Consider the following 44,872-nt stretch of genomic DNA (forward strand, 5'->3'; position numbering starts at 1 on the left):
GTCGGGCGGGGCTGCGGGCTTCCGCGCCGTGCGCCGGATGGTCCCCCGACGGGCCGTGTCCGCCGGTGACGGTGGGGAGTACGCCCGGAGGGCGGTCCGTGGCATGCGGTGCCGCGTCGCCTCGCGTTGACTGAAGCGCACACGATGCACGCGCGGCGGGCCGTCGGTCCGCGTCGAGAGGTGGGCGGACCATGGGAGGGCCCGTGACGACTCAGTCCCTGCCGCCGCCCGCCGGGCCCGTCCCGGGATCGCGCCGGGCGGCCCCGTGACCGCGCCCGGGAGCCCGCCGGCCGCACCGGCGAACGCCGTCCCGGACCGGGCCGAGCAGTCCCTGCGGCGCACCCTGCTCGGCCCCGGCTACCTGCTGCTGTTGCTGCTGTGCGTGCTGCTCGGCGTTCCCATCGCGCTGGCCTGCTTCTTCTTCGTCGGCCTCCAGCACGAGCTCCAGCACTGGGTGTGGACGTCGCTGCCCGAGGCCGCCGGGTACGACGCCCCGCCCTGGTGGTGGCCGCTGCCCGCGCTGGTGCTGGCGGGGCTGGTCCTGGCGCCGATCGTCACCCGGATGCCGGGCGGCGGGGGCCACCTGCCGGTGAACGGGCTGGGCGGCGCGCCCGTCGGGCCGAAGGCGCTGCCCGGTGCCGTCCTGGCGGCGCTGGCCACCCTGCCGCTCGGTGTGGTCCTGGGTCCCGAGGCGCCCCTGATGGCCGTCGGCAGCGGACTCGCGCTGCTCGTGCTGCGGCGGGCGGGCCCGGACGCGGATCCGAGGGCGAGCGCGATCCTGGCGACGGCCGGCTCCACCGCCGCGGTCTCCACCATCCTCGGCGGTCCGGTGGCGGCGGCGGTGCTGCTCATCGAGGGCGCGGGGCTCGCCGGCGCCCGGATGGTCGCCCTGCTGCTGCCCTGTCTGCTGGCCAGCGCGACGGGCGCGCTGGTCTTCACCGGCTTCGGGCGGTGGACCGGCCTGGACATCGGCGCGCTGTCGCTCCAGGAGGTGCCGCCGAGCACCGGCCCGGACGCCGGCGACTTCCTGTGGGGCGTCCCGACGGCGGCGCTGATCGCGGTGCTGATCACGCCGGCCCGTGCGCTCGGCCGCCGCACCGTCACCTGGACGGGGCACCGCACGGCCGTCCGCACCGTCCTGTGCGCCACGGCGGTCGGCGTCTGCATCACCGCGTACGCCCTGATCACCGGCCGTTCGCCGGCGGAGGCGGCGCTGTCCGGGCAGGCCGCTCTCGCCCAGCTCGCCGCGCATCCGCACGCCTGGTCCGTGGGCGCGCTGGTCGCGCTGGTGGCGTGCAAGGGACTGGCGTGGGGCATCGCGCTGGGCAGTCTGCGCGGGGGCCCGATCTTCCCCGCCGTGCTGCTGGGCACGGCGACGGCCATGGCCTGCTCGGGCCTGCCCGGTTTCGGCGTCACCCCGGCCCTCGCCCTCGGCATCTCCGCCGCCGCGGCCGCGGTGACGGGGCTGCCGCTGGCCAGCTCGGTGCTCGCGGTCCTGCTGGTGGGCAGGGACGCGCACGACCAGATGCCGCTGATCGTCGTCGCGTCGGTGGTCTCGTTCGTCGTCGCCCAGGTGGTCCGCCGGAGTCCGGCGGAGGCGACGCGGGCGACACAGGCGACACAGGCGACACAGGCGACGGTACGGCCCGGTGAGGGGCCCGAGGCGGAGCCGGATCGGTGACCGGCCGCGGAGGCGGTGGCCGGGGCCGCCGGGCCGGGACCGGTGCCTCCTGGCGTTCGGCGCGGCCCTGGCTGGTGCAGGCCTGCGTGGCCGTGGGCCTGGTCACGACCTACTTCCTGCTGCCCCTCGACCGGCTGGGCTCCGACCGCCCCGTCCTGAGCTGGCTGCTGTTCGCCCTGGCCCTGGCGGCCGTGGCCGCGCTGCTGCTGCGGCAGATCCGCCACGTCCTCACCGACCGCGCGGGCGCCCGTCCCGGCATGGTCATCGCCCTGCTGGTCATGCTCTCGGTGCACGTCTTCGCCTCGGCCTACTACGTCCTGGCCGAGCAGCCCGGTGAGTTCGACGGGCTGCGCACCCGCGTCGACTCCCTGTACTTCACCGTCGTCACCCTCGCCACCGTCGGCTACGGGGACATCACCCCGCTGGGCCAGACGGCGCGGATCGTGACCGTCCTGCAGATCCTCTACAGCTTCGTCTTCCTCACCGCCGCCGGGACGGCACTGGGCCAGCAGCTGCGTTCCCGGGTGGCCGGGCGCGCCGACGACCACCCCGTCCGTGACGATCCGCCACCTCGCCCTCCACCGCGGGCGTGAGGAGATCTTCGCCACGTCGCGCGGAGAGGGCGGTGCCGTACGACGGGGCGCCGGCGCGGAATGCGGCCCCGGCCACCGGTCCGGCGGCGCCCTGCCGCGCCGAGGCCTGCTTGTCACCACCCTCGCGGGCGCACTACTGTCGCCACGCCTTGGTGAACGGGAAATCCGGTGAAGTACCGGTGCGGCCCTCGCCACTGTGATCGGGAAGTCCGGCTCCGGCCCTCGCGGGCAGCCACTGGGTCCTCGTGACCCGGGAAGGCGGAGTTCGGGCGGTGGTACCCGTCAGCCAGGAGACCGGCCAAGGCACGTCGTCCATCCACGAGGTGCTGGAGAGGGTCTGCTGAGCCATGCACATAGCCGAGGGCTTCCTGCCTCCGGCGCACGCGATCGCCTGGGGTGTCGCGTCCGCGCCGTTCGTCGTCCACGGAGTACGGTCGCTCACCCGTGAGGTCCGGGAGCATCCCGAGAGCACGTTGCTGCTCGGGGCGTCCGGAGCCTTCACGTTCGTGTTGTCGGCCCTGAAACTGCCCTCTGTCACCGGGAGTTGTTCGCATCCCACCGGGACCGGTCTGGGCGCCGTCCTGTTCCGGCCGCCCGTCATGGCGGTCCTGGGCACCATCACCCTGCTCTTCCAGGCCCTGTTGCTGGCCCACGGCGGTCTGACCACGCTGGGCGCCAACGCCTTCTCGATGGCGATCGCCGGGCCCTGGGCCGGGTACGGCACCTACCGCCTGCTGCGCCGGTACGGGGCACCGCTGATGGTCACGGTGTTCTGCGCGGCGTTCGTCGCCGACCTGTCCACCTACTGCGTCACCAGCGTGCAGCTCGCGCTGGCCTTCCCCGACCCGAGCAGCGGATTCCTGGGCGCGCTCGGCAAGTTCGGGTCCATCTTCGCCGTCACGCAGATCCCGCTCGCGGTGAGCGAGGGCCTGCTCACGGTGGTCGTGATGCGGCTGCTGGTGCAGTCCAGCAAGGGCGAGCTGACCCGGCTGGGCGTGCTGCCGGCGGGTACCGGCGCGCGCGAGGAGGCGGTCGTCCGATGAAGCGCAACACGAAGATCAACTCCCTGCTGCTGCTCGCCGTGGCGGCGCTGGCGGTGCTGCCGCTGGTGCTCGGCCTCGGCGACCACAAGGAGGAGCCGTTCACCGGTGCCGACGCCGAGGCGGAGACGGCGATCACGGAGATCGAGCCGGACTACGAGCCGTGGTTCTCGCCGTTGTACGAGCCGCCGTCCGGGGAGATCGAGTCCGCGCTGTTCGCCGTGCAGGCGGCGCTCGGCGCGGGGGTGCTGGCCTACTACTTCGGCCTGCGCCGGGGACGCCGGCAGGGCGAGGAGCGGGCGGCCCGGGTCGCCCGGCAGGACGCGCACGCGCCCGAAGGGGACTGAGTGCTGCCGATCGACGCGGCGGCGCACGGCAGCCGGTGGCGCCACCGCCACCCCGTGGACAAGGCCGTGCTCGGGCTGGGCCTGACCGTGCTGGCGATCTCGCTGCCGCCCTGGCCGGGCGCGGCGCTGGTGCTGGTCGCGGCGCTGGCCGTGCTGCTCGGCCCGGCCGGTGTGCCCGGGCGGCGGCTGTGGCGGGCGTACCGGGTGCCGCTGGGGTTCTGCGTGACGGGCGCGCTGCCGCTGCTGGTGCGGGTCGGGGCCCCGGCGGGTTCGTGGGCGTGGCGGACGGCGGCGCGGCGCGTGCCGGGGAGCTGTTGCTGCGCACGTCGGCGGCGTCCCTCGGGGTGCTGCTGTTCGCGTTCACCACGCCGATGTCCGACCTGCTGCCCCGGCTGGTGCGGGCCGGGGTGCCGGCGCCGGTGGTGGACGTGGCGCTGGTGACGTACCGCATGAGCTTCCTGCTGCTGGACTCCGTGCGCCGGATCCGCGAGGCGCAGGCGGCGCGGCTGGGGCACACCACCCGGGCCGCCGCCTGGCGTTCGCTCGGCGGGCTCGGCGCCACGGCGTTCGTGCGGGCCTTCGGCCGGGCGACGCGGCTCCAGGCGGGACTCGCCGGGCGCGGTTACGACGGCACGCTGCGCGTGCTGGTGCCCGAGGCCCGGGTCTCCGTGCCCTTCACGGCGGCGAGCCTCACGCTGCTGGCGACGCTGGCCGTGCTCACCTTCGTACTGGAAAGGCCGTTGTCGTGAACGAGTCCGCCGAACCGGCCCTGGTCTCCCTGCGGGGCGCGTCCTTCGGGTACGAGGAGGGGCCGCTGGTGCTGAGCGGCCTGGACTTCGAGGTGCGCGAGGGGCGCGCGCTGGCGCTGCTGGGCCGCAACGGCAGCGGCAAGACGACGCTGATGCGGCTGCTCAGCGGCGGACTGCGGCCGCACGCCGGGCGGTTGAGCGTCGAGGGGCGGCCGGTGACGTACGACCGCGCGGGGCTGACGCGGCTGCGGACGACGGTGCAGCTGGTGGTGCAGGACCCGGACGACCAGTTGTTCGCCGCGTCCGTCGCCCAGGACGTGTCCTTCGGGCCGCTGAACCTGGGGCTGCCGGATCCGGAGGTCCGCTCCCGGGTCGAGGAGGCGCTCGCCGCGCTGGACATCGCCGCGCTCGCCGACCGGCCCACGCACCTGCTGTCGTACGGGCAGCGCAAGCGGACCGCGATCGCCGGCGCGGTCGCGATGCGGCCCCGGGTGCTGATCCTCGACGAGCCGACCGCCGGGCTCGACCCGGACGGGCAGGAGCGGCTGCTGGCCACCCTCGACCGGCTGCGGGAGGGCGGCACCACGGTGGTGATGGCCACGCACGACGTGGATCTCGCCCTGCGCTGGTCGGACGACGCCGCCCTGCTCACCCCGTCCGGGGTGCACACCGGCCCCACGGCGTCGACGCTGGCCCGCACGGACCTGCTCGGTCCGGCGGGGCTGCGGCTGCCGTGGGGCGTGGCGGCGGCGCGGCTGCTGTGCGCCCGGGGGCTGCTGGCGGACCCGGCCGCGGGTCCGCGCACGGCGGAGGAGCTGGCGGCCCTGGCCGACTGACCCGTCGGGCGCGGCTCAGTGCGCGGAGTCGCTGTACTCCGCGTCCCGGGCCGGTGCCGGCTCGTCCGCGGGCCGGGGCCGAGCCGCGGCGCGGCGGCCGGGCAGGACGGCGAGGACGATCACGGTGCCGACGGCCATGATGATCCCGCCGGTCAGGCTGGTCGTGGCGACGCCGTGGGCGAAGGCCTCGTGGACGGCGTCGGCCAGGGCCCGGGCCTGCTGCGGTCCGGCCGACGGGTTCTTCGCGAGGTGCTCGGCGACCGCGAGTCCGGCGCCGACGGAGTCCTGGGCGGTGTCCAGGGCCGCGGCCGGGAGCCGGCCTGCCACCAGGTCGGCCAGTTCGTCCCGGTAGGCGGTGCCGAGCAGGGAGCCGAGGACGGCGATGCCGAGCGAACCGCCGAGTTCCAGCGCGGTGTCGTTGGCGCCGCCGCCGACGCCGAGTTCGCTCTCCGGGAAGGAGCCCATGATGGTGTCGGTGGCCGGGGAGACGCTGAGGCCGATCGCGAGGCCGAGCAGCAGCATAGGGGCCAGGAAGCCGGAGTACGTCGAGCCCTCGTCGACGAGGGCGAGCAGGAAGACGCCGACGGTGCCGATCACCATGCCGGAGCCGATCATGGCCTTGACGCCCAGCTTCGGGGTCAGGCGTCCGGTCACGGCGGCACCGACGAACACGGCCCCGGCCAGCGGCAGCAGCCGCACGCCGGTCTCCAGGGCGCCGTAGCCGAGGACGAACTGCAGGAACTGCGTGGAGTAGTAGATGGCGCCGTAGGTGCCGAAGAAGAAGAACAGCACGGCCAGCATCGAGCCGCTGAACGGCCGCTGGAGGAACCTGCGCACGTCCAGCATGGGCTGCGGGTGGCGCAGTTCCCAGGCCACGAAGGCCACCAGGCCGACGCCCGCGACGACGGCCGCGGTGACGGGCCCCGCGCCCCAGCCGAAGTGCGGGCCCTCGATGGTCGCGTAGACCAGGCTGCCGACGGAGACGATGGAGAGCAGGCCGCCCACGTAGTCGATGCGGCCCATGCCGGCCGCCCGGGACGGGGGCACGAGAAGCAGCGCGCCGATGACGGCGAGGACCGCGACGGGGACGTTGACCAGGAAGGTCGAGCCCCAGGCGTGGTCGCCGAGCAGCCAGCCGGCGACCAACGGGCCGACGGCGATGGCGAGTCCGGACGTGGCCGTCCAGGCCGTGATGGCGCGGGCCCGCTCGTTCCTCGGGAACATCGCGACCAGCAGGGACAGCGTGGCCGGCATGACGACGGCGGCGCCGACGCCCATGATCGCCCGGGCCGCGATGACCGGGCCGGTCTCGTGGACCAGGCTGCCCATCACCGAGCCGCCCGCGAAGACGACCAGACCGGTGACCAGGGCGCCGCGGCGGCTGTACTTGTCGCCGATCGCGCCCAGCACCAGCATCAGCGCGGCGTACGGGACGGTGTAGCCGTCGATGACCCACTGCAGGTCGCTGCTGCTCAGGCCCAGGTCGGCGGTCATGGCCGGGGCCGCCACGATCAGGGAGGTGTTGGCCATGACGACGATCAGCAGGCTGAGGCACAGCACGATCAGGGCCCACCAGCGCCGTGGGTACGGCCCGGTCATCTTCTCGACGGGTGTGGTGGCCAGTAGGGGCATGGAGGGGCTCCCGGGTGCGAGGGCGAGTTAATTGCCCATCGATGTGCAGACTCATGTCAGGTTAGGTTCTTGCCCATCGATGTGCAAACAGCCTTCGGGTGCCCGCCGACGGCCGCCGCACGCCTGCGCTTCCCGCGCCGGACCGGGCGCGGACGGACGGCGGCACCGACGGCACGCACGGCGAGACGGCGGGCACGGCGAGACGGCGGGCACGGCGAGACGCACGCTTACGGGCGCCTCACGGGGCGGGGTGCACCGAGCGCGGCGGGTGCGGGGCGGGGCTCACCGATCACGGCGGGTGTCACGGCCCGCGCCGCGGTGGGGACGGCCCGGCGGGTACGGGCACGGAAAGGGCCCGGCGCACGGCACCCGGCCGCACCGGGAACGCGGCGCGTGCGGGCCCGGTCGCACCGGGGGCGCGGACGGGGTCCGCGGGGCTCAGTCGCCGGTCGTCGGCTTCGCGGGGATCGTCGGGGCCACGGACTCGACGACGGCGCGGGCCCGGTCCTGGGGGACGCCGGCCGCGACGAGCGCGGCGACGACGGCCCGGGTGCCGTCGTCCTCCAGCGCTCCCGTGTTGACCTGCTCCAGCAGGGCGACCGTCATCGCCTCCAGCCCTGCGCTCAGCACGGCGGGCGGCAGGTGGGCGGGGAAGGCGCCGTCGCGCTGGCCGCGCTCCAGGATGGCGGTGACCTCGGCGCGGGCCGGCGTGAGGATCTCGGCCACGCGCTCCGCGCCCAGGTCGTGCCGGGCCAGCGCCAGCAGCATCCGGTAGCGGTCGCCGACGGGCCACATCATCAGCATGAAGTACGCGAGGGCGCGCTCGGCCGGTTCGGCGGTCCCGGCCCCCTCCGCGGCCGACGCCATCGTGCTCCGCAGCACCTCGGAGGCCTCCTCGGCGAGGGCCTCCAGCAGCGCCGCGCGCCCCGGGAAGTGACCGAACAGGGTGCGCCGTACGACGCCGGCGGCCCGCGCCAGTTCCTCGAGGGTGGTGTCCGGGTTCCGCCCGAGCTCCCGGCGGGCCGTGGCCAGGATGCGCGCCCGGTTGGAGCGCGCGTTGCGTCGCTGCGGCTCGCGGGCCACGGGCTTGGACACGGGAGGACCTCGGTGGATCGGTGCGGCGGGGCGGGACGGCGGGTCGTCCATTCTGGCACGGATGGCTCCCGCGGGCCGGGCGTGTCAGTCCAGGCAGAAAACGTTGCCTTCAGGGTCGGCCATCACGATGAAACCGCTGCTCATCGGAGGCTCGGGCTCGAAGCGGCGTACCCGCGTCGCGCCCAGTGCGACGAGCCGTTCGCACTCGGCCTCCAGCGCCGCCATCCGCTCCTCCCCCTGGAGACCGGGGGCCGCCCGGACGTCGAGGTGGACCCGGTTCTTGGCGGTCTTGTCCTCCGGGACCCGCTGGAAGAACAGCCGCGGGCCGCGCCCGTCCGGGTCCTCGAGGGCCGACCGGCCGTTGCGCTGCTCCTCCGGTACGCCGATCCGCGCGAGGAAGTCGTCCCACGCGGCGAGCGGGTCGGCCCCCTCGGGCACGTCGACTCCGGGCGGGCCGGGGTGGACGTAGCCCAGGACGTCGCGCCAGAAGCTCGACAACGCCCGGGGGTCATGGGCGTCGAAGGTGACCTGGAACTGACGACTCATCACATTGCTCCGTTCACGGCGGGATGTCGGTCGGGTGCGCCCGTGCGCATCACGCCCACCCTGACACCCTCGCGGTCGGAGTCCGTCCTCTTTCCCGCACCTTTCCCGCGTCGACGGCACGAAGAGCGGTGGCCGCTCCCGGAGCACGACGAGCAGGCGGGTGTGCGGCTCGGGGTTGCCCAGCGCTTTCACGGACACGATGCCCCGGTCGTCCGTGCCCCGGTCGTCCGCGACCGGGGAAATTCGTCGGCGCAATTCCCGGACGACCTGTCGCACCTGCGAGGAAAAGCGGCCCGAACCCCTCGTGAATACGAGGCCGAGTTCCGTGGGGCGGGCGGGCGGTGGCCGCGGGACGGACCCGCCCGGCGACAGGGTCTTGACCGGCAGGTCCACGACACCGTATTTTCGACCGAACCGACTCGTGGGCTGCCGGAAGGAGGCGACGTCGGATGTCGATCATCTCCGACCTGCATCGCCTCGCGCAGCGGACCGTCTGGATCCCGGGTCGCGTAGCACACGGCTGCTGAACAGCCACTTCTTCCCGGCGTGCCGTTTTCACGGCCCCGGTGTCTCCTGATCTCCTCACCCGCCCGCGGCACGCCCTCGCGCGCCGATTTCCGGCGGGGATTCCCACGCTTCAGCTGCGCCACCGAAAGAGAAAGCTCCCTGAAATGGCGACGAGCAACATCTGTACGACCGCGCTCCGAAATGAGGATGTGCCATGGTAGAGGCACGGATCACGGTCAACGGGAAGAGCACGCCGATTTCCCCGGCCGCACCCCGGACGACGGTTCTGGATTTCCTGCGCGAGCGCGGTCTCACCGGGACCAAGGAAGGATGTGCCGAGGGTGAATGCGGCGCGTGTTCGGTCCTGGTGGCCCGTCCCGGGGTGAACAAGCCCACCGACTGGGTGGCGGTCAACGCCTGCCTGGTTCCGGTCGCCGCCCTCGACGGTCAGGAGATCGTCACCTCCGAGGGCCTCGCCACCCCCGGTGAGGCCGGTACGCCGCCCACGCTGCACCCGGTGCAGGAGGAGATGGCGGTCCGCGGCGGCTCCCAGTGCGGTTACTGCACGCCGGGGTTCGTGTGCAGCATGGCCGCCGAGTACTACCGGCCCGACCGCTGCGCGCACGCGGACACGGACGCCGACACGGGCGCCGACGCGGCCGACGGCCACGGCACCGAGCACGGCCCGAACGGTTTCGACCTGCACGCGCTGAGCGGGAACCTGTGCCGCTGCACCGGCTACCGCCCCATCCGCGACGCCGCGTTCGCCGTCGGCGCCCCCGCCGAGGACGACCCGCTGGCGCAGCGTCGCGAGCAGTCCCCGCCCGAACCGGTCACCACCGAGTACGCCCAGGGCGACAGCGTGTTCGTGCGACCGGGCACCCTGGCCGAGACGGTCCGGCTGCTGCGCGAGCGGCCCGACGCCGTGGTGGTCGCGGGCAGCACCGACTGGGGCGTCGAGGTCAACATCCGTTCCCGCCGGGCGGATTGCGTGGTCGCCGTCGACCGGCTGCCCGAACTGCGGGAGCTGCGCGTCGAGTCCGACCACATCGAGATCGGCGCCGCGCAGACCCTCACCGAGATCGAGCGCCGCCTGGACGGCAGCGTCCCGCTCCTGGCGGAGCTGTTCCCGCAGTTCGCCTCCCGGCTCATCCGCAACAGCGCGACCCTCGGCGGCAACCTGGGCACCGGCTCCCCCATCGGGGACAGCCCGCCGGTGCTGCTCGCGCTGGAGGCGTCGCTGGTGCTCGCCGACGCCGACGGTGAGCGCGTGGTCCCGCTGGCCGACTACTTCACCGGCTACCGGCAGAGCGTGCGCCGTCCGGGCGAGCTGATCCGCGCGGTGCGCGTCCCGCTGCCGCTGTCGCCCGTCACGGCCTTCCACAAGATCGCCAAGCGCCGCTTCGACGACATCTCCAGCGTGGCGGTCGCCTTCGCCCTCGACATCGAGGACGGGATCGTCCGCAAGGCGCGCATCGGCCTGGGCGGCGTGGCCGCCACCCCGATCCGCGCCCTCGCCACCGAGGCGGCCCTGGAGGGCAGGCCGTGGGTGACGGAGACCGTCGAGGCCGCGGCGCAGGTGCTGCGGGCCCAGGGCACGCCGATGAGCGACCACCGCGCCAGCGCCGACTACCGCGCCGCGATGCTCGGCCGGAGCCTGCTGAAGCTGCACGCACAGACCACCGAGGCGGTGTCGTCATGAGCCATCTGTCCGAGCGTCCCGAGAAGCCCGTCGTCGGTGTCCCGATGCCGCACGAGAGCGCGGCCCTGCACGTCACCGGCGCCGCGCTCTACACCGACGACCTGGTCCACCGCACCAAGGACGTGCTGCACGCCCACCCGGTCCAGGTCATGAAGGCCCACGGCCGGATCCTCGCGCTGAACACCGAGCCGGCGCTCGCGGTGCCCGGCGTGGTGCGCGTGCTGACCAAGGCCGACGTGCCCGGAGTCAACGACGCCGGCATGAAGCACGACGAGCCGCTCTTCCCCGACGAGGTCATGTTCCACGGCCACGCCGTCGCCTGGGTGCTCGGCGAGACCCTGGAGGCGGCCCGGCTCGGTGCCGCGGCCGTCGAGGTGGAACTCGAGGAACTGCCCTCCCTGGTCACGCTCCAGGACGCCATCGCGGCGGACAGCTACCACGGTGCCCGGCCCGTGATGGAGACCGGCGACATCGACGCCGGGTTCGCCGACTCGGCGCACGTGTTCACCGGCGAGTTCCAGTTCTCCGGCCAGGAACACTTCTACCTGGAGACGCACGCGGCGCTCGCCCAGGTCGACGAGAACGGGCAGGTGTTCGTCCAGAGCAGCACCCAGCACCCGTCGGAGACCCAGGAGATCGTCGCGCACGTGCTCGGCGTGCCCGCCCACGAGGTCACCGTGCAGTGCCTGCGGATGGGCGGCGGCTTCGGCGGCAAGGAGATGCAGCCGCACGGGTTCGCGGCCGTCGCCGCGCTCGGCGCCAAGCTCACCGGCCGGCCGGTCCGCTTCCGGCTCAACCGGACGCAGGACCTGACCATGTCCGGCAAGCGGCACGGCTTCCACACCACGTGGAGGATCGGCTTCGACGCGGACGGCCGCATCCAGGCCCTCGACGCCACGCTGACCGCGGACGGCGGCTGGAGCCTGGACCTGTCCGAGCCGGTGCTGGCCCGCGCGCTGTGCCACATCGACAACACGTACTGGATCCCCCACGCGCGCGTCGCCGGTCGCGTCGCCCGCACCCACACGGTCTCCAACACCGCCTTCCGCGGCTTCGGCGGGCCGCAGGGCATGCTGGTGATCGAGGACATCCTGGGCCGCTGCGCGCCGCTGCTCGGCCTGGACCCCATGGAGCTGCGCGAGCGCAACTTCTACCGGTCGGGCCAGGGCCAGACCACGCCGTACGGCCAGCCGGTCACGCAGCCCGAGCGGATCTCCACCGTCTGGCGGCAGGTGCAGGAGAACGCCGGCATCGCCGACCGCAGGCGGGAGATCGCGGCCTTCAACGCCGCGCACCCGCACACCAAGCGGGCCCTCGCGGTCACCGGCATCAAGTTCGGCATCTCGTTCAACCTCACCGCCTTCAACCAGGGCGGCGCGCTGGTGCTGATCTACAAGGACGGCTCGGTCCTGATCAACCACGGCGGCACCGAGATGGGCCAGGGCCTGCACACCAAGATGATGCAGGTGGCCGCGACCACGCTGGGCGTTCCGCTGCACACGGTGCGCCTCGCCCCGACGCGCACCGACAAGGTGCCCAACACCTCGGCGACCGCGGCGAGTTCCGGCGCGGACCTCAACGGCGGCGCGATCAAGAACGCCTGCGAGCAGCTGCGCGCACGGTTGCTCCGGGTGGCCGCCTCCCGGCTCGGCGCGAACGCCTCGGACGTCCGCATCGTCGACGGCGTCGCGCGCGCCCTGGGCAGCGAGGAGGAGCTGGCCTGGGACGAGCTGGTGCGCACCGCGTACTTCCAGCGGGTGCAGCTGTCGGCGGCCGGTTTCTACCGGACCGAGGGGCTGCACTGGGACGCGAAGACCTTCCGGGGCTCGCCGTTCAAGTACTTCGCCCACGGTGCCGCCGCGACCGAGGTGGAGGTGGACGGCTTCACCGGCGCCTACCGCATCCGGCGGGTGGACATCGTGCACGACGTCGGCGACAGCCTGTCCCCGATGATCGACATCGGCCAGATCGAGGGCGGGTTCGTGCAGGGCGCGGGCTGGCTGACGCTGGAGGACCTGCGCTGGGACACCGGCGACGGCCCGCACCGCGGCCGGCTGCTGACCCAGGCGGCGAGCACGTACAAGCTGCCGAGCTTCTCGGAGATGCCCGAGGAGTTCAACGTCACGCTGCTGGAGAACGCCACCGAGGAGGGCGCGGTCTACGGGTCCAAGGCGGTCGGTGAGCCTCCGCTGATGCTGGCGCTCTCGGTGCGCGAGGCGCTGCGGCAGGCCGCCGCGGCGTTCGGCCCGGCCGGCGTCGGCCTGGAGCTCGCCTCCCCGGCGACTCCGGAGGCCGTGTACTGGGCGATCGAAGCCGCCCGCAGGGGTGGCGTCCGGGGCGGCGGCGACGCCCGCGAGGTCCCCGCCGACGGCAACGCCCTGAGCAATGCCTGACATGACCTGGGTGGCCGCGGTCGCGCGGTTGCGGGCACGCCGGGAAGCCGGCGTGCTCGTGACCGTCGCGACCGTGCGCGGGCACGCCCCCCGCAAGGCCGGTGCCAAACTCGTCGTGGGACGGTCCGGGACGTGGGGTTCGATCGGCGGCGGCAACATCGAGGCGGTCGCGATCGACCGGGCCCGCGAGCTGATCGGCACGCCCGGCGCGGAACCGGAGCTGATGGACTTCCGGCTCAACGACAAGGTGACCAACCGGCACGGCGTGCAGTGCTGTGGCGGGGCCGTCACCGTCCTGCTCGAACCGCTGCCGGTGGTGCCGGCGGTGGCGGTCTTCGGCGTCGGTCACGTCGGGCTGGAGCTGGCCCGCATCCTGGCCCGCCACCACCTCGACCTGCACCTGGTCGACACCCGGCCCGACATGCTCACCGACGAGCGGCTCGGTGTGCTGGCGGACGCGGTGGCGCAGGTCCACGTGCACCACACGCCGCTGCTTCCGGAGGAGGTGCTCGAGGAGCTGGCGCCGGGCACCCACGTCCTGATCATGACGCACGACCACGCCGAGGACGCCGCACTGGCCGACGCCGCCCTGCGCACCGCCGGCCTCGGTTCGATCGGCCTGATCGGCTCGGCCGCCAAGTGGACCCGGTTCCGGCACCGTCTGGCCACCGAGGGCGGCCACGACGCCGCCACCATCGACCGGATCAAGACCCCGATCGGACTGGCCGGGATCACCGGCAAGGAGCCCGCCACGATCGCGGTGAGCGTCGCGGCGGACCTGCTCCTGACCTTCGAACGGGACCGCCGCTGAGCGGAGCGGGTGACCCGCCCCGGCCGGCCCGGGAGTCGAGTCAACCCACAGGGACGGCGGCGGACCGGCCTTGTGGGAAACCACGAAGAGCCGGTCTCCGCCTGCGGGGTTTTCATGTTTTCCACCCCTGGCTGAGGCTCCCCGGCAGGCTGTGTACTTCTCGCACAAGCCGCCCTTCGCACCGCGAGGGACCTCGACGGCCGAGAGATGCGGCGGTGTCCCGCACGAGCGGGGCCTTCGGGGGGATCCCCACCTTTTCCGAGAAGGAGTGACCGTGACCGCGCACACCCGAGAAGCGAGCGTCCAGGACCTCGAGCGCGCCTGGATGGAGAAGGCGATCAGCCTGGCCACCGACAGCGTGAGGAACGGCGGCGGCCCGTTCGGCGCGCTGGTCGCCAAGGACGGGCAGATCGTCGCGTTCGGGAACAACCAGGTCACCGCGACCCTCGACCCGACGGCGCACGCCGAGGTGAGCGCGCTGCGTGCCGCGTGCAAGGAACTGGGCTCCTTCTCGCTCGAGGGCTGTGTCCTCGTCTCCTCGTGCGAGCCGTGCCCGATGTGCCTGTCCTCGGCGCTGTGGGCGCGCGTCGACGGGATCGTCTACTCCGCCGACCGGCACGACGCCGCGGTGGCCGGTTTCGACGACCGCAAGTTCTACGACCTGTTCGACAAGAAGCCCCAGTCGGTGTGGCCGACGCGGATCGAGCACCTGGACCTGCCGAACCGCACGGCGCCGTTCGACGCGTGGCTGGCCAAGTCCGACCGCGTCGACTACTGACGGCTCACCGGCACCGCGCACCGGCGGCCGTCCCCTTCGGCGGCCGACGGTGTGACGCGTAGACCCGTGTTGTCATGGTTTGCCACGATGTGGTTGCGGCACTCGGTCACCGCGAAGGCCCCTTCGGGAGAATCCGGGAGAACCTTCGTCATGAGACGCGCCGGCCGGACGCATCGGTGTCCGGCCCGGCAATCGGGCGGACCGAAGGCGATCGATGACGACGATCGGTGTGGAAGAGGAGTATCTGCTGCTCGATCCGGTCACGGGTCTACCGGTACCCCTGGGGGACAAGGTGCGGGCCGCCGCGGGCCTGGGGCACCTCGTGGCCGACCGGGAGGTGCAGTGCGAGCTGTTGCAGGCGCAGGTCGAGGTGGCCACGCCGGTGTGCGGCACGCTGGAGGAGGTCGGAGGGCACCTGCTGCGGCTGCGGCACGCCCTCGGGGCGGCCGCCGAGACGCACGGTTGCCGGATCGCGGCCTGTGCGACACCCCCGCTGCGCCACGGTCACCCCGTCGCCGTCACCGACCGGGCCCGCTACCGGGCCATGCTCGTCCAGGCTCCCCAGCTCGTGGCGGAACAGCTGGTCAACGGCATGCACGTCCACGTCGGCGTCCCCAGCCGGGAAACCGGCGTGCAGGTCCTGAACCGGATCCGGGTGTGGCTGCCCGCCCTCACCGCCCTGTCCGCGAACTCTCCGCTGTGGGACGGCCACGACACCGGTTTCGCCAGCTGGCGCACCGTGATCTTCAGCCGCTGGCCGGTCAGCGGCATGCCCCCGCGCTTCGCCGGCATCGCCGACCACGACCGGCGCGTGCAGCGACTGCTGGACAGCGGTCTGATCTCGGACACCGGCCAGCTGTACTGGCAGGCCCGGCTCTCGGCCCGGTACCCCACCGTCGAGGTCCGATGCCTGGACGTGCAGCTGCGCGCGGACGACGCGGTGATGCTCGCGGGCCTGGTCCGAGCCCTCGTGGAGACCGCGCTGGCGGAGGCCGCCGCCGGCGCCCCCGCGCTCGACTGCGACCAGGAACTGCTGCAGGCGAGCATGTGGCACGCCGCCCGCCACGGACTGAGCGGCACCCTGGTCGATCCGGGCGGCCGGCAGCGGCGGGCCGGCGAGATGCTGTACGAGCTGCTGCGCCACGTCGCCCCCGCGCTCGACGCGTCCGGCGACAGCCGGCAGGTGGCGGCCCTGGTCCACCGGCTCCTGCAGGGCGGCACCGGCGCGGACCGGCAACGCGCCGCCCTTGCCGAAGGGGGCCTGCCCGCGGTCACCGGCCTGATCCTCGCCCAGAGCACCGTGCCCTGACGCGGACCACCGCGGCGGCCGGCGACGCCCTGCCGCACACGACCGCCCTGCCGCACACGACCGCCCGGGCCACCGCGGCGGCCCGGGCGGTCACCCTGCGAGACGGCCGTCAGCCGCCGTGCCCGTGGTCTTCCGTCACCATGCGTCGCCGCTCCGCCTCCCCCTCGCCCGGCGCCTGCCCGTCCCGGTCCTGCTGTCGCAGGCGGATCTCGACGTGGCCGTCGACGACCCGGGTGTCGAAGGCGGGCTGGGGGGCGGTGGCCGGGCCCCTGACGTTCCAGCCGTCCGAGAGCCGGAAGACACTGCCGTGCCAGGGGCACTGGACGCATCCGTCGGCGACCGTGCCCTCGGAGAGCGGCCCGGCGAGGTGGCTGCACCGGTCGGCCAGGGCGTGGATCTCCCCTCCGGTCTCCCGGACGACCAGGACCGGGACGTCGTCCACGCTGCGCCGCACCGGCCGGTCGACCGGGAGCTCCGCCACGGCTCCGATCCGGTGCCAGCCCTGGGTGACGACGTGCGGGATCTCTTCGGCGTGGTTGGCGCCGGAGGCCTGGCGGTAGGCCAGGTGGCCGCCCAGCATGCCGCCGACCGCGACCGCCGTCAGCCCGAGGAAGCCGTAGGCCCGGCCGGCCGCGCCGCGTCCCCTGACGCGGCAGGTGAGCGAGGCGGCGTACAGACCGACAGCCGCCGAGTTCGCGAGGGCGTGCACCAGTCCGACCCGCTGCTGCCGGCGGTGCAGATCCGCCCAGTCGACCCAGCCCGCCAGGGCCGCGGGCGCGGCGGAGGCCAGGCCGACGCCGACCAGCAGGCCCGCCCCGCGGGTGCGGCCGGGATACAGGTCCAGGACCGCCGCCGACAGCCAGCTGCCGATCGGTACCTGCACCAACAGGGGATGCGCGGGGTGCCCCAGTCCCCTGCCGTGCAGGAGGTCCCGCCGGTCGCCGAGCGGCAGGGCCTGCACCCTCTTGCGGACCGCGTCGATCAGCGCGTCGGCCCTGGACTCCTGCTCCAGGCGGTCCAGCAGCCACAGGACGCGGTTCTGCCTCATCCGGGGGCGGTGTGGCGTAGTGCTCATGGTCCGCCGGGTCCCCGGCTGCACGGACGGCAAACGGAGCAGGGGCGGACCGCGGCGGCCCGCGGGACGGCCGTCGTCGGCGTTGTACCGGACCGCGCGGGTACCCGGGCGGGCGTGGGAGAGCCGGGTGGTGCCGCCGAGGCGTCGCGGGACCGGCTCCGGCGCACGCACGGGAGCGACCATGCCGAAGACCATCAGGAACCAGACCGTCGAGCAGCTCGGGGGGAGCAACAGCATCCTGGTGCGGCAACGCCGCGAGCACGAGGAGATGGACCGGCTGATGGGCCGGTACCGGTCCCTCGACGACCTCCACCAGCGGGAACAGGTCCTGAAGCAGGTCGTCCGACTCGTCTTCAGCCACGCCTTCGCGGAGGAGACGGTGCTGTGGCCCGCCGTACGGGCCTCGGTCCCGGACGGCGAGGAACTGACCGCCCGGGTGGAGGAGGAACACCAGATGATCAACGATCTCGTCGCGGACGTCGAACGCCTCCCCCTCGGCGACCCCGGGCGTGAGGACAAGGTGCGGCAGGCCTTCGAGCTGATACGACAGGACATCAGGGACGAGGAAGACCTTCTCCTCCCCCGGTTGCAGGACGCGATGAACACCGCCCGGCTGCGCAAGCTCGGCGCCGCCTGGGCGGCGGTACGACAGACCGCGCCGACGCATCCGCACCCCGTCGTCCCCCGGCGGCCTCCCGGGAACGCCCTGCTGGGCGTTCCCCTGAGCGTCTACGACCGCGTGCGTGACGTCCTGGGCCCGGGCGGCTCCGCCCCACGAGGAGGAAAGTGACCGCCGGGCCGTGCCACCGCCCCGGCGATGCCGCCCCCGAAGGCCCGCCTCCCCGTCACCGACCAGGCCTCCCGTCGGCGGACCCGGCGCTCCCTGGCCCGATGTCCTCGGTCCCGTCGGCCGGAGTTCCGTCCGGGGCGGGGAGGCGGGCCAGGGCGGGATCGTGGGCGAACGCGAGGCCGGCGCCTCCTGGGCGTAAGGTCCGTGCACCGCTCGTCCGTGGCACACCGCACACAGCGGGCGACCCCTCCCGCGGACAGGAAGGGCCGCCCGATCACGGGCGTTCCCGCATGCGCCGCCGGCTACGCGGGATCCAGCACGGGTCGTGCGGGAAGCCCACCGTTGTTCTCGCAGCGCAGTTCCTTGGCCATGGCCAACGAGAAGGAATGGGCCACGGTCGCATAGGCGTCCTTCAACGCCTCGACGTCACCCTCGGGTTCCGTCGGCATGCCCCAGCGCTCCGCGCCAATGGCGACGAGAACCTCGTTCCCCGAGTTGGGGAACCTGTCGCTCCTGCACGCGAACAGGATCGACGCCCTGTTCGCCGCCGCCAGGGTGCGCTTCCCCATCTTCAGCTCAGTGAAGTCCGGGGCCGGAGCTCCCGTCGAGTTGCCGTCGTCCAGTCGCCAGGTGACTCGGATCGCGAAATCCGCCGTGTCGTCGGCCGTGTAGATGCGGCAGACGTCGTCGCGCCCTCCGGTGGGAGGCGGATACGCCGCGATGAGGTCCGTCGCGGCCTGCGCGACGGCGGACTCCTCCCCCGTCGTCCCGAACCGCGACGACCCCATGATCACCTTCAGTGCCTCGGATGCCTGGGCGGACACGGCGTCGCCACCACACAGTTGCGTCCCCGCCACAGCCTTGTCGGCCGCCTCCTCGTCTCCGTCCCCACCACAACCGGTGGCCCCGAGACACAACAAGCCGACCACGGCCGTGGCAAGGAGTCGAACACGCACTGGCCTACGATTGATCACTATCCGCATCCTTACGTATCTTCGGCCATCGGCCTCAGCCGGTCTCCGGGCGGTTGCCTTGCTGGTTCTCCCGGTCGTTGCCAACCCCGTAGCCGATCAGCATCGATTCACGAAGGTCCTGCGCGAACGTGCTGTTGCTGGGGTCCCAGACGTGGTGTCTCAGAAACTCCTCCATCGGTGCCTCGGCCAAGGTCTCGCCGCCGGAGAAGACCGTTTTTTTCTCTTCGTCGGTGAGCTCCTCCATCTTCTCCTTGTGCTTGTCCACCGCGTTGTCGGAGATGTCACCGACCACCTGGCCGACGACCTGCTCGGCGGCGCCGCTGAGGGTGTCGGTCGCCAGCGGGACGAGCACCGCGGCCGTGCCCACGGCCGCGGTCGCGGGCAGGAAGGCGACGCCCGCCGCGATACCCGCCGTGGCTCCGAACTCGACCCAGCCCGCCCGCTTGGCGACCGCCTTCTCGTAGTCCTCGTGCGTCTTGAGGTTGGTCGCCTCCACCTGGTCGGCCCGGGACTGGTCGAGCATGCCCTGCACCTCGGCGCCCGTGCGCACGGTCGCCCTGGTCCTGGCCTCGACCTCCTCGGTGATCTTCCCGTCGGGGCCCACCGACCCCTCCAGCACGCTGCGGGTGTAGACCTGCTCCGCGGTCGAGACCGTCGCGTAGGCGTCCGGATGCTGGCCGAGGGTGCTGAGGAAGCCCCGGACGGTGCTCCGCCCGTTCCCGTCCACGGTGTCCGAGAAGTCCATGTGTCCGTCCGGGTTCTTGCCCGGCGCGAACACGCTGTCCGGATCGTTCTTGGCCAGCGCCCAGTTGATGTCGTCGATGTAGCCGGCGCCCATGACGCCCAGGCTGTCGACCATCGCCTCGTGGCGCTCCTTGAGCAGGCCCGGGTCCTCGCTGTACTTCTCCATGACCTTCTGCATGATCGCGGCGTTGTCCGCGTCCCGCACCACGTGGGTGTCCGGGTGCCCGGCGGGGTAACCGAGGGTCGCCGCCTCCAGAGCGTGGCCGAGGGCGTCGGGCATGTGGTTGAGCGACCCCTCGAGTTCCTTCGGGTCGAGCGAGTTGACGTCACCGAAGGACTCCCACTTCTCGTTGGTGAAGAAGTCGAGGTAGTTGTCGAACGCCTCGCCGTCCTTGTCCTTGCCGAGGTCGGCCGTGGCGCCGCGGTTGACCGTACCGTCCTCGTTGTACGCGGTCGGGGGGTCGGTGAAGAACTTCTTCGCCGCGTCCGGGCTGTTGCCGAGTGCCTCCAGCATGGCGATGGCCGGGTCGTAGCCGGCGCCGTTCACCCCCGAGGGGTTGTACGGATTCTTGAGCCACCCGTTCACCATCTTGGTCTCGGCGAACAAGCCCGGCTTCTTCGCGTGCAGTTGCGCCACGTGTTCGGCGATCGGGTTGAGGAACTTCGCGTCGTAGTTCCCGTACCGCATGATCCCGCCGAGCAACTGGTATCCGAAGGGCCCGCCGGGGTCGTGCTTGGACAGCGCGATGTGCTCCGTGCCCAACTTGCGCAGCTCGGGACCCCACTTGTCAGTGAACGCCTTGTCGTGAGAGGCAGTGGCCAGGTTGAGGCCGAGGTTCTTCTGGAGCTCCTGGACGTCCTTGAGGCGTTCCGCGTCGACCTTGCTGTAGTCGTACGTGTCCGTGGCGAGCTGACCGAAGAACGCGAGTGACTTCTCGGGGCCCAGTTTCTCGTAGAAGTTCTTGGCGAACTCCTGCGACGAACCGTTGTCCTTCAGCAGTTCGTTGAGCTGCTGAAGGTCCTTGTGCGTGAGGTCCCGCCCCTTGGCCGCCAGGGCGGCGGCACGGGCTGCCTCCTCCTGGTCCAGCTTCGTGTACGTCGGAGCACTGAAGTCCTTGCGGTCGGTGACGTTGGCCTCGAGGGTGTTCTTGAGGGCGACGTCGGTGTCGTTGCAGTTGTCGACGATGAGGTCGATCCTCTTCTGCCACGACTCGATGTTCTTCTTCTCCTCGTGGAGGAGATCGCTGTAGTCGGGGGCGTGCCGTGCCGCGGGGCTCTCGGACAACGGGTTCTTCGCGGTGACCTTGCCCTTGCCGTCCACGCGGACGTGGGCCGCGGGTCCCTCGTGGTCCCGGATGTTGACCAGGTCGTCCTTGGCCTTCTTGATGGCCGCGTAACCCTCTTCCAGGATCGTTTTCACGCCCTTGGCCTCGGCCGCGGCGTCCGCGAACTCCTTGGCCGTCTTGCCGATGAACGCCTTGGTGACCCCGGCGTTGACGCCCTCCCAGTGCGCTTTGTCCGCTTTCGCCTTCATCCCGTCGGCCGCATCGGTGGCGAGCTTTTCCAGCTTTCCCGCCATGTCCGCCCAGTCGTCGACGGCGGTCTTCAGCTTCGCCAGCGGGGCGTCGATTATGTCCTCGTATTTCAGCATGCCATGTGCTCCCCCCGAGCCTTATTTCATGTATTCCGTGAGCACGGATATCCGCGTCAGGTCTCCCTCGACCTTCGCCTCGTCCTTGGCGTGTCGGGCCTTGCTGTAATCAAGGTGGTTCGAGATCTGCGCACAGGAGTCGAGCAGCGTCTTCAGATGGGTCTGCCAGAAGTCGTGCACCTTCAGCACGGCCGAACCGCTCACGAAGTTCCCGTTGGTCAGCGCCGTCGCCGCGTCGAACGTGGAGACACGGGCGATGTCGCCCTCCTTCCCCAGCCGTCCCAGCAGGTCGTACGCGTCATTGCCGATGGCGCCGAGGTCGTCCCGGTGGACCACCAGGTCTTTCCCGCCCCCACTGCCTCCGCCGCCTTCGGCCGGAACGCTGTCGATCTGCATGGCGGTCCGCTCGGCCGCCGCCGCGCGCAGCTCGGCCCATTCTTGCTCGAACGTCACGAATTCCCCCCAAGTCCATTCGGCAGACCGCTCCATCGTACTTACGCGGCCATCGATCTGATCACCTTTCTCTCGTATCACCCGCCCCGGCGGTAACGGGTCCAGTGAGGGACCGGGCCGCCGTCCGACCCGTTGGCCACGGCGGAGCGGACCAGGAGTCGACCGGAACGAAGAACCCGTGGGTCAGGCAGTCCTGCGAGGAGGCTCCAGAATTGCCACGCACTTCCCGTGATGCGTCGTCGAAGAGATGTCCGCCTGAGCGAGTATCGGAAAAGACCAGATCAGAGCCCGTTTTCCGGCTCAGTGTCCGTGTGCGGATGCCCGGAGCGTCACATGGGCGTCACGGCTGACGGCCCGTCCTTCCTCTTCGGACGGAACGGGCCGCCACGACCGGCTCACCTCCACGGGTCCGCTCCCGCTCACTCCGGTCGCCGGCTTGCGCATCATGAGCCTCGCCGTGTCTCCGGCGGTCGGCCGGCCTGCCGGAGGCGTGCTCCTTTGGTCGCCGGGTGAGGGCGGGGCGGCCGTCAACCGCCCCTGCCGGGACGGGAGTACGGTCGATCAGTCGCCATGCTCCAGCACGTGCGCGGCCCGGGGGGACGACGGGCTGCTCACGCTGGACATGCGCAAGACGCCCGTGGGTGGCCCTTCCGAGGAGTCGCAGGGCCTCGGCTCCGGAGATTTCGGACATCCGCCGTGCGGCGGGTGGCCGGCATCGGCACCGGCATCGTCACCGGGCGGGCTGTCCTGGTCCCCACCGACCCGACCACCGCCAACTACGCCGCACTCTTCGACAGCCTCGACTTCGTCGGGATGTTCCCCAACTCCCTCGTCGTCGCCGTGGCCGTGGCCGTGGCCGCCGGCAACCTGCTGTTCTGCTCGATACTCGGCTACGCGCTGGCGAAACTGGAGTTCCGCGGCCGCCGGGCGGTCTTCGCCCTGGTCCTGGCCGCCCTGATGGTCCCCGGCCTGGTCACCTTCGTCCCGCTGTACGTGCTGACCACCGACCTCGGTCTGACCGACTCGTTGCTCGGGTTGATCCTGCCGTTCCTCGCCGCGCCCTTCGGGGTGTTCCTGATGCGGCAGTTCATCGGCTCCCTGCCGGACGAGCTCATCGACGCCGCCCGCGTGGACGGCTGCGGGGAACTGGCGATCTTCGCACGGATCATCCTGCCGCTGACCAGGCCCGCGCTCGCCACGCTGGGCATCATCAGCTTCCTCGGCTCCTGGAACAACTTCCTGTGGCCGCTGGTCGTCGCCCAGAACGAGGAGCAGTACACGCTGCCCGTCGGTCTCGCCCTGGTCAGCAGCGGCCAGGACTTCACCCGCTACGGCGTGCTGCTCGCCGGCGCCCCCACCGCCCAGGTCTGGGTCACCACCGCCGACGGGTCGCGCAAGCTCGCCGTCGAGACCGTCCCGTTCAACAGCACCGTCCAGCCCATCGACATCCGCGTCGACGCGAGCAGCCGGGGCCAGCGCTTCACCGGCGCCGGGGCCTCCGTCACCGAGGCGTCCGCGCACCTCGTCCAGGGCCGACGGCACCAAGGTCCACCTGTGGACGTACGTCGGCAACACCAACCAGCAGTGGCGTCCCGAGGCCACCGGCACCGCCGGCCGGTACCGCTTCGTCGCCCGCCACAGCGGCAAGTGCCTCGCCGTCGACAACGGCTCCACCGCCGACGGCGCCCGCCTCTCCCAGCAGCCCTGCACCAGCTCCGCCGCCCAGAGCTTCGCCCTGACCGGCTGACCCGTCCACGAAAGGCGTGCCGCCCTCTTCCCCGCCCCCTCGCCGTCACGGTCGAGGGGGTCTGCGGGAAGGGGGCGGCATGACGAGCCCGCATCCCGACCCGACCCGTCAGGCGCGGTCGTGAAGCGTGACGTGGTAGCCGTCGGGGTCGGCGAAGGCGAAGGTCCGGCCGAAGGGGCCGTCGATCGGCTCGGAGACGATGGTGTGTCCGTCGGCGACGAGGGCGTCGTGGATGGCCTGGACGTCCGTGGCGTGGAACCAGAACGCGGCGCCGACGCCGGGCTGGGCGACGGATGCGAGGTCGGTGCCGGGGAGGACGTCGCGGAGTGCGAACGCGATCGGCTTCGTCTCGAAGACGACGGCGTGCGGAGGCCCGGCCGGCGAGCGGACGAGGCCGAGGTACCGCTCGTAGAACGCCTGCGAAGCGTCGAGGTCGCGCACTTGGAACGAGATGAAGTCGGGGCCGGTGGCGGGCATGATGACACTCCTCGGGTTCGTGTCAGTTTTCTGACACGAGAACTATGTCAGAATACTGACATGAGTCAAGAAGGTGTCGGCATCGACCTGGAGACGTCGCTGGGCTACCTGCTCAAAGAGGCGTCGAGCGCCCTCCGCGCGGCCATGGAGGAAGTGCTGCGGCCGCTCGGGATGGGCGTGACGCACTACTCCTGCCTCGAACTGCTGGCGCAACGGCCGGGCTTGTCGAACTCCGAGCTCGCGCGGGGCGCGTTCGTGACCCGGCAGACGATGAACGTGCTGCTCCAGGCCCTGGAGCGGGACGGCTACGTGACCAGGCCCGCGCAGGCGCCCGTCGGGAAGGCGCTGCCCACGCGGCTCACACCCGCCGGCCGGCGAAGCCTCGAGGAGGCGAGCGCGGCCGTCCGGTCCGTCGAGGTCAGAATGCTGTCCGGCCTGACCGAGTCCGAGCAGGCGGAAGCGTTCCGGATCCTGCGGAGCATGATCCACTCACTGCGCGGTGACGCCGAGGGTGCCACCTGAGGGCAGGACGTCGGACGTCAAGTTCCGTCGCGCCGGTCCCCTCGGACCGGACCGCCGGGGCGGTGGCGACCAGGGGCTCACGGTGCGCGGAATCCACGCGGACCACCACGGTGGTGTTGTCGCCGGCAGGTACCCCTGGTCGAGCTCGAGGGCACCGTCGTCGCGTGACGCGACCGGGTGCTGCGAGCATTCACCCTGTGCCTGCGCCGCGTCGATGGCGGCCTGGAGCTGGAACCAGGTCGGATCCGTGGGGCCGGCCGTGGGCCGCGCCACAGCCACGCCCAGCGCGTCAAGCACCTCGAAGAACAGAGGTCAGGCACCCTGCGCGGCCGGCTCCGGGATCGCCACGCGCTCCACGTGCGCCGTCATCGGGAACAGTTCGAAGGCGCACGGCGTCCGGACCCGGCAGCCGCCCTCGCGGAAGTACGCGGGGTCGCGGGCCAGGGTCGCAGGCGGCGCAGGCGATGCGGCGGGCACCGAGGGAGGACAGGTGGGCCACCGTCGTGAAGCTCCGCCGGGGCAGGGAGACCACATGGGTCCCCTGCCCCGGCGGAGCTCGGTCGGCCGGGCGGCGGGTCACCGGCGCCCGGTCGAGGCCGGTGCCGTGTGTCGTGCTCCCCGGCTCAGCCGAAGTTCACGTCACTGCACCACATGTAGGCCTGGTCGGTGTGCGAGGCCTGCCAGATCAGGAACAGGACGTGCTGTCCGGTGTAGCCGGAGGTGCTGACGTTGAACTTGTAGTCCGTCGCCGGGGCGAAGCGGCCGGTCTGCGTGATGTAGTCGAGGTTGCCCCAGCCCAGGGTCTGGGTCTGGGGGTTGAAGCCCTGCTTGCTCACGTAGACCTTGAAGTAGTCGGCACCGTGGGACGCCTGGTCGTACACGTGGACCGAGAAGTTGTTGCCGATGCTGGTCGTCTTCCACGGCCCGGGCTTGTTCAGGCTGGCGTTCCTCGAGAGGTTGTTGCTGCAGAGCGTCCCGTCGGGGGTCTTCGCCTGGAACTGGCCGCCGAGGCCGTCGCGGAGCGCGCTCATCCAGTTCCACATGGTGTCGCTGTTGGCCTGGAAGGCCTGCCAGCACATGGGGTCTTCGGTCTGCATGGCCGGGTTCATGTGGTCACCGCCCCACCTCTGCCAGCACTGGTACGCGCGGGAGGGCGGGCCGACGACGGTGCCGTGAGCCTGGGCGGGGGCCGACCAGGCCAGTGCGCCGACAACCACGGCGAACAACATGACGAACACCTGGAGAGGCCGACGAAGGGCCGACCGGGAACGCCCGGTCAATGGGCTCTGTTTGCGCATGTGGGGGGAACTCCTTCCAGTCGCCAAGCACTATGGGAGCGCTCCCAACGGTACGACCTCTCAGTGAAATGTCAATGAAACAAACGGAGTTGGTCACGGAGGTGACGACGAGCAGGGGATCTGCCGGCCCTGCCCGACGAGCCCCTCGCTCGCCTCACCTGCGGCCGGGACCCTTTGCCGGCCACCCCGACCGCGGTGCGCCGACCGTGACCAGGTGGACGACTCCGCCTGCCCGAGGTCCATGGGCCCTGCGGCCGGGCCAGAGCCGGCATGGGCGGCAAAGCGGGGGCGTTCGCACCGTCCGGCTCATCGGCACGGCTCGCTGCCCCCGCCTCGAGCGAGCGGCTGTACGGGCAGTCGACGGAGCCATTCCGCCAGAAGTTGCCCTTCGGCTTCGCTGAGGGCGTTCCGACCGGGCACCACGGCACGCAGGGCGCGGGCGGCACCGGCCGCGCCCTGCTCCCCTACGGCCGGCTCGCAGGTGGTGACGGCGGTGGACCGGGTGGGCTCGCCGTACATCGGCAGGTACAGCGCGGGTTCGGTCACCCCGAACTCGACCACGGCGTCCCAGCCGCCGCGCAGTTCCCCGATCGGGCCCCCGAGGCGGATTCAAGCTGCTCCTCGACTGCCAGGAGGCGGGTGAAACCGCGCTCCGCCACCGCGTCCAGCAGCCCTTCCCGTCGCCGAACAGCCGGTAGAGGGCCGGTGGCCGCAGTCCGGCGGCGTCGGCTACCGCCCGGGTGGTGACCGCGTCGCGGCCGCCGCGCTCCAGCCGGTCCATCGCGGCGTCGACGACCCGGCGGCGCGTCTGTTCACGCGCCGTGGCGCCGGGCTCCGCGGCACGCCGCGCAAAGGCCGGTTCACCAGACACACCGACGACAGCGCTGCCACGCCAACGGCACCATCACCGTTATCAACAAACTGATTTCACCGATACTATCGATGGTAACGTTCGAATAGTTCCACCGGAAACACAGGGTGAGGAGAACCGTCATGCTCGACCGTCTGCGCATTGTCGGAGTGGAAGAGACCGTCGTCGTGCCGGCTGTCTACGAGGCGTACGAGCGGGCGGGGTCGCCCCGGATCCCCGCGCGCGGCTTCGGGGACAGTCCGGTGGCAAAGAATCTGCACGTGGTCGGTGAACAGCGGCTGGCCCACATGGATGATCAGGGGATCGACGTCGCCGTGCTGTCCCTGTCGTCTCCGGGCGTGCAGGACCTGCCGAAGGCCGACGCCGTCGCGGTGGCCCGCGAGGCCAACGACCAGCTCGCCGAGATCGTCGCTTCCCGACCCGACCGCTTCCAGGCGTTCGCCGCGATCCCCACCCAGTCACCGGCCGCGGCCGCGGCGGAGCTGGAGCGCGCGGTGGTCGAGCTGGGCTTCCCCGGCGCCATGCTCTACGGCCGCACCGGGGACAAGCTGGCCGACCATCCGGACAACGACGAGCTGTACGCGATGGCCGAGCGCCTCGCCGTGCCGCTGCACTTCCACCCGCAAACGCCGGCTCAGCCCGTCATCGACGCCTATTACTCCGACCTTCCGGCCCCCATGGGCCCGGTGCTGGCCGGAGCCGGCCTCGGCTGGTACTACGACCTCGGCGTCCAGTACCTCCGCATGATCTTCTCGGGGGTCTTCGACCGGTTCCCCGACCTACAGGTGATCGCCGGACACTGGGGCGAGGTCGTGATGTTCTACCTCGACCACACCGGCTTCTTCGGCGAGGCAGGCCGCCTGCGCCAGCCCCTCGCCGACTACTTCAAGCAGAACTTCTGGGTCGCGGGCAGCGGCACCAACAGCCCCCGCTACCTGCGCTGGACCGCCGAAGTGATGGGAACCGACCGGATGCTGTACTCCACCGACTACCCCTTCACCTACGGCTTCCGCCCGGGCGGCTTCCCCTACGTCGACACCAGCAACGGCGAAGCCCGCTCCTTCCTGGAGAACTCGCCCTTCACCGACGAGCAGAAGGCCGACATCGGCCACCGCAACTGGGAACGCCTCACCGCCCGCGCCAAGCGCCCGTCCGCCTGAAGCGCTACCCACATGGGCCGACCGGAATGCCACCACACCCTCCGGCGGGCCCGTCGTCAGTCCCCGGAACCTGCCGAAGCGAACGTGTCACAGCACCCTTCTTCACTCCCAGCCGGGTTCGGCGCAGGGCGTCGGTGGCCGGAGTGGAGGCGGTGAAGGTGTAGCGGCCGAGCAGGTTCGGGTTGCGGTGCTTGAGCGGGGAGAGCCAGGCAATGTCCTCGTCGCAGATCTTGCGGTCCTCGGTGCAGAGCTGGGGACGGATGATCGCCCTCGAGTGGGACCTGAACCGCTGGTCGGCAGCGGTCCGGCGGCTGATGCGCCGGTATGGCCGGGCCTGGCAGTCGCCCGCCCGCCAGGACCTGGAATGCGATGAACACGTCGTGTCACATCGCGACCGGGCAGCACCGCTGACGGGCGGGGGTCAGTTGTCGAGCGGCACGGCTTCACCGTCGGTCACGAGGTGAGGTGTGATGCCCCGCTCACGGGCGGCGCGACCGAACCGCTCGGCGATGCCGGGCTGTTCGGCGTACACGGGAGGGTTGTCGAACAGTTCGTAGTGGATCGCGCAGGCTGCTGTGGCGCCGAGAGCCGCCGCGGCTTCCACGGCCTGTTCGGGCGTCAGTGTGACGGGCACGTTGGCCTCGTAACCCTCGAACCTGGCGATCACGCCGTTGACGGGCAGGAATGCCACGTCGAACGGGCCGTGATCGCGGGCGATCTGCCACCAGTTGCCGTGCCACATGGTGTCCCCGCAGTGGATGATCCGTCTCCCGGCCCCCTCCACGACCCACGCGACCTGGTCGCAGTCGCTGCCGCGCCAGTCCAGCGACGCGACGGGGGTGACGGTCAGCCCACCGATACGACGCGGTTCCCCCAGTTCCTGCGCCTCGGCCGTAATGCCGTCCTCCGCCAGCACCGAGGCGGTGGGAGAGTGGCAGCCGATGGTCCCCGAGACAGCCAGGCGCGCGATCAGTTCCCGGTCGTAGTGGTCGGGGTGCACATGTGTGATGAGGGCATGTGTTCCCGCCGGGGCGTCGACGGGCGGCAGGGGCCGCCGGGGCAGACCCATGACGGGTGCGAGCGGAGCGGTGTTCTCGAGCGGGTCGACCAGCAGGAGTGTCCCGCCCAATCCGATCTCGATGCCCGCCCACCCGAGGCGGCGCAGGTGCAGGGTGTCAGTGACGGTGTTCGTGGTCATGGTGAACCTCCTCGTGCGGCTGGTCGCCGCTCGTGCGGACAGGGGGTCCTGCCGTGCCGGCAGGAGTCACGGTGATGAGTACGGTCACAGCCGAGAGCCCGAGAACGGCCATGACCGTGGCCATGGGGACGGCGCTGTGCGCGGTGGTGAGCCCTACGAGGGGCGCGGCGAGTCCGCCGAACAGGAACTGGCCGCAGCCGAGCAGTGCCGCTGTGGCGCCGGCGTTCGGTGCACGGTGCCGCAGGACCAGCGCGGGCGCGTTCGGCAGGACCAGTCCCACGTGGGCGATCGCGACGAAGAGGGCCGCCAGGATCGGCCACAGTCCCAGGCCCGCGACCGCGAAGAGCAGCAGGACGACACTCGCGACCGCGGTGCCGGTCACACCGGCACGCAACAGCGCCCCGGCGCCGAAGCGCCCGACGAGCGCTCCGCCGGCCGCCGCCGCAGCGACGAGCCCGAACGCGTTCACCGCGAACACCAGGCTGTACTGCTGGGGGCTGAGTCCGTACAGGCTCTGCAGGACGAACGGGGAGCCCGAGATGTAGGCGAACATCACGGCGAACGTCAAGGCGTTGGCGAGGACGGGGCCGGTCAGGGTACGGTCCCGCACCAGGCCGCCGTACACCGAGCTCGTCCTGCGCCACTCCCACGGCGGGCGCAGGCGCGGCGGACGGCTCTCCGGCAGCGCTCCCGCACAGGCGACGAGGACCAGGGCGCCGAACGCCGCGACGGTCACGAAGACCGCCCGCCAACTCCACGCGTCGAGGATCCGCGCTCCCATCAGCGGAGCGAGCACCGGTGCCAGGCCGGTGACGAGGGTCAGCAGGGAGAAGTAGCGTGCCGCCGCCCTCCCCTCGTGCAGGTCGCTGACGTACGCGTAGGCGATCACCAGGGCGAAGGCGCCGCCGAGTCCCTGCACCCCGCGCAGCACGATGAGGAGCCAGACGTTCGGAGCGAGCGCGCACAGCGCTCCCGCCGCCGTGCAGAGGATGAGCCCGAACAGCAGCGGCCCGCGCCGGCCCAGCGCGTCACTGAGCGGACCGGCCAGGAGCTGCCCGACCGCCAGACCCGCCAGACATGCCGTGACGGTGAGCTGGACCGCCCACGCCGGGCTGTGCAGGTTGTCGGCGAGCCGGGGCAGACCGGGGATGTAGGCGTCGATGGACAACGGTCCGAGAGCGGTGAGGGCCGCCAGGAGCACCAGCACGCAGATCCTGCGGACGGCTCCTCCTGCGCTGCCGGCCCGGGTGGCCACCGCGTTCTCCGTGGTCACCGGGTCAGGACTTCCGGGCCGCGCGCACCACGTCCGCGAAGGACCTCGGCTCGCGACCGGTCAGCTCGGCCACCGCGCCGCTGACGTGGGCGAGGAACCCGCCGCGCGTCGACGCGCCGAACGAGGTGAACAGTTCCGACACCGGATCCGGCAGGCCGGCTTCCTCGAGTCCGGTGGCGAACGCGTGGTCGTCGACGCCGACGAGTTCGACCTCGCGCCCGCCGATCTCGCGCGCGAGGTCCGCCAGGTCGCGGGCGGTGACCGCCGCCGGGCCGGTGACGTCCAGGGCCCGGTTCTCGTACCCGTCCCGGGTGAGGACCGCCGCGGCCGCCGCCGCGCAGTCCTCCCGCGCGACGTACGCCGCTGCGCCGTCACCGCTGTTGGTCACCAGCCGGCCCGTGGTGATGGCCTGTTCGATGACGGGGATCTGCAGGTGCGCGTACAGATTGTTGCGCAGCACGGTCCAGCGCAGCCCGCTCTCCCGCAGTGCCTGTTCCGTGCCGGCGTGGTCGGCGACCACCACGGCGGGGTTGGCGGGCACCGGCTCGGGAACGGAGGTGTACGCGATGTGCGAGACCCCCGCCCCGGCCGCCGCCTCGACGGCCGCCCGATGCTGGTCGAGCCGGGAACCCACCGCGTCCGTGGAGATGAGCAGGAGCCGTTCGACACCGGCGAACGCGGCCGCCGCGGTGCGCGGGTCACCGAAGTCGGCCTGCCGCACCCGCGCGCCGCGGGTGGCGAGGTCGGCGAGAGCCTCCGGCGTACGCGTGGTGAGGACGACCTCACGCGGATCGACGGCACGCAGCACCAGTTCGGCGGTGGCACGCCCGAGAGGGCCGGAAGCACCAGTGATGCCGATCATTGTTCCACACCAATCTGTAGTCATCACAGTTACAATTTGAACTGTAGCCATGACGGCTACGGAATGGCAAGATGGCCGCATGGCCCGCTCCACCAACACCCAGTTCGCCGTCGCCGTTCATGTGCTGACCTATCTGGCCGGTGTCACAAAGGGCCGCACCGTGAGCTCGGAGGAGCTCTCCGAGAGCACCAACGTCAACGCCGTCCACGTGCGCCGCGTGCTCGGCCCGCTGCGAAACGCAGGGTTGGTGCGGTCACGGCCCGGCGTCCACGGGGGCTGGCAGCTCACAGTGGACGCCGCGGACATCCGGCTCGACCGCGTCTGGTCGCTGCTCCAGGGAACCGACCAGGTACTCGGTCGGCACGAGCCCGCCCCGACCTGTGCGGTGGGCCGCACCGTACAGGAGAGTCTGGACACGCTCGACCGAACGGTCGCCGATGCGATGACGACCGAGCTCGGGCACTTCACCATCCGTGACGTACTGAGAGGGCTGCCCACGCCGAAGCCATCGCCGCAAGGCGAGTAGTCTCGACAGGAGGTTCGACTTCCTCGGCTTCACGGCTCGCCGGACGGACAGCTGGGCGTGTTGACCGAGTAGGGCGCCGGAGTTGGTGGACCAGGCGCTGGTGGAGTGCGGTCGGCGGGACCGGCGTCCGGGGGCGCTGCCCTCCCGGTTCATGATCTATTACGTGCCGGCGTTGGCGCTGTTCCATCAGGACTCCTACGACGATGTCGCGGAGAATGCGGTGGGTGCCTGGTCGGCCTCCTGCCGTACGCGGGCGGCGTGTTCGGTCAGGCGCTCGATCATCGCGGGCCGGAACGTCACGCCGTCGGTGTCCAGGCCGAGGTCGGCGAGCGGGATGCGTTCACGAACGATCCAGTCCCCGGCGCACGGCGGATGGTGCGGTCCGAACAGGCGCAGGTCCTTCGTCCACCATTGCGGGCCACGCTCGTGGTGCTCCCCGAGCCGGGCCTCGGCTGTGTCGTCGCGGTGGTAGTGCGTGGCGATTTTGGAGCCTGCCGCAAAGGGGCTCTGACCTGTGGCTTTCTTGGGCTTTCAGGTTTGTTCGGTGGTGCTCGACCTGTTTCCCTCCGTGGAACGGTTCGGGCGACGGATCGATCTTTGCAGGTCGCTGACCTGCGGGTTCGTGAGTGAGGTGCCTGCATGGGCGACGCCCTCGGAGGGGCTTTCGGAGATTCTTGACGCTCGGATGACGCCCGAAACGGAAGTCTCTGCTGCACCTTCGCAGGCGCTGTGAGCCGCCATCTTCGGCCTGCACTTTTGGGGAACAGGACGCTCGACCGCCGATGTGATACCGGTCAGGTATCATCTGGGTATGGCGATGACACTCCGACTCCCTGACGACCTGGACGCGAAGCTTACGGAGCGGGCCCGTCGGGAGGGCCGCAGCAAGCAGGAACTTGCCATCGAGGCCATCCGTGACGCCCAGGACCGGGCCGAGCTGAAGGTCGACGACGTCCTGGCCGAGCTGATGGACAGCGATGCGGAGATCCTGGACTACCTGAAGTGACGACCGTGCGCTACCTCCAGATCGACGAGATCCTGGCCATCGCCCGCACGGTCAACGGCACCGAGCACAGCGTGCGCGACATGGGCCTCCTCGTGTCGGCGATCGAGCGACCCCGGACCAACGTGTTCGGGGCCGAGTTGTATCCCACGCTGCACGAGAAGGCTGCGGCCCTGCTGCACTCCGTCGCCCGTAATCACGCGCTGATCGACGGCAACAAGCGCACCGCCTGGCTCGCCATGCGTGTCTTCCTGCGGTTCAACGGCGTCAGCGCGAGTACCGTGCCGCCGCCCGTCTCCGTTGCCGGTCCGTTCGTCGAGGAAGTCGCGCAGGACAACGTCGATGTTCCGGCGATCGCCAAGCGCCTCGCGATCTGGTTTCCCGTTTCCTGACGTTCGACGAGGCAAGGGCGTTCGGGCGACAGCCGGACCCCGGCCTGCCGGGGAGCATGTGGACGCCGCACGAGGCAGCCTGCTGGCGGGCTTGCCGCCCCTCTCGTGGACGGGAGACGCGGGCGCCCCCGGCGACCGCTGAGCGTGCGCGGCCCGCGCACGGGCGCCCGCCCGCAGCACAGTCGTTCGAGCCCGCGCGGTTGCCCAGGGTGCGCTGCTCCCAGGTAAAACGCACCCTCCTACAGCCGTGGGACAGGACGGTGCGCAGCTTTAGCCTCGACACATGGACACAGACAAGGACCTCGCCGTCGAGAACGCGCTGGGAGGGTTCCTGCGGGCACGCCGTGCCCGCCTACGCCCAGAGGACGTAGGCATTCCCACCTCCAGTCGCCGCGGGGTGCCCGGTCTGCGACGTGAAGAGGTAGCCGTGCTCGCGGGCGTGAGTTCCGACTACTACACCCGTCTGGAACAGGGCCGCGAGCAGCACCCCTCGCAGCAGACACTCGAAGCTGTGGCGCGGGCTCTGCGGCTGGACGACGAAGCGGTGGCCCACCTGTGCCGGATTGTCACTCCGGCTGCACGCCGTACGGGCCGCGCGCCGCGCGTCGAACGTGTGGCCCCGCACCTGAGGCGACTGCTCGACACGTGGAGTGAGACCCCTGCCTTCGTCCTGGGCACGGCCTTGGACCTCTTGGCGTGCAACCGGCTCGCAAGCGCCCTGTACGCCGACTTCGCCCGAGCCGACAACCTGCTGCGTATGACCTTCCTGGATCCGGTCGCGCGGCGCTTCTACCGGGACTGGGACCGGGCCGCCCGGTCGACGGTGACGACACTGCGGCGAGCAGCCGGCGCCGGCCCCGACGATCCGCGACTGAGCGAAATCGTGGGCGAGCTGTCCGTACGCAGCGACCACTTCTGCACCCTGTGGGCACACCACGACGCGCGCACCAGGACACAGGAGGCCAAGCTTTTCCACCACTCCGAGGTCGGCGACCTGGAATTGCACTACGAGTCCTTCACCATCAACAGTGCCCGCACCCAGCAACTCGTCGTCTACCAGGCCGAACCGGGCACTCCGTCCGCCGACGCCCTCACCCTGCTCGGTTCGCTACGCGCCGGCCCCGAGCCCACGCGGAACGCGGAACCGGGCGCCGTCCGCGACTGAGAAGGCCGGACAGGGCGGGCGAGCAGCTCCCCTTGCCGGACGCGGAGAGCCTGCACCCGTGCCGGGGCAGGACACCACCCGTTCTGCCCGGACCGGACAGTGTTTAGGCTGGTTTCATGAGCGACAGCACTCCCTTGGGCGACTACCTCAGAGCACGACGTGAAGCCCTCAAACCGCAGGACGTCGGCCTGCCCGAGTACGGGCGCAGGCGGGTGCCGGGGCTGCGCCGCGAGGAGGTCGCCATGCTCGCTGGCGTGAGCTCCGACTACTACATGCGCCTGGAACAGGGCCGGGAGACCAGCCCGTCGCCCCAGATGATCGACGCGATCGCCGCCGCCCTCCGCCTCGACGACGAGGCCCACGATCACCTGCGCAGACTCACCCGCACAGCCCGGCAGCGCCGCAACGCACCAGCCGGTGACGACAGGATCCATTCCCAGCTTCTCCAGCTCATCGACGGCTGGCCCGACACCCCCGCCTTCATCCTCGGACCGGCCCTGGACGTCTTGGCGCACAACGCGCTCGCCGCGGTCCTGCACAGCGGATTCCAGCGCTTCGACAATCTGGCCCGCATGGCCTTCCTGGACCCGGCCGGACGCACCTTCTACCAGGACTGGGACGAAGCAGCCGGCTCGTGCGCTGCCGCGTTGCGCGTCGCCTATGGGCACGACCCCGACTCCCCGCGCATCGCCGAGGTCGTCGACACACTCAGTGCGAAGAGCCCCGCATTCGCCGGGCTGTGGGCGCAACACGAGGTGAGGGGTAAGACCCAGCAGGCGAAGCGTCTCGCGCACCCTGCGGTCGGCGCATTGGAGATCCATTTCTCCGCCTTCACCGTCAGCGGCACCCCGCACCAGCAGTTGATCGTCTACCAAGCCGAACCGGCGAGTGCCACCGCGGCCGCCTTCGCCGAACTACGGCGCGGTACCGGTCGAGGGGCTCGGCACCGGGTGGAACGGGAGTATCCCGGCCTGACTTTCAGCGCAAGCTGAAGGTCACCGTCCGTGCCCGGGAACGCGGGGCGGAACGGCCGGGTGCTGTCCCGGCGGCAGACGACCCGGCCGAGAACCCTGAGTTCCGGGTCCATCGCAAGGGCGGGTCATATCGCGCCCCCGACAGTGCGGCAGGGCGGCATACCCACCGCACCGTGTGGCGTCGGGCCGCCCGTTGCCCGGCATTGCTGCCCGGAACGAATGGCCCTGGCCCGGAGATCCGCGACTGTCAGCCGTGCGGGGGGACGCCTGGCTGACGGAGACGCTCGTCGTCCTCGCGGTAGAGCACCAGGTGCTCATGGAAGAGAACACCGTCGCGGACGTCGCCGGTTGCGGTGAAGCCGGTGTCGTCGATGTAGTCGATGTGGTCACCGGTGACGGTGTAGCGGCCGGTGTAGGCGCTCCGATGTTCCCCTCGGGCTTCGTCATAGCGGCCGTCCGGCAGCAGTTCCTGGCGGATGAAACCGTCCGCGGTCACCCACATCCCGACATACGGGTGCGGGTCGCGAGGCGTGTCGTTGCTGGTCATGGCCCCCATGCTCGTCTCCGGGACGGGAAGCGACCAGGCAGCCGCATACCCAGGTGCAGGGTTCCTGGGGGCCACGCACCCACGGACACAGCCATGGCCGCAGTGGGCGGCAGTGACCTCAGCCGTCACGCGGCCTGACACACCGCCGGGGTCAGCCCAACCAGTAGTGCTCAACCTCGTCGAACCGCTCCGGAGCGTCCCTGGGTTCGAGGACCGCCTCTTCCCGCAGGCGCTGGAACGCCTCGGTGCTGTCGTCCCAGCTGTCGTGGACGTTCCGCTGCACTCCCCGCAGTTTGTCGGTGCTGTTGTCCATGGCCGGCCTGACGCCGACCTTGGCTGCGTACTCCTCGACGGCGGCCTCCAGCCGAGCGTGCCACTCGGACTCTTCCCCTTCCGCCTCGTCCCAGATGCCCCCGTATTCCTCGCCGATGAGCCAGGCGTGGGCGTCCCAGGCGTCGTCGCGGGAAGCGACCATGGTCCAGCGGTCCAGCACCATGTGGGAGGACCCCAACCGCAGGTCCGGTTCGCTCGGGACGGGCGCCGGGCGCACGGTCGTCTCGGTCCCGGGCGGTATGTAGAGCGCGTTGCCGTCGCTGGCGTCCGACCAGGTGAACAGCAGGAGGTGCCCCTCTCGGGGCAGCATGTCGTCGAACAGCGTCCGGGGCACCGCGGCGAGGTCGAAGGCGGCGACGAAGATGTCGCCCACCTCCCATTCCATGTCCACGGGCAGCGCCGGCGACCCTCCGATGTGACCGATCACCCGGTCATCGGGCCGGACGCGCTTCGGCGCCTTCCACTCGAAGTACACCACCGGCTCCATGCTCCACAGCAGGCGGGTGATGGCGTCGTCGGACACCCCGTGCCGCCGGGCGAAGGCCCGGAAGGCGCTGCTGTGGGACGTCTGCCCCACGGGAGCGCCGGAGTGGCCGATGGGTTTGTCTCAGTTGCTCACGAGTTCGCTTTCTGGCGAAAATCGGTTGCTGGGCACCGTGCGGGCGGGGCCCGATGCCTGATCAACACGGTAGAGCACCCCTCCGACAACGCCCCCCGTCGCCAACTGCCAGGGTCCTTGGGCCTGTCCACACACCGCGTCGCCCTCGGACCATCGCCGGCCCGAGGGCGACGTGGCGTCGGCGACTCCCAGGGTCTGTGCGTGTTGTCCGACCTCTACCTGTGGAGCGGCGCCGCACCCACCCCTCAAGCGCAGCCCGCTCCGACCCTGGGTGCGGCACACCTGGGCACAGAGCGGCCTGGTTCCGCTTGCGCGGGGCGACGAACCTGATGGTCGTGCAGCGGCTGCCACTGTCACTGCCGAGTAGCAGCCCGTTGTCTGTACGACGCCTCTCCTGCGTTCGTCAGTCCGGCTGATGACTCGCACTTCGTCCTAGGAACATCATGACCAACACCGATACCACCGCCATGAACTGGAACCTGCAGGCGCTTGCCGAAATCGTCTCCGACGACAGCGGTCGCCCGGTCCTGTTCACCAACGCCCGGATCCTCACGATGGACCCGCTGATCGGGACGATGACCGGGGCTGACATCCTGTTCGTCGGCTCCCTGATCGTCGGAGTCGGCCCCTCCATCGTCACTGCGGCGCAGGACGACAACGCCATCGTCGTCGACTGCACGGGCATGTCCGTCGTCCCCGCCGTCGTGGACACGATCGCTCTGGCCGGTGGACGCGACCGGCGCGCGGAGTACGTCGCGACGCTCACTCCGGGCAACGCCACCGACTTCCTGGTAGTGCCCGACGAACTGGCCACCGACGTGCCCAGCGCGGTCGCCACCCTGCTGTCCCGCCCGGAGCAGGTCCGCGCGCTGGTCGCAGCCGGCAAGCCCGTCCGGTGGGCGGGCGCCGAGGTACCCGGCCGGCCGGCCGCCCCGAAGCCGGGCATTCCCGCGGCAGCGGACCTGACCGGAAGCCCGCGCATCGGCGTCTGGATCGACCGGGAAGACTTCCTGCACCAGGAACTCACCGTCGACGGTCGTTACGACGAGACCCGGGGCGGTCGCCCCCACGCCTACCAGGGCCGGTTCTGGATCGACGACGACCGCATCGACTACTTGGACGACCTCGGCTTCTGGGCCTACGGCGAATTCCGGGGCGACGAACTGCACCACGCGGGCTACGTCATGAAGCTTGGCTGACCTCCGGGCACCAATCACCGAGCGGCGATCACGGCGACCACCCGTCCTTGTCCGGCTGCCGTGGCCTGCCCGGCCAGGGCAGCCGGAGGGGCGCCGGCCCAGGTGCCACGCGTCCGGAATCGATGCCTTGCCCCGCACGCCGCGTCCCTCCCTCTCCAAGATCCCACCCCGTAGCACGGAAAGCAGATCCACCATGCACGTCAACGACACCACCAGCGCGGCCGTCCTCGAACAGCTCCGGCGCCGCCCCGCACACGAGCGGCGCATCCTGTTCACCGGTGCCACCGTCGTCACGATGGACCCCAGCCTCGGTGTCCTCACCGACGCCGACCTGCTCGTCGAGGGCGACACCATCACCGCCATCGGCCCCTGCCTCGACGCGGGCGACGCCGTGGTCGTCGACGCCACCGGCGCTGTCCTCAGCCCCGGTTTCGTCGACACCCACCGGCACGCCTGGGAAGCCCAGCTGCGCAGAATCATGCCGGACGTCGACGATCTGGGCGCCTACGTCATGTCCACGCTTGCCGGTTACGCCACTGTCTACCGACCCGAGGACATGTACACCGGCACCAAGCTGGCCGCGCTCACCGCGCTCGACAGCGGCATCACCACCATGCTCGACTTCTCCCATAACTCCCGCACCCGGGCACACTCCGACGCCGCCGTCGAAGCCCTCCGCGACACCGGCCTCCGGGGCGTGCATGCCGCCATGGGCCCGCACTTTGGCGACTGGGACCAGCAGTGGCCCGGCGACCTCACTCGCCTCAGGGAGCAGTACTTCAGTAGCGACGACCAGCTGCTCACCCTGCGCCTGGCGACACTCGCCACCGACGAGATCGCAGGACCAGCACTCGCGTACGGCCCCGGACTCGCGCGTGTGGCGCAGGACTTGGGTATCGGAGTGAGCGTGGACGCCGTATTCGGCACGGCCTCCTCCGACGCCGTCCTACGCTGGGCCACGGACGGCCTCCTCGGCCCCGACGTCACCCTCATCCACGCCACCGGACTGAGCTCCCGGGCATGGAAAGTGATGGGGGAGACGGGCACCACGGTGGCGCTCGCCCCCACCTCCGACGCCCAGATCGGTCTGGAAACCGCCGTCCCCGCCGTTGACGAGGCCCTGTCCGTCGGCATCCGCCCCGGACTCAGCATCGACGTCGAGGTAGCCCTGGCCAGCGACATGTTCACGCAGATGCGCGCGCTGCACGCCATCCAGCGGATGCGGGCCGTCCACGCCACGTACGGTTCCGACGGGCAGCCGAACCGCATCACCACCCATGACGTCCTGGACTTCGCCACCCTCCAGGGCGCGCGCACCAACGGCCTGGGCGCCGTCACCGGCTCGCTGACCCCGGGCAAGAAGGCCGACCTGCTGGTCATCCAGGCCGAGGACCTGAACAACATGCCGCTCAACGACCCCATCGGCACGATCGTGCTGGGTTCGGACGCCCGCAACATCAGCGCCGTCCTGGTGAACGGCGAGCCCCGCAAGTGGAACGGCCACGTTCTCGACGTCGACCTGCCCGCCCTGCGCCGCGAGGTCGACGCCTCACGCGCATACGTGCTGAACGCCTCGGCCGCCTGAACACCCCTCGTGGGTGCCTCCGGCCGCCTCTGCCCGGCGGCGGGGGCACCCCTGCCCCCAGCCCGGCGATGCGTCGGCACCCGGGGCAGCCACCACGCCATCCCCGGAGTTCTCGTGTCCCACCCCTTCCCACCTCGCAAGCACTCCGCCGTCAGCACACCCGACCGGCCGCCCGGCTGGGCTCCGGCCGTGCCGACCACCGTCCTGCTGACCGCACTCGGTGTGCTGATCGTCGGTCAGATGTACACCGTGCTGGCCCTTTTGCAGCCCATGGCCACCACGCTCGGCACCACACCCGGCCAGGCCACCTGGACGGCGACCGCGTTCGGCTTCGCCTACGCCGCCGGCTTCCTCCTCGCCGGCCCGCTCTCCGACCGCTACGGGCCCCGCGCCGTCATCACCGCGGGACTCGTGGCCGCCACGGTGACCACCGCGGCGGTCGGCTTCGCCCCCGACCTCCCCACCGTAATCGTCCTGCGCAGCCTGCAGGGACTGACCGCCGCGACGTTCGCCCCCTCCGCGCTCTCCTACGTCGCCCGGCACATCGCGCCGCAGCGCCGCGGCACCTCTCTCACCTGCGTCACCAGCGGCATGCTGGCCGCCGCCGTCGTCATGCAGATCGGCGCCCAGGTGCTCGCGGCCCACGCCGGCTGGCGCGCTGTCTTCTGGACAGGCGCCGCCCTGATGGCGCTGAGCCTCGTCCCGGTGCGCCGGGTGCTGCGGCCTACCGCGCATCATGGCGACGAGGGTGGACTGCTGCAGGCGTTCACGGCGATGCCACGGTTGCTGCGCCGGCCCCGGCTGGGCGCCCTGTGCCTGGCCACGGTCGCCCTGATGGCGGCCTTCGTCGCCCTCTACACGGCGGTGGCCATCGCCGGACCGCCAGGCATCGCAGGCAATTCGAGCGCCGTACTCGCGCTACGGGCCAGCGGATTGCCCGCCCTCATCGCCGTACCCCTGCTCGTTCCCGTGCTGCAACGGCTCCGCGCCCCGCTGCGTGCGACTTCCGCCTTCTTCCTGGCCGCCCTCACCGTCGCTGCAGGCTCCTTCCTCGGCGGCCACACGGTGTCGCTGGCCGTCGCACTGCTGCTGTTCGTGGCCGCCGTCGCCGTAGCGGCACCCGCCGTCGTCGAGACCATCGGCGCCCTCGCCCCCCACGCGCGTGGCACGGCGGTCGCCTTCTACGGATGCAGCATGTTCATCGGCGCCAGCCTGGGCCCGCAGATGGCCGGTGTCTTCGCCGGGCTCGGCTTCAACGGCCTCCTGCTCGTCGTCGCCGCGGTGCTCGTCCTGGGCGCCCTCCTGGCCCTGCCGGCCATCCGGGACCAAGGCGCTTTCGCGACCCCGCCACCGGCCCCCGGCGGACCGGCCCACGAGCGGACGGCGGCGGACAGCGGCACGCCGACCGTGGCTGGTCGCGATCCCGCGGGCTGACCCGCGAGAGCCGGAACCCGTCACGGGCCGGGGGACCGTCTGCCGCGGCCTCGCGAGCGCACGCGTCCGGAGCACACACGCCGGCCGCCGCGGCGCACCTCTGGACGCGACGGCCTCGCTTGACGGCCGGTGCGCAGACTGTCCGGCCGTGGCCCCGAGGCGTGCGGGCGGTGCTGCCCGCACGCCGCGAGCGTGGTGCTCCGCCGGGGCCGGTACGCGAGAGTCCGCTTCATTGCCCGTGACTGGCGCCGGAGGCCGCCGACCGGGGAAGGACGCGGGGCGCGACGTCATGAGCAGTTGGTGCCGTTCCTCGGGACCGTCCCGTCGAGCAGATACGTGTCGACCAGCCCGGTCAGGCAGTCGTTGACGCCGTAGGTGCCATGTCCCTCACCGTCCACGGTGAGGTGGACGCCGACCTTCTTCCCCAGTTCGTCCGCCATCTTCTCGGCCCCCTCGTAGGGCGTGGCCGGGTCACCGGTGTTGCCGATGACGAGGACGGGATCCGCGCCGTCGGCCGACACTTCGACGGTGGGTGCATGGCCGTCGACGGGCCGGCCGGTGCACTGGAGCAGCCCCAGGCCATCCAGTCGCCGAACACCGGGGACGCCGTGCGGAACTCGGACAGGTGACGGTGTACGTCCTAATCGCACGACACGGCGGGTGAGTTGAAGTCAACGGGCGTGGGCGCGTACAACAACGACAACAGGGCCTCCGGGATCCGCTCGGAATGGGGTCGCACCCCCGAGCTACCAGGAGGCCCTGCCTTCATGCGCGTACGACCGAAAGATCGCCCGAGCAGGAACTCCGTTCGAACCACACGTTCCAAGATCGGTTGAGATACGGCTTCTGAGCCCGGACCACCTCGCCAAATTCGCAGTTCTACGCGTCACGCGCCTGGCCTCTATCCGGCGTACCAAGGATCCGGACTGCTGGGCGCTCCACAGATGTGGCTGAGCAAGACCGCTTGGCACGACGAAATTCCCGCTGACCTGCCACAGCCGCGTAGCCAACAGACCGCCTGACCACCGGCGCAAAGCACCTGACGACCCATCAGGACGAGCGTCAAATGAGCGTCATTTCAGCGTCAAGATATCGCCCGTAACGCCCACACCGCACATAATGCGCACGCACAAAACCGCAGGTCAGGAGCCCTTCGCGGCCGGTTCAAGGATCGCCACACACTCAACGTGGTGGGTCATCGGAAAGATGTCGACCCGAGCGAGTCACAGAAAAGAGCAGGCCAGAGCTGCTTTCTGGGCTCGCCGCGCAGCGCCCGAGCCCCCAGAGCGTCAAACGAGCGTCACGTCCGGCAGCCTTCGCCTCCTGCTCAACGCGGAGCTGGTTCGCACAGATCTCCTCACGCTGGGTCACTTCACAAGGCCACCGCCCCCGTCGCCGGTCGCCGCCCGGCAGCGCAGGAGGGCTTCCGTGGAGCGGTCCATCGGGAAGAACGCCTCGACCGCCAGCTCCGAAAGCGTCACGTCTTCCGGCGCCCCGAACGTGGTGATCATGCTGAAGAAGGACATGACGCCGTACGGCGTGCCGATCCTCAGCGGTACGACGATCCCCATGGGGTCGACGCACGCGGGCTCGGCTGCCACGCCCGGTGGAGCCGGATACTCGGACACCTCTTCGTACAGCTCGCGCAGATCGCGGTCGCCCGTGGCGTTGGCCTGATGCAGGAGGCGGCCGAGGGCATGGGCGCGGACCTCCGCGAAGTTCAGGCAGTGGGAGCCCAGGCCGTCCGGATGCAGGATCAACCGCATGACGTTCGCCGTCGGGTCCGTCAGATGCGGCGGGACGAGGTCGAGCAGAACGGACATGGCCCGGTTGAAGTCGATGACATCCCAGATGCGGTCGATGACGGCTGCCGGGTAGGGCTCGTGCCCCGCGAGCATGCTGCTGAGTGCCGCGCGCACCATCGCCATGCGGTCGCTGTCCAACGGGGTCTCCCGGTACACCGGCGCGTAACCGGCGGCCAGCAGCAGTCCGTTGCGGTCGCGCAGAGGAACCTCGAGGTGTTCGGCGAGCCGGAGCACCATCTCCCGGCTGGGCCGGGCCCGGCCCGTCTCGACACACGACAGATGGCGGGTCGAGGTGCCCGCCTTCAACGCCAGGTGGAGCTGACTGAGTTTGCGGCGCTGCCGCCAGTCCCGCAGTAACAGCCCCACATGCGACCGTTCGTCCGTCTGCATGTTTCCACAGTAGTAAGTACCGGGTCGCCGAACCATGACCTCTGAGGTCATGGATTCCGCGACGAGTGGCGTGTCACGGTGGACCCACGAACCCCCCAGGAGGAGATCCGCTATGACGCACGCCCTGCCCACCGTCGACACGGCCACCCCCTCGCTCGACACGGCGCGCTTCCTGCGCCTCGTGCTGCGTGTCGACAGCGCGAGCACTGCAGTGATGGCGGTCATGCTGATCGCGGCCTGTGTGCCGCTCGGTTCCGCCACCGGCATGCCGGTGGGGTTCACGGTCGGGTTCGGGATCTACCAGCTCGGCGGGGCGGCCGCGCTTGCCCTGATCGCGGGCTATCCAGTGATCCCGCCCGGACTGGTCCGGGCCGTGATCGCGGTGAACGCGGCCTCCGCCGTCGCCTGCGTCACGCTGGCCTTCGCCGGCCTGGTCGACCTGACCGGCTTCGGAGTCGCCTTCATGCTCATCGGCGCACTGGTCGTCACCGTGTACGCCCTCTTGGAGTTCGCGGGCCTGCGGCGCATGACCGCCGCTGCATGAGGCGGTGGCGCGCACCGGCTCGGTCCACGCCATGGTCGGCTTCCACGACAGGACGACGGGATCAGTCCCGGGGTGCGCGGGCCCGCATGTAGACGATCGGGGTGGGCAGCGTGATGATCCCGTCCGCCCCGCGCAGAGCATCCAGCCTGCGGGCGACCTCGGCGGCCAGTTCCTGGGCCTCCTGCTCGGCGAGCCGGTCCCAGAGGCGGCGCATCCCGTGCGTGCGGGTCCACCGGACCCACTGGTCCCCGGACTCGACGGTGATCAGCAGGTCCTCCTCGACGACCTCCGCGTCCACGAAGCCGGCGCCGGCCAGCGTGCTCGTCACGGCCTCCTCGGTCACCAGCCAGTTGTTGTGGATGTTCGTGAACGGGCAGTCGTAGGCGTCTCCCTCCTTGGCCTGCGTCATGTGAGGCAGCAGCAGGTCATGGACGTCCTCGGGGAGGAAACCCCACTTCCCGGTCGCGGTCGGGAAGAAGGAAGGGGCGCTCGCGGCGAAGGTGCCGCCGGGCCGCAGGAGTTCGCGGTACGGCCTCAGTTCCGCCGGGCCGTGGGTCCAGATGAAGACACTGAAGCCCCCGATGACTGCGTCGAACCGGGCCGGGGGGTACTCCGGCTGCTGCCCGTTCATCAGGTGCGTGGTGACCTGGCCGAGACCGCGTTCGCGGGCGTCCTTCTCGGCGTACTTGACCATCTCCTCCGAGATGTCGATACCGACCACCTCACCGCCGGCTCCGACTGCCTCGGCCACCGGGAAGAGGACGGCACCACGGCCGCAGCCGACATCCAGCACGGACTGTCCGGCGCCGATTCCGGAGAATTCGACGAGTCGCCGGCCGATGGGCCCGAAGAATTCCACGCCGCTCTGGTCGTACACCGCTGCTGCGGCATCGAAGACTCGGTGCATCTCCGCCGTGCTCTCGGAATTTCCCATGTAACTGCTCCTTGCCGGGAGGAATAGGGATGGGCCACCGTTCAGCGGCGCCTGCCATCGTGGAACACGGCTTCGCACCGCGTCCAATAATCGCCCCTTCTGACCGCCAGTAGCGTTCGTTATGAACTCATAGCGAATGCTACTGGCAGCCAGAAGTCCCTTGTATTGGACGGCACAGGGCTGCCGCAGCCAACATCGGTCACCGGGACCGGGCCGCGCTCCGGTCTCCGTGGAAAGGGTGGAACAAAATGAGTGAATTCCCAGGTTCGTCGGCTCCGCAGGGCGCGGGGACCACCGGAGTGGAGGCT

Annotated in this window: 40 protein-coding genes, 6 pseudogenes and 1 riboswitch; of the genes and pseudogenes, 26 read left to right on the plus strand and 20 right to left on the minus strand. The window is 71.2% G+C overall.

Annotated features, from left to right (window positions below; translation table 11 throughout):
- Positions 1-265: 265 nt before the first annotated feature.
- The 6 genes and pseudogenes from JHAT_RS26895 to JHAT_RS26920 all read left to right on the plus strand — a co-directional run bounded on the left by JHAT_RS26895 (position 266) and on the right by JHAT_RS26920 (position 5,246).
- Complete coding sequence (locus JHAT_RS26895; protein WP_253195619.1) at positions 266-1,681, plus strand: chloride channel protein; 1,416 nt, start codon at positions 266-268, stop codon at positions 1,679-1,681.
- Positions 1,678-2,274: a potassium channel family protein gene (locus JHAT_RS26900; protein ID WP_077800864.1), complete on the plus strand. Its 597-nt coding sequence runs from the start codon at positions 1,678-1,680 to the stop codon at positions 2,272-2,274. Before JHAT_RS26895 ends, JHAT_RS26900 begins: the two co-directional genes overlap by 4 nt.
- 133 nt (positions 2,275-2,407) lie before the next feature.
- Positions 2,408-2,592: riboswitch (cobalamin riboswitch) on the plus strand.
- Positions 2,593-2,621: 29 nt separating this feature from the next.
- The gene (locus tag JHAT_RS26905) at positions 2,622-3,317 is read left to right on the plus strand and encodes an energy-coupling factor ABC transporter permease (RefSeq protein ID WP_077800865.1); all 696 of its coding nucleotides are present in this window, start codon (positions 2,622-2,624) and stop codon (positions 3,315-3,317) included.
- A complete protein-coding gene (locus JHAT_RS26910) occupies positions 3,314-3,661 on the plus strand; it encodes an energy-coupling factor ABC transporter substrate-binding protein (RefSeq protein WP_077800866.1) in 348 nt (115 codons plus the stop codon). The genes JHAT_RS26905 and JHAT_RS26910 overlap by 4 nt, the downstream gene beginning before the upstream one ends.
- Positions 3,662-4,410 (plus strand): annotated as a pseudogene (gene cbiQ, locus JHAT_RS26915) (cobalt ECF transporter T component CbiQ). It abuts the gene before it with no gap.
- Positions 4,407-5,246, plus strand: a complete 840-nt coding sequence (locus JHAT_RS26920; protein WP_077800867.1) for an ATP-binding cassette domain-containing protein — start codon at positions 4,407-4,409, stop codon at positions 5,244-5,246. The pseudogene cbiQ and the gene JHAT_RS26920 overlap by 4 nt, the downstream one beginning before the upstream one ends.
- A gap of 15 nt (positions 5,247-5,261) precedes the next feature.
- On the opposite strand, the gene JHAT_RS26925 is transcribed toward JHAT_RS26920, so the two are convergent.
- The 3 genes from JHAT_RS26925 to JHAT_RS26935 all read right to left on the minus strand — a co-directional run bounded on the left by JHAT_RS26925 (position 5,262) and on the right by JHAT_RS26935 (position 8,519).
- Positions 5,262-6,878 carry an MFS transporter gene (locus JHAT_RS26925; RefSeq protein WP_077800868.1) on the minus strand — a complete coding sequence of 539 codons (1,617 nt, stop codon included), beginning with the start codon at positions 6,876-6,878 and terminating at the stop codon, positions 5,262-5,264.
- Between the two features lie 438 nt (positions 6,879-7,316).
- On the minus strand, positions 7,317-7,973 hold the full coding sequence (locus tag JHAT_RS26930; RefSeq protein WP_171991071.1) for a TetR/AcrR family transcriptional regulator: 657 nt from the start codon (positions 7,971-7,973) through the stop codon (positions 7,317-7,319).
- Between the two features lie 84 nt (positions 7,974-8,057).
- Complete coding sequence (locus tag JHAT_RS26935; protein WP_077800870.1) at positions 8,058-8,519, minus strand: VOC family protein; 462 nt, start codon at positions 8,517-8,519, stop codon at positions 8,058-8,060.
- Positions 8,520-9,240: 721 nt separating this feature from the next.
- Between JHAT_RS26935 and JHAT_RS26940 the strand changes: the two genes are divergently transcribed.
- From JHAT_RS26940 to JHAT_RS26960, 5 genes are all read left to right on the plus strand, one after another.
- Positions 9,241-10,728 (plus strand): xanthine dehydrogenase small subunit, encoded by a 1,488-nt coding sequence (locus JHAT_RS26940; protein WP_077800871.1) that lies wholly within the window; start codon positions 9,241-9,243, stop codon positions 10,726-10,728.
- Entirely contained in the window at positions 10,725-13,121 is a 2,397-nt protein-coding gene (xdhB, locus tag JHAT_RS26945) for a xanthine dehydrogenase molybdopterin binding subunit (RefSeq protein ID WP_077800872.1), read from the plus strand. Before JHAT_RS26940 ends, xdhB begins: the two co-directional genes overlap by 4 nt.
- A 1-nt stretch (position 13,122) precedes the next feature.
- Positions 13,123-13,932, plus strand: coding sequence for a xanthine dehydrogenase accessory protein XdhC (gene xdhC, locus JHAT_RS26950; RefSeq protein WP_077800873.1), 810 nt, complete (start codon positions 13,123-13,125; stop codon positions 13,930-13,932).
- A gap of 268 nt (positions 13,933-14,200) precedes the next feature.
- Positions 14,201-14,710: a nucleoside deaminase gene (locus JHAT_RS26955; RefSeq protein ID WP_253195620.1), complete on the plus strand. Its 510-nt coding sequence runs from the start codon at positions 14,201-14,203 to the stop codon at positions 14,708-14,710.
- A gap of 214 nt (positions 14,711-14,924) precedes the next feature.
- On the plus strand, positions 14,925-16,019 hold the full coding sequence (locus JHAT_RS26960; protein WP_077800875.1) for a glutamate--cysteine ligase: 1,095 nt from the start codon (positions 14,925-14,927) through the stop codon (positions 16,017-16,019).
- Positions 16,020-16,128: 109 nt separating this feature from the next.
- Here the strand turns inward: JHAT_RS26960 and JHAT_RS26965 are convergent, their stop codons facing one another.
- A complete protein-coding gene (locus tag JHAT_RS26965; protein WP_077800898.1) occupies positions 16,129-17,067 on the minus strand; it encodes a Rieske 2Fe-2S domain-containing protein in 939 nt (312 codons plus the stop codon).
- Positions 17,068-17,275: 208 nt separating this feature from the next.
- Between JHAT_RS26965 and JHAT_RS26970 the strand changes: the two genes are divergently transcribed.
- Complete coding sequence (locus JHAT_RS26970) at positions 17,276-17,884, plus strand: hemerythrin domain-containing protein (RefSeq protein WP_077800876.1); 609 nt, start codon at positions 17,276-17,278, stop codon at positions 17,882-17,884.
- A 302-nt stretch (positions 17,885-18,186) separates the two neighbouring features.
- Here the strand turns inward: JHAT_RS26970 and JHAT_RS26975 are convergent, their stop codons facing one another.
- The 3 genes from JHAT_RS26975 to JHAT_RS26985 all read right to left on the minus strand — a co-directional run bounded on the left by JHAT_RS26975 (position 18,187) and on the right by JHAT_RS26985 (position 21,706).
- The gene (locus JHAT_RS26975; RefSeq protein ID WP_253195621.1) at positions 18,187-18,708 is read right to left on the minus strand and encodes a hypothetical protein; all 522 of its coding nucleotides are present in this window, start codon (positions 18,706-18,708) and stop codon (positions 18,187-18,189) included.
- 184 nt (positions 18,709-18,892) lie between these two features.
- Positions 18,893-21,253, minus strand: a complete 2,361-nt coding sequence (locus tag JHAT_RS26980) for a hypothetical protein (RefSeq protein WP_077800878.1) — start codon at positions 21,251-21,253, stop codon at positions 18,893-18,895.
- A 21-nt stretch (positions 21,254-21,274) separates the two neighbouring features.
- A complete protein-coding gene (locus JHAT_RS26985; RefSeq protein ID WP_077800879.1) occupies positions 21,275-21,706 on the minus strand; it encodes a hypothetical protein in 432 nt (143 codons plus the stop codon).
- Positions 21,707-22,519: 813 nt separating this feature from the next.
- Between JHAT_RS26985 and JHAT_RS26990 the strand changes: the two are divergent.
- Positions 22,520-22,978, plus strand: a pseudogene (locus JHAT_RS26990) (carbohydrate ABC transporter permease); the annotation flags it as partial.
- Positions 22,979-23,237: 259 nt separating this feature from the next.
- Positions 23,238-23,453, plus strand: a pseudogene (locus JHAT_RS26995) (RICIN domain-containing protein); the annotation flags it as partial.
- Positions 23,454-23,561: 108 nt separating this feature from the next.
- Here the strand turns inward: JHAT_RS26995 and JHAT_RS27000 are convergent.
- Positions 23,562-23,930 (minus strand): VOC family protein, encoded by a 369-nt coding sequence (locus tag JHAT_RS27000; protein WP_077800880.1) that lies wholly within the window; start codon positions 23,928-23,930, stop codon positions 23,562-23,564.
- Between the two features lie 60 nt (positions 23,931-23,990).
- On the opposite strand from JHAT_RS27000, the gene JHAT_RS27005 reads away from it, so the two are divergent.
- A complete protein-coding gene (locus JHAT_RS27005; RefSeq protein ID WP_077800881.1) occupies positions 23,991-24,452 on the plus strand; it encodes a MarR family winged helix-turn-helix transcriptional regulator in 462 nt (153 codons plus the stop codon).
- Between the two features lie 312 nt (positions 24,453-24,764).
- Here the strand turns inward: JHAT_RS27005 and JHAT_RS27010 are convergent.
- From JHAT_RS27010 to JHAT_RS36000, 3 genes and pseudogenes are all read right to left on the minus strand, one after another.
- Positions 24,765-24,954: pseudogene (locus JHAT_RS27010) on the minus strand (RNA methyltransferase); the annotation flags it as partial.
- Between the two features lie 121 nt (positions 24,955-25,075).
- On the minus strand, positions 25,076-25,681 hold the full coding sequence (locus tag JHAT_RS27015) for a lytic polysaccharide monooxygenase (RefSeq protein ID WP_077800882.1): 606 nt from the start codon (positions 25,679-25,681) through the stop codon (positions 25,076-25,078).
- Between the two features lie 223 nt (positions 25,682-25,904).
- Positions 25,905-26,531 carry a hypothetical protein gene (locus tag JHAT_RS36000; protein WP_375603594.1) on the minus strand — a complete coding sequence of 209 codons (627 nt, stop codon included), beginning with the start codon at positions 26,529-26,531 and terminating at the stop codon, positions 25,905-25,907.
- 212 nt (positions 26,532-26,743) lie between these two features.
- On the opposite strand from JHAT_RS36000, the gene JHAT_RS27025 reads away from it, so the two are divergent.
- Complete coding sequence (locus JHAT_RS27025; RefSeq protein WP_077800883.1) at positions 26,744-27,781, plus strand: amidohydrolase family protein; 1,038 nt, start codon at positions 26,744-26,746, stop codon at positions 27,779-27,781.
- 4 nt (positions 27,782-27,785) lie between these two features.
- Here the strand turns inward: JHAT_RS27025 and JHAT_RS36005 are convergent.
- The 4 genes and pseudogenes from JHAT_RS36005 to JHAT_RS27040 all read right to left on the minus strand — a co-directional run.
- Positions 27,786-28,013, minus strand: a pseudogene (locus JHAT_RS36005) (hypothetical protein); the annotation flags it as partial.
- Positions 28,014-28,202: 189 nt separating this feature from the next.
- Positions 28,203-28,979 (minus strand): MBL fold metallo-hydrolase, encoded by a 777-nt coding sequence (locus JHAT_RS27030; protein WP_077800884.1) that lies wholly within the window; start codon positions 28,977-28,979, stop codon positions 28,203-28,205.
- Entirely contained in the window at positions 28,957-30,252 is a 1,296-nt protein-coding gene (locus JHAT_RS27035) for a multidrug effflux MFS transporter (protein ID WP_216353449.1), read from the minus strand. The genes JHAT_RS27030 and JHAT_RS27035 overlap by 23 nt, the downstream gene beginning before the upstream one ends.
- Before the next feature lie 4 nt (positions 30,253-30,256).
- A complete protein-coding gene (locus tag JHAT_RS27040; RefSeq protein ID WP_077800885.1) occupies positions 30,257-31,114 on the minus strand; it encodes an NAD(P)H-binding protein in 858 nt (285 codons plus the stop codon).
- Positions 31,115-31,193: 79 nt separating this feature from the next.
- Here JHAT_RS27040 and JHAT_RS27045 point away from each other — a divergent pair, with 79 nt between their 5' ends.
- From JHAT_RS27045 to JHAT_RS27070, 6 genes are all read left to right on the plus strand, one after another.
- The gene (locus JHAT_RS27045) at positions 31,194-31,640 is read left to right on the plus strand and encodes an Rrf2 family transcriptional regulator (protein ID WP_077800886.1); all 447 of its coding nucleotides are present in this window, start codon (positions 31,194-31,196) and stop codon (positions 31,638-31,640) included.
- An 85-nt stretch (positions 31,641-31,725) separates the two neighbouring features.
- Positions 31,726-32,112, plus strand: coding sequence for a transposase domain-containing protein (locus tag JHAT_RS36010; RefSeq protein ID WP_171991073.1), 387 nt, complete (start codon positions 31,726-31,728; stop codon positions 32,110-32,112).
- A 339-nt stretch (positions 32,113-32,451) separates the two neighbouring features.
- Positions 32,452-32,646, plus strand: a complete 195-nt coding sequence (locus JHAT_RS27055) for a ribbon-helix-helix protein, CopG family (protein ID WP_007445201.1) — start codon at positions 32,452-32,454, stop codon at positions 32,644-32,646.
- Positions 32,643-33,035, plus strand: coding sequence for a type II toxin-antitoxin system death-on-curing family toxin (locus JHAT_RS27060; RefSeq protein ID WP_077800888.1), 393 nt, complete (start codon positions 32,643-32,645; stop codon positions 33,033-33,035). Before JHAT_RS27055 ends, JHAT_RS27060 begins: the two co-directional genes overlap by 4 nt.
- Before the next feature lie 283 nt (positions 33,036-33,318).
- A complete protein-coding gene (locus JHAT_RS27065) occupies positions 33,319-34,200 on the plus strand; it encodes a helix-turn-helix transcriptional regulator (protein WP_077800889.1) in 882 nt (293 codons plus the stop codon).
- Positions 34,201-34,316: 116 nt separating this feature from the next.
- On the plus strand, positions 34,317-35,192 hold the full coding sequence (locus JHAT_RS27070; RefSeq protein ID WP_077800890.1) for a helix-turn-helix transcriptional regulator: 876 nt from the start codon (positions 34,317-34,319) through the stop codon (positions 35,190-35,192).
- 229 nt (positions 35,193-35,421) lie between these two features.
- Here JHAT_RS27070 and JHAT_RS27075 read toward each other — a convergent pair whose 3' ends face one another.
- Both JHAT_RS27075 and JHAT_RS27080 read right to left on the minus strand, forming a co-directional pair.
- The gene (locus tag JHAT_RS27075) at positions 35,422-35,721 is read right to left on the minus strand and encodes an Atu4866 domain-containing protein (RefSeq protein ID WP_107482028.1); all 300 of its coding nucleotides are present in this window, start codon (positions 35,719-35,721) and stop codon (positions 35,422-35,424) included.
- A gap of 151 nt (positions 35,722-35,872) precedes the next feature.
- On the minus strand, positions 35,873-36,631 hold the full coding sequence (locus JHAT_RS27080) for a hypothetical protein (RefSeq protein WP_077800892.1): 759 nt from the start codon (positions 36,629-36,631) through the stop codon (positions 35,873-35,875).
- Between the two features lie 485 nt (positions 36,632-37,116).
- Here JHAT_RS27080 and JHAT_RS27085 point away from each other — a divergent pair, with 485 nt between their 5' ends.
- The 3 genes from JHAT_RS27085 (at position 37,117) to JHAT_RS27095 (ending at position 40,891) form a co-directional block, all read left to right on the plus strand.
- Entirely contained in the window at positions 37,117-37,872 is a 756-nt protein-coding gene (locus tag JHAT_RS27085) for an Atu4866 domain-containing protein (RefSeq protein WP_077800893.1), read from the plus strand.
- Between the two features lie 193 nt (positions 37,873-38,065).
- Positions 38,066-39,457: an amidohydrolase family protein gene (locus JHAT_RS27090; RefSeq protein ID WP_077800894.1), complete on the plus strand. Its 1,392-nt coding sequence runs from the start codon at positions 38,066-38,068 to the stop codon at positions 39,455-39,457.
- A gap of 189 nt (positions 39,458-39,646) precedes the next feature.
- Positions 39,647-40,891: an MFS transporter gene (locus JHAT_RS27095; RefSeq protein ID WP_253195622.1), complete on the plus strand. Its 1,245-nt coding sequence runs from the start codon at positions 39,647-39,649 to the stop codon at positions 40,889-40,891.
- A gap of 287 nt (positions 40,892-41,178) precedes the next feature.
- On the opposite strand, the pseudogene JHAT_RS27100 reads toward JHAT_RS27095, so the two are convergent.
- Both JHAT_RS27100 and JHAT_RS27105 read right to left on the minus strand, forming a co-directional pair.
- Positions 41,179-41,528: pseudogene (locus JHAT_RS27100) on the minus strand (alpha/beta hydrolase); the annotation flags it as partial.
- Positions 41,529-42,258: 730 nt separating this feature from the next.
- A complete protein-coding gene (locus tag JHAT_RS27105) occupies positions 42,259-43,086 on the minus strand; it encodes a helix-turn-helix domain-containing protein (protein WP_077800895.1) in 828 nt (275 codons plus the stop codon).
- A 112-nt stretch (positions 43,087-43,198) separates the two neighbouring features.
- Here JHAT_RS27105 and JHAT_RS27110 point away from each other — a divergent pair, with 112 nt between their 5' ends.
- Positions 43,199-43,630, plus strand: coding sequence for a hypothetical protein (locus JHAT_RS27110; RefSeq protein ID WP_077800896.1), 432 nt, complete (start codon positions 43,199-43,201; stop codon positions 43,628-43,630).
- A gap of 61 nt (positions 43,631-43,691) precedes the next feature.
- On the opposite strand, the gene JHAT_RS27115 is transcribed toward JHAT_RS27110, so the two are convergent.
- Positions 43,692-44,564 (minus strand): class I SAM-dependent methyltransferase, encoded by an 873-nt coding sequence (locus JHAT_RS27115; RefSeq protein ID WP_077800897.1) that lies wholly within the window; start codon positions 44,562-44,564, stop codon positions 43,692-43,694.
- Between the last annotated feature and the right edge of the window lie 308 nt (positions 44,565-44,872).

Origin of the sequence: Streptomyces sp. JHA26 (assembly GCF_002005565.1) — a bacterium.
In the GTDB taxonomy this organism is placed as follows: Bacteria; Actinomycetota; Actinomycetes; order Streptomycetales; family Streptomycetaceae; genus Streptomyces.

What these genes read in the sequence shown, in the direction of transcription:
- JHAT_RS26905 (WP_077800865.1), top strand. Translation starts at nt 2,622, where the DNA reads ATGCACATAGCCGAGGGCTTCCTGCCTCCGGCGCACGCGATCGCCTGG.
- JHAT_RS26910 (WP_077800866.1), top strand. Translation starts at nt 3,314, where the DNA reads ATGAAGCGCAACACGAAGATCAACTCCCTGCTGCTGCTCGCCGTGGCG.
- JHAT_RS26925 (WP_077800868.1), bottom strand. Translation starts at nt 6,878, where the DNA reads ATGCCCCTACTGGCCACCACACCCGTCGAGAAGATGACCGGGCCGTAC.
- JHAT_RS26935 (WP_077800870.1), bottom strand. Translation starts at nt 8,519, where the DNA reads ATGAGTCGTCAGTTCCAGGTCACCTTCGACGCCCATGACCCCCGGGCG.
- JHAT_RS26940 (WP_077800871.1), top strand. Translation starts at nt 9,241, where the DNA reads ATGGTAGAGGCACGGATCACGGTCAACGGGAAGAGCACGCCGATTTCC.
- xdhB (WP_077800872.1), top strand. Translation starts at nt 10,725, where the DNA reads ATGAGCCATCTGTCCGAGCGTCCCGAGAAGCCCGTCGTCGGTGTCCCG.
- xdhC (WP_077800873.1), top strand. Translation starts at nt 13,123, where the DNA reads ATGACCTGGGTGGCCGCGGTCGCGCGGTTGCGGGCACGCCGGGAAGCC.
- JHAT_RS26960 (WP_077800875.1), top strand. Translation starts at nt 14,925, where the DNA reads ATGACGACGATCGGTGTGGAAGAGGAGTATCTGCTGCTCGATCCGGTC.
- JHAT_RS26965 (WP_077800898.1), bottom strand. Translation starts at nt 17,067, where the DNA reads ATGAGGCAGAACCGCGTCCTGTGGCTGCTGGACCGCCTGGAGCAGGAG.
- JHAT_RS26970 (WP_077800876.1), top strand. Translation starts at nt 17,276, where the DNA reads ATGCCGAAGACCATCAGGAACCAGACCGTCGAGCAGCTCGGGGGGAGC.
- JHAT_RS26980 (WP_077800878.1), bottom strand. Translation starts at nt 21,253, where the DNA reads ATGCTGAAATACGAGGACATAATCGACGCCCCGCTGGCGAAGCTGAAG.
- JHAT_RS27000 (WP_077800880.1), bottom strand. Translation starts at nt 23,930, where the DNA reads ATGCCCGCCACCGGCCCCGACTTCATCTCGTTCCAAGTGCGCGACCTC.
- JHAT_RS27005 (WP_077800881.1), top strand. Translation starts at nt 23,991, where the DNA reads ATGAGTCAAGAAGGTGTCGGCATCGACCTGGAGACGTCGCTGGGCTAC.
- JHAT_RS27015 (WP_077800882.1), bottom strand. Translation starts at nt 25,681, where the DNA reads ATGTTGTTCGCCGTGGTTGTCGGCGCACTGGCCTGGTCGGCCCCCGCC.
- JHAT_RS36000 (WP_375603594.1), bottom strand. Translation starts at nt 26,531, where the DNA reads ATGGACCGGCTGGAGCGCGGCGGCCGCGACGCGGTCACCACCCGGGCG.
- JHAT_RS27025 (WP_077800883.1), top strand. Translation starts at nt 26,744, where the DNA reads ATGCTCGACCGTCTGCGCATTGTCGGAGTGGAAGAGACCGTCGTCGTG.
- JHAT_RS27030 (WP_077800884.1), bottom strand. Translation starts at nt 28,979, where the DNA reads ATGACCACGAACACCGTCACTGACACCCTGCACCTGCGCCGCCTCGGG.
- JHAT_RS27040 (WP_077800885.1), bottom strand. Translation starts at nt 31,114, where the DNA reads ATGATCGGCATCACTGGTGCTTCCGGCCCTCTCGGGCGTGCCACCGCC.
- JHAT_RS27045 (WP_077800886.1), top strand. Translation starts at nt 31,194, where the DNA reads ATGGCCCGCTCCACCAACACCCAGTTCGCCGTCGCCGTTCATGTGCTG.
- JHAT_RS27055 (WP_007445201.1), top strand. Translation starts at nt 32,452, where the DNA reads ATGGCGATGACACTCCGACTCCCTGACGACCTGGACGCGAAGCTTACG.
- JHAT_RS27065 (WP_077800889.1), top strand. Translation starts at nt 33,319, where the DNA reads ATGGACACAGACAAGGACCTCGCCGTCGAGAACGCGCTGGGAGGGTTC.
- JHAT_RS27070 (WP_077800890.1), top strand. Translation starts at nt 34,317, where the DNA reads ATGAGCGACAGCACTCCCTTGGGCGACTACCTCAGAGCACGACGTGAA.
- JHAT_RS27075 (WP_107482028.1), bottom strand. Translation starts at nt 35,721, where the DNA reads ATGACCAGCAACGACACGCCTCGCGACCCGCACCCGTATGTCGGGATG.
- JHAT_RS27085 (WP_077800893.1), top strand. Translation starts at nt 37,117, where the DNA reads ATGACCAACACCGATACCACCGCCATGAACTGGAACCTGCAGGCGCTT.
- JHAT_RS27090 (WP_077800894.1), top strand. Translation starts at nt 38,066, where the DNA reads ATGCACGTCAACGACACCACCAGCGCGGCCGTCCTCGAACAGCTCCGG.
- JHAT_RS27105 (WP_077800895.1), bottom strand. Translation starts at nt 43,086, where the DNA reads ATGCAGACGGACGAACGGTCGCATGTGGGGCTGTTACTGCGGGACTGG.
- JHAT_RS27110 (WP_077800896.1), top strand. Translation starts at nt 43,199, where the DNA reads ATGACGCACGCCCTGCCCACCGTCGACACGGCCACCCCCTCGCTCGAC.
- JHAT_RS27115 (WP_077800897.1), bottom strand. Translation starts at nt 44,564, where the DNA reads ATGGGAAATTCCGAGAGCACGGCGGAGATGCACCGAGTCTTCGATGCC.